The following is a 56285-nucleotide window of genomic DNA, read 5'->3' as shown; positions in this document are numbered from 1 at the left end:
AACGAACTGCCCGGCTATTTCTCCAACAACCGGACGATCTACAACGAGCCCCTCGGCAGCCTGTTCATCAACTACCGGCCTAGCGGCAACGTGGTCTATCGCGCGTCGATCTATCAGAGCTATACCCGGCCGGCTTTCGTGCAGCTGGGCGGCGGATCGCAGATCAACACGTCGGACGGCGTGACGACCATCACGCGCGGCAACCCGAACCTGAGCCCGATCAAGTCCACCAACGTGGACCTCGCGGCGGAGTGGACGACGGAGCGGGGCGGCTACGTGTCGTTGTCCGGGTACTACAAGAAGCTTCGCGACTACATCTACGACAGCGGCGGCGGCCAGGCCAATCCGAACACCACGGGCGAAGGAACGATCCTGACCAAGACGCCGACCAACGGCGGGGACGGCAAGGTCTACGGCCTCGAGGCGACCTGGCGGCAGAAGTTCCAGGACCTGCCGGCACCTTTCGACGGCCTGGGCTTCAGCGTCAACGCGACGCGGCAGAACTCGAAGGTCGACCTCGGCCGCGAGGGCTTCGGCAACGAGCGCCTGCAGGCGGCGCCGCAGCGCATGGCGAACGCGGAGCTGTTCTACGAGAAGAACGGGTTCTCGCTCAACCTGAGTTACCACTACACCGGTTCCTACCTCTCCACGTACGACTTCCTCAACCAGAACGATCCATGGGACGACCTGTGGATCCGGCCGATCCGCCGTGTGGACCTGCACGCGGGTTACCAATTCACCAACGGTTTCCAGGTCGACCTGCAGGTCAGCAACCTGACGAAGCAGTACTCGTACTGGTCGCACATCGGCAAGAACAGCCTGGTCAATTCCGACATCGTCGATGCCGGCATGACCACGCTGGTCACCGTGAAGTACGCGTTCTGATGCGAGCGGCAGCGTCCGAAGGCACGGCGGCCCGCGAAGGGCTGCCGCCCCGCGCGATCGGCCTGTGGGGTGGGCTGTCGGCCAACGTGCTGAACATGATCGGCATCGGTCCGTTCGTCACCATCCCGCTGGCGCTCTCCGCGCTGGCGGGGCCGGGCGTGCTGCTCGGCTGGATCGCCGGCGCGCTGCTGTGCCTTTGCGACGGGCTGGTCTGGGCGGAGCTCGGCTCCACCATCCCGGAATCCGGGGGGCCGTACCACTACCTGCGCGAGGCGTACGGGAGGGAGGGCGCCGGGCGGCTGTTCGGCTTCCTCTACCTGTGGCAGACGCTGCTCACGGCCCCGCTGTCGATCGCATCGGCGGCCGTGGGCTTCGCGCAGTACGCGGGATTCCTCATGCCTTCCCTCGGTGACGCGGGAAGGGTGCTGATGGCCGCGGGCCTCTGCCTGTTCAACACGGCCGTGCTCTATCGCCGCATCGGTCACATCCAGAAGCTGTCCATGCTGGTGAGCGCGGTGGTCGTCGCCGCCTGCGCGTGGATCGTCGTCACCGGCATCGCCCATTTCGACATGACGGTCGCGCGACGCTTTCTCGATGCGCGGCCCGACGCGGGGCAGGGCTTCTGGCTGGGTCTGGGCGCGGTCGCGCTGATCGCCGTCTACGACTACGGCGGTTACAACAACGTCTGCATGCTCGGCGGCGAAGTCCGCGAGCCGAGACGGACGATCCCCCGGGCGGTGCTGCTGTCGATTCCGCTCGTGGCGTTGCTCTACCTCGGACTCAACCTGAGCATCCTCGGCGTGTTGCCGTGGGAGCAGGCGGCGGGTTCGAAGGCCGTCGTCGCGGACTTCATGCAGGCGATCCACGGCCGGTCCGGCGGCATGCTGGCCGTCGCGCTCATCCTTCTCGCGAGCTGGGGTTCGGCGCTGGTGGTGCTGCTGGGCTACTCGCGCGTGCCGTTCGCCGCGGCGCGGGATGGCCAGTTCTTCCGGGTGTTCGGGCGGTTGCATCCGCGCGGCGGCTTCCCGACCGTATCGCTCGTGTTCGTCGGCATCACCTCGGCGCTCGCCTGTTTTCTCTCGCTGGAGCGGCTCATCGCGACGCTGATGGTCGTGCAGATCCTGTTCCAGTACATCGCCCAGTGTTTCGCGGTGGTCGCGCTGCGGCGTCGCCGCACCGCGCCGGAAGCCTTTCGCATGCCGCTGTACCCCTTGCCGATCGTGGTCAGCGTCGTCGGCTGGCTGTACCTGGTGGCGACGGCGGGATGGCCCTCGTTCGTCGTCGCGCTGCTCGCCGTGGTCGTCGGTAGCCTCATCTTCCTCGTCCAGTCACGGAGGACCCGCACGTGGCCATTTCAGTCGACATGAAGCCCTGGGACGTCGCCGTCGTCGGGGAGATCTACGCGGACCACGTGTTCAGCGGTTTCCCCTCGTGGCCAAAGCCCGGCGAGGAGGCCTTCGCGGAACGCTACGTGCGCGAACTGGGCGGCGGCAGCGTGAACACGGCCTGCGGCCTGTCGCGTCTCGGTCGACGGGTGCGCCTCGTCGGCCTGATCGGCGACGCCGATTTCGACTGGTTCGAGGGACGTCTCGGCGAGTACGGCGTGCGCATGGGCGGCATCCGGCTCGGGGCCGACGGAACGGGCACGACGTTCAGCGTCTCGATGCCCGACGACCGCTCCTTCTTCACCTATCACGGCGCGAACCGCGGCCTCGCCGAGCTGCTGGAAGTCCCCGCGGTGATCGCCGACCTCTGTGCCGCGCGTCACGTGCACTTCGCGATGCCGCTCGCGCGCGAGCTCGCGACCGCCATCCTGCCGCAGCTGCGCCATGCGGGCTGCACGACGTCGATCGACGTCGGTTTCAGCCCGGCATGGCTGCGCGACAGCGCCAACCATGCCACGTGCCGCGAGGTCGACTTCTTCCTGCCCAACGCGACGGAAGCCGCGCTCGTCGCCGGCGGCGCGGGCGTGGACGCCTATGCCGCCTGGGCCCAGGCCGTGGACCTTCCCCGCGCGGTGCTCAAGCTCGGCGCGGACGGCGCGTGGTGGACCGATGGCAGCATGTCGCAATCCGTGCGCGCGCCGCGTGTCGACGCGGTCGACACCACGGGTGCCGGCGACGCGTTCAACGCGGGTCTCATCGACGCCTGGCTCGACGGCGAATCCCCCGGCCGCTGCGTGCAGCAGGCCTGCGTCTGCGGCGCGCTGTGCACCACCGCGGCCGGTGCGCTGCAGGCTCTACCCCATCCCCCGCAATTGAGGACACTTCGTGACCGTACGTACGGATCGTAAGATCGCATTGGTAGGAGGCGGCGGCGTGCGCTCGCCGCTGGTGGTGTTCGGCGTCAACGACGCCGCGGAAGCGCTCGGCGCATCCGAGATGGTGCTTTACGACCCCGACCCGGCGCGCCTGGCGATCATGGTGGATCTCGGCCGCGCCATCGTGTCGCGTTTCGGCGGCGGCCTACGCCTGCGTGGCGCCGCATCCCTCGAAGACTGCATCGAGGGCGCCGACTTCGTGCTCAACAGCATCCGCATCGGGGGCATCGCTGGGCGCGCCGCCGACGAACGCACGGCGATCGAACACGGTTACCCGGGGCAAGAAACCACCGGCCCGGCGGGTGTCGCCATGGCGCTGCGCACGGTGCCCGTCGCCATCGAGCAGGCGCGGCTCGTCGAGCGTCTCAGCCCGGAGGCCTGGCTCGTCAACTTCACCAACCCCGCGGGCCTGGTCACCCAGGCGGTGTCGGACCACAGCAAGGCGCGGATCGCCGGCATCTGCGACACGCCGACCGAGCTCTTCCACAACATCGCGCGCGCGCTCGGCGAGCCGGCGCACGAGGTGGAGTGCGACTACGTCGGCCTGAACCACCTGGGGTGGGTGCGCGGCGTGCGCGTGCGCGGCGAAGACGTGTTCGACCGTCTGCTCGCCAGCGAGGAACGGCTGCGCCAGCTCTACCTCGCTCCCTTGTTCGACGTGGACATGATCCGCACGCTCCGGCTCATTCCCACCGAGTATCTGTTCTTCTATTACGAGCGCCGCCGCGCGCTGTTCAACCAGCGCAAGCAGGGTGGCAGCCGTGGCGCGGAGATCCAGCGCCTCAACGACGAGCTGCTCGCCACGTTGCGGTCGCGACTCGACGCCGGTGACGGCGACAGCGCCGTGGACGCGTACGCGGCATACCTCAACCAGCGCTCGGGGTCGTACATGAAGCTGGAGGCGGAGGGGGGATCGGCGTTCGACCAGGGTGTGAGCCTGCAGGGCGACCCGTTTCGCGTGGCGACCGGCTATCACCGCATCGCGATCGACGTGATGAGCGCGCTGACCGGTGCGAAGCCCGCACGCATCGTGGTCAACACCCGCAACGGCGGGGCGTTGCCGGATCTGCCGGACGACGACATCGTGGAGATCGCGTCGGACGTATCGCGCGATGCGATCGTGCCGCGCCCGATCGCGCCGCTGCCGGATGCGGTGAGCGGGCTCGTGCGTTCCGTGAAGGCGTATGAGCGCGCGGCTATCGCCTCGGTGCTCGATGGCGACCGGCTCGGTGCCCGCAAGGCGATGCTGATCCATCCGGCCATCGGGCAGTGGACCCCGACCGGCGACCTGCTCGACGCGATGCTGGGTCATGTGAACGAGGACGGCGAGTGCCTGTGCTCGGGGCCGGTGGCGTAACCCCCGGCGAAAAGGAAGCCGGGCGGCGAGGCCGCCCGGCTCCTCTTTTACTTCTTGATGAACGCGAGCAGGTCCTTGTTGAGCTCGTCCGCGTGCGTGGTCAGCATGCCGTGCGGGTAGCCGTCGTACAGCTTCAGCGTGCCGTTCTTCAGCAGCTTCACCGACTTCTCGGCGGCGTCCTTGTACGGGACGATCTGGTCGTCGGTGCCGTGCATGACGAGGGTCGGCACGGTGATCGCCTTGAGGTCCTCGGTGAAATCGGTTTCCGAGAACGCCTTGATGCAGTCGTAGTGGGCCTTGGCGCCACCGATCATGCCCTGGCGCCACCAGTTGTCCACGGTGCCTTCGATCGTCTTCACACCGGCGCGGTTGAAGTTGTAGAAGGGGATCGGCACTTCGCGGTAGAACTGCGCGCGGTTCTCGGCGAGCTGCTTGCGCAGGCCGTCGAACACCGAGATGTCGAGGCCTTCCGGATTCGCCGGGGTCTTGACCATGATCGGCGGCACGGCGCTGACCAGCACGGCCTTGGCTACGCGACCCTTGCCATGACGGGCGACATAACGCGCCACTTCGCCACCGCCGGTCGAATGGCCGATATGCACCGCGTCCTTCAGGCCGAGGTGCGTGACCAGCTCGTCCACGTCGGACGCGTAGGTGTCCATCTCGTTACCGGTGGCCGTCTGCGTCGAACGGCCGTGGCCGCGACGGTCGTGGGCGATGACGCGGAAACCCTGCGACAGGAAGAACAGCATCTGCGCATCCCAGTCGTCCGCGCTGAGCGGCCAGCCGTGATGGAAGACGATGGGCTGACCGGTGCCCCAGTCCTTGTAGTACATCTGCGTCCCGTCTTTGAGCGTAAGCATCGAGCTTTCCTTCTTTTTCGAGGAGGTGGAGGAAGGTGCCGCTTCGGCCGGGGTGGCGGCCGCCATGGCGCCGGCGCCTACGAGAGTGGCGGTGGCGACGGCGCCCGCGCTCACGACGAAGTTGCGGCGCCCGGCATCGGGGGCGGTGTTATGGGAATCGGTCACGGGTATCTCCTTGGGTGGCCCGCGCCCTTTTTACGTAATGCACACGCGGCCGGATAGGACGGTCGTGCCGCGTTTTGATCGACACGATGGTTCCGGGTCGCGGCGCCGGTCGAGGGGGCCTCAATGCAGGCGCCGGGATGCTTCGTCGACCGTGACGTTCGTCTCGGGCACGGCCTGCAGGCGTTCGCGGGGGATGGGATCGCCGCTCAGGTCGGAGAGGCCGTAGGTGCCGTCCTCGATCTTCTCGAGCGCGCGGTCCACGGCGGCGAGCCGGGCCTCGTCATGCGCGAGCAAGGCCTCGTCGTTCTCCTGTTGGGCGAAGCGTTCGCCATCGTCCCCGGCGTCCTGCGGCTCGCCACCGGCGGCCGACTGCAGCAGCTGCTCGTCGGCACCCGCCGCGTCGCCGGACGCGATCAGCTGTCGGCGAAGCGCGAGGAGACGCTGCTTCTGGCCATGGATGAAGGCATCGTCGAGATGATTGGCGGGCATGCGGCGTCTCCGGTAAGCGCGTGGGAAGGCCGCTGGTGTACCAGAGGCGGCGTGAAGGGGCTTGTCGATTCGTCCTCCGGGCAAGGCACCAGGGTCGCTCCCTCCGGTTAGGATGGGCTCCCGACATGGGAGTGAGGGGAGTGCGTATGACCATCCGAATCGTGATCGTGGCGGCGCTCGCCGTGCTCGCGGCCGCCTCCGCGCAGGCGGCCGCGCCGCCGGAGGAGCAAGCCGTGCTCGCACCGGTCCATGCGATGTTCGCGGGTATGGCGAAGTACGACCAGGCGGCCATGCTGGCGACCGTGCAGCCCGAAGGCAGCGTGGCGCTGCTGCGGGACGGCGTTGTGAAGCGCATGACCCTGGGCGAGTTCGTCAGCCACGTGAAGCCGGGCAAGGGGCGCATCGAGGAACGCATCCACGATCCGCTGGTGCGCGTCGATGGCGACCTGGCCATGGTCTGGGCGCCGTACGAGTTCCTTGTCGACGGCAAGGTGCACCACTGCGGCTCGGACCTGATCCACCTCGTGCGCACGAACGGCAGGTGGCTGATCGCGGGCGTGGCCGACAACAGCCGGACGGATTGCGCGGCGAAATAGCGATTCGCTCGCCTCCATCCGCGGGGTGGCGCCATTCAAGAGACCGCGACGGCCGCCGATAACCCGTGCACGGAAATCGCAAGGAGATCGCATGATAGGGAACATATCGACGGGCATGCTCGCGCGGCCGATCGCGCAGACGATGGAACGCGGCTCCGTGAGCCCTGTGGCGATGCCATCGGTCGCCGCACCGCCCTCCGTGGTAGTGACCCTGAGCGGGGCGGGCGCGCCCCCCGTGTCGCCGGTCTACGCCAGGCCGGCGATGCCGGTATGGCAGACGTCGTCCGACGACGCCGTCACGCTACGCATGGCGCGTCAGTACGACGCGAGCACGGACGGAGCGCGGTTCGCGGGACTCGGCGCCGCGCTGGTCGGGCAGTTCGCCGCCGAGGGCGTGGACTTCGCCCAGGCCGTGTCGACTCGCGGCGCGCAGGGCAGCGACGGAACCGCGTTCAGCCTCTCCGTGACGACCGCGAGCGGCAAAACGGTGACCTTCGCGCTTACCGGGAGCGACGGTGAACTTCAGGTACGGGCTCGCGGAAGCGCGACGCTCGACGACGCGGAACGCGCGGCGGTGGCGAAGCTCGCCGATGGCTTCCAGGCCGCGATCGACGGTCTGGCCGGCTCCCCGCCGAAGCTCGATCTCGCGGCGCTCGCCGCGTTCGACAAACATGCGTTCGCCTCGGTGGACGTCACGGCCAGCGTGGTGTCGGCCAACCGTGCGCCGATGACACTCGCGTTCCACGCCGATACCGGCGGACGAACCCTGAAGCTCACCTCGGCCGAGGGCGTCGTCGATATCGGGGTCGACGCGTCGTCGGGGGCCATCCTCGGCACGGCGTCGCAGCGAGATCGCGCGATGGCCAATGTCCTGGGCGAGGTCGACAAGGCGACGGCGCGGGGGCACGGCGATCGGTTCCTCGCGGCGATGTTCAAGGACGCCTTCCGTCAGCTGCACGCCGCCGACGACGTCCCATCCGGCACGACGCGACCGATGGCCGCCTCGCTCTCGAAGGCGGAGCACGCGATGCTGAGCGGCCTGGCGGACTACCATGCCAGCATCGTCCAGACCGCCGTGGCGTCGAACCCTTACCGGGCGGACGAGAAAGACGCCTTTTCGTACGACACCTCGCAAGCCACTCGCATCGGCGAGGGCGGCATGCGCAACCGCGAACTGTCGCAGCGCCGCGACACGCATCTGCTCGCCAGTTTCCATTCGCCGCTGACGGTGGGTGGCACGCTGTCCCTGACCGACGATCCGCTGTCGCAGAACTATCTCTACACCCAGATCGACGACCGGGCCAGCAGCCTCGCGGAAATCGGCTATCGCGACGGCAAACTCGTCAAGGCGTCGCTCACGCTGAGCGCCAGTCAGTCGACCCACCAGATGAAGTACGTTTTCGGCAGGCTTGTCGACGAGACCACGACCCCCGCGTCGCGCACGAGCACGCAGGACTTTCTCGAACTGCTCGCCGACGCGGACGAGCTGTCGCCGTCGACGACGCGCCGTCGCGAGGCGGAGCGCGAGCGGGTCTACGCGTCGGTCAACCAGCGGATCCGCCTGGAGTCGGACCCTTCCTCCGTCTGATCGACCTTGCCTTCGTGCGGGCGTGCCATTCACGTCGCTGGCGTTAACTTCCCGATGATGCCGAGCCTCCGGAGAAGCCAATGACGTCCAGAGTGCCCACGCCCGCAGGCGACGCCGCGTTCCGCCGCGACGTCGCGCACGCCTTGAGCACGCCGCTGGGTAGCCTGCTCCTGAAGATCGAGCTGGCCGACCACCACTTGCGCCTCGGCCGGATCGAGCCGGCGCGCAAGGAGGTTGCCGAGCTCCTGCGCGATGTCGAGGCCTTCGGGCGCGAGTTTCATGCGGCGTTCGCTGCGATCGCCGACGTGGCGGAGGGCGGCGAAGGGCAAGGGGATCCTCGACCTTGCCTCGACGCGGCGATGGACGATCTGGGCGACGAGGCGCCGCGCCTCGAATGGCAGGGTGAGTCGCACCGCGTGACACTCCCCACCGCCGCGCTGACGGCGTTGATGCGACGGCTCGTGTGGATCGCGATCGCGTCGGGAGCCACCGAATCCCGCGTGGTCGCCGAGCGCGAGGGCGACACCCTTCGTCTGACATTGCCTGGCGTGTTCGCCCGGTCCGGCACGGCGCCCCGTTCCGTGGACGGCTCCCTCCGACTGCATCTGGCCGTCGCGCGCGAACTCGCGGCCCGGTTCGGGGGCTGGCTGGACGAAGCCGGCGATGCGCCGCTCCGGCTCGTCCTGCCCCTCGCGCGCGCCACCGGCTAGTTCGCGCCGCTTCGATTCCGTTCGAGCCGCGCGAGCAGTAGCAGAAGCGTGCTCATGGACACCGGCTTGCCAAGATGCGCGTCGAAGCCGGCCTGCAGCGCCTGGCGCTCGTCCTGTGGACGGCCAAAGCCGGTCAGCGCCACGGCGGTCACGTCACGGGAGGCGGCGTCCGCGCGCACGGCGCGGATGAGGGCGAAACCGTCCATGTCGGGCATGCCGATGTCCGACAGCAGCGTGTCGTACTCGCCGGTCCTGAGCAGCTCGAGCGCTTCGGGCGCCGAGTGCACGGCGGCGACCGAGGCACCCTCCAGTTCCAGGAGCTCCGCGAACGGTTCCAGCAGTTCGTCGGAATCGTCGACCATCACGATCCGGCGGCCGACCAGGGCGCCTTCCGCGGCGGACGTGTCGCCGACCTCGCCGGTTGGCGCATCGGAGAGACGACGCGGGATCGTGACGACGAAGGTAGCGCCTTTCCCCGGCCCATCCGAGTGCGCGGTCACGAGGCCGCCATGTAGCTCGACCAGCTCCCGCACGAGCGCAAGGCCGATGCCGAGCCCGCCCGAGGTGCGATTGCGGCGATGGCCACCCTGTTCGAACATCTCGAAGGCACGCGCCGCCACCTCCGGCGTCATGCCGACACCGTCGTCCTCGACGCGCAGGATCGCCTCGTCGTCGTCCAGTTCGACGGTCACCTCGATATGGCCGTTGTCCTTGGAGAACTTGTAAGCGTTGCTGAGCAGGTTCCAGATCACCTGCTCGACGCGCACCGCATCGGCCATGATGACCAGGTCGTCCTTCGGCAGATTGAGCGTGAGCTGTATGCCGCGGCGCATGAGATCCCGTCCGAGGCCGTCGGCCACACGGAGAATGCAGTCGCTGACGTTGACCGGCGCGATGCTGAGCGCAAGCTTGCCCGTGTTGAGGCGCGAGAGGTCGAGCAGATCGTCGATGATCTGCGCCTGGCCCTCGACGGTATGCCGGATGGCGTCCGATGCCCGGCGGAGCAGGGGATCGTCCTTCGCCGCCGCGGCGCGCGCGATCAGCTCGGCGTTCATCACGATCAGGTTGAGAGGGTGCTTGAGTTCGTGCGACATCACGGCGAGGAATTCGTCCTTGAGCTCCACCGCGGTCTGTGCCTGCCGACGCGACGCCTTCTCCACCGACAGCATTTCCTCCCGCTCGCGTTCTCGCTCCTTCTCCAGCGTGACGTCGCGCGCGATCTTCGCATAGCCGTGGAATCCCCCCTGGTAGAGCGGCGTGGTGATGCCGCTGCAGAAGATGCGTTCGCCGTTGCTGCGCAGGTGCCAGCGATCGTCGGTGGCGCGGCCGGTGCGGCGTGCCTGTTGCAGTTCCGCTTCGAACACGCCGCTGGCGCGATCTTCCGGCGTGAAGATCAGGTCGCCGCGGCGGCCGATGACGTCGGCCGCGGAGTAGCCGAAGATGCGCGCGGCGCCGTTGCTCCAGGACGTGATGTTGCCATCGGGGTCCGTGGTGATGAAGGCGTAATCCAGGGCGCTGTCGGCGATAAGGCGCATCCGCTCGTCGCTGCTGCGCGCGGATTCCTCCGCGGCGCGGCGTCGCGTGATGTCGATGAAGGTCAGGACCGCGCCCTCGATGCGATCCTCGGCGGTGCGATAGGGCAGGATGCGCGCGATGTACCAGCGCTGGTCCCTGCCGCACACCTCGCGTTCGATCGTCCGGAGCGACTGGAACGCCTCCGCCGCGTCGTGGGCGAGCTCCGGATAATCGAGGCTGTGGTTCAGGTCGAGCAGCGAACGCCCGACGTCGGCGCTGATCAGCCGGAACACGTCGGCGGCGCGCGGCGTGAAGCGCTTGATGCACATGTCGCGATCGACGAACACGGTGGCGATGTCGGTCGAGGCGACGAGATTGTGGAGATCGTCGTTGACCTTGGCGGTTTCCTCGACCTTCAGCTTCAGCTCGTGGTTGACGGTGATGAGCTCCTCGTTGATCGACTGCAGCTCTTCCTTGCTCGTCTCCAGCTCTTCCGTCGCCGAGCGAAGCTCCTCGTTGATCGACTGCAGTTCCTCGTTCGACGCCTTGAGCTCCTCGCTTGAGCTTTCCGATTCCTCGATCGTGATCTGCAGTTGTTCCTTGGCACGCCCGAGCTCGTCTTCCAGCTGGAGCAGCATCGGCGTCTGCGCGCTCCCCTCCGCGTCGTTGTCGGCGCGCTCGCGCCCCGGACCCTCGTGGAACGTGACGATCTGGTAACCGGCCTCGGTCTCCTGGTCGCGGATGGGTCCGACCTCGATCGTGACCGTGACGGACGCGTCGCCAAGGGACAACGAGACACCCCTCGACCGGACCACGCGGTTCTCCTGCGTCGCCTGGAACAACGACGTACGCAGTTCCAGGCGCAGTTCGGGACGGATCAGCGAGGTGAGCTGGTACGACGGGGCACCTGCGATCATCCTCAGAAATCGGCTCGCTCCTTCGCTCATGTGCGCGATTTGTCCCTCGCGGTCGACGAGGATGCTGGGCGGCGCATGATCCTGGATGGCGCGGCGGTGGATGTCGGCCAGCGAATTCGCGCGGCGGTCCTGCGCCGTGGCGACCGCGACGGTGGTGCCGGCGACCGACTGCGCCGGCACCTCGCGCGTGGGTGCCTGCAGACGGAGGCCCGTTTGCACGGTGCTTGCCGCACGGTAGATCCGGTTCTTCTTGTCCACGGGGACGAAGTATTTCGAGGCCATGTCCGCGGACTCGGAACTGCCGAGGAACAGGTAGCCGCCGGGACGCAGCGCGAAATGGAACATCTCGAGCACGTGCGCCTGCACGTCGCGGTTGAGATAGATCAGCAGGTTGCGGCAGCAGATCAGGTCGAGCTTCGAGAAGGGAGGGTCCTGCAGCACGTTGTGCCGCGCGAAGAGCACCTTCTCGCGCAGATGCTTCGGCACGCGGTAGAAGTTGTCGTTGCGCGTCAGGAACTTCGATACCCGGCCCGGCGCGATGTCCGTGGCCACCGCCGCCGGATAGGCTCCCTGGCGCGCGTACGCGATGGCATCCTCGTCGATGTCGGTGGCGAACACCTGCACGAGCGTGCTCGGCGGTGCCGCTTCGGTAAGGAGCATCGCGATCGAATACGCTTCCTCGCCCGTGGCGCAGCCGGCGCTCCATGCGCGGATGCGATCGTCCTCGGCGAGCCCCTCGATGAGGTGCGGGAGGACCTCCCGTTCGAGCGCTTCGAATGCCTCCCTGTCGCGGAAGAAGTTCGTGACGCTGATGAGCATGTCCTTGAGCAGGGCCGGCCGTTCCGCCGGATGGTCATGCAGGAAATCGCGGTACGCCTCCAGCGTGTGCAGCCCGTTCACCTGCAGGCGGCGCTCGATGCGCCGCAGCACGGTCGCGCGCTTGTACGAGCGGAAGTCGTGGCCGGTCTTGGCCCGCAGGATCAGCATGATGTCGCGGAACGCGTCCTCGTCCACGACGAGTGTCGAGGGCGCGGCCGGCTCCCGGTCTTCCTGCTCCTCGTTCTTCACCGGCAGGGCGATGCGAGTCGTGTCCTTGCCCAGCCTGAGCACGCGGTCCGGCAGATCCCCCAGGGGAAGCACGAAATCGACCGCGCCCGTCGAAATGGCGGCGCGGGGCATCTGATCGTATTCGGCGTCATCGGGCGCCTGCACCAGGGTGACGCCACCTCGCTCGCGGATGCGTGCGATGCCGACCGATCCGTCCGCTCCCGTGCCGGTCAGCACGATGGCGATGGCCCGCTCGCGGTGCACCTCGGCGAGGGTCCGGAAGAAGTAGTCGATGGCGACGTGCTTGCCCTGTTCCTTCCTGAGGTCCACGAGGCGCAGGTAACCGTCGTTCATCGACAGCCCCTTGCGCGGCGAGATGATGTAGACCTCGTTCTTCCGCAGTGGCACGGGTTCGTTCACCTGCGTCACCCGCATGGCCGTCGCCCGCTGGAGGATCTGGTCGGCGATGCTGTCGTGCTTGGGCGAGAGGTGCATGACGATGACGAAAGCCAAGCCCGGATCGGAGGGCATCGATTCGAAGAACCGTGTCAGCGCGGCGAGTCCGCCGGCCGACGTGCCGATCCCGACCACCGGAAAATCGAGGTGGCTGACCCGGATGTTCGGATCGGCCTCGGGATCGATGGGCGGCACGGAGGAAGACATCGGGACAACCTTAGGCAGCGGAGCGTGGATTCTCGCTCATTGTGCCGCATGCAGGGGATCGTCCGGGGCGTCGGCACGATAGCGGGCCAGCTTGTTGTAGATGGTGCGTGTGCTGATGCCCAGCCGCGCGGCGGCCATCGCCCGGTCGCCGTCGGAGGCGATGAGCGCGTCGAGGATGGCTTCGCGTTCGATGTCGTCGAGCGTGCGCGGGTCACGCGTTTCCCGCGGCCTTTCCTGAGCCGGCCCGTCGAGGACGAGAGCCTCCCCTCCGCCAAGCCACGCGCGCTGCACGCGTTGGCGCAGCTCGCGTACGTTGCCGCGCCAGCGATCGCCGCGAACGGTGTCGAACGCACCCGGTGCGAAGCGTCGCGCCGTGCCGTACTCGCGGTTCAGGTCGTCGAGGATCGCTTGCGCGATGACCTCGATATCGTCGGGTCGCTCGCGAAGCGGCGGCATGCGTACCTCGTATCCGGCGACGCGGAAATAGAGGTCGGCGCGGAGTCGCCCTTCGTCGATCGCGCGACGTGGATCGACATTGGTGGCCGCGACGACGCGTGCGTCGACCCGCTTCGGCGACCGTGCGCCGAGCGCGAGCACCTCCCCGGATTCCAGGAATCGCAGCAGGGCCGCCTGCACCGTCGGGGGCGCCTCCGCGAGTTCGTCGAGGAAGAGCGTGCCGCCATCGGACTGGGCGACGAGCCCTTCCTCGTGCTCGACGGCGCCTGTGAAGCTGCCGCGCCGGTGACCGAAGAGCTGGCTGGCGAGCAGTTCCGCCGACAACGCCGCGCAGTTGACCGCGATGAAGCGGCCGCCCCGCGCACTCCGGTCGTGGATCAGGCGCGCCGCCAGCTCCTTGCCGGTCCCGCTCTCGCCGTGGATCAGCACGGGGAAGCGACTGGAAGCGACGGCTTCGAGTTCGTCGACGACCGCTCGCATCGCCGGCGACCGGCCAAGCAGGGAGCCCGGAGATGCCGGGGAAGGGAAGGTCCGGGCGAGGAGTTCGCGGAAAGCGGAAAAGCGAAAAGGCTTGGTCAACACGCCGAGCGTGCCCGGCACGCTGCGCCCTGCCCACGTCGCCAGGGACGCGTCCCCGCTCATGACGATCTTGCGCGTGCTCGCCAGCCGGGGCTCGGCAAGCAGTTCGAGCCCGCAGCCGTCGGGTAAGCCGATGTCAACGAGCGCGCAGTCGAAGCGCTGCCTCGACGCCATCCGCATCGCCTCGCCCAGCGTGGTGACGGGGTAGGGATCCAGGCCTATCTGACGAGCGAACTCACCCGTCGCCTCGGCGAAACGACGGTCGTCGTCCAGGATCAGTAGCGTGGCGGCGGACATGATCGGGACATGGGCACGTGCGTCGAAACAGAAGGAATATCCCGAACGTGGATCGATGGCCGTGAGCGGCATGTGAACGCGCCATCACCGGCGGCCGCGGTCGCTGTTCAGCAACGTCCCGTCGTGTTCACGCGAGCGGTTCCGCGGTTTGCGTGTCGCCTTCCCATGATCCTCCGCATCTTCTTCCGGAGTACGACATGGGCCGATCGACGGCGGATGCCGGGAGCGGCCGGTCGCGGCGACCCCTTCGCTGGCTGGGCGGCGGTGTCATCACGGGCGCCGCGGATGACGATCCCTCGGCGATCGGCACCTACGCGAGCACGGGTGCGAAGTACGGGCTTGGCGCGCTCTGGATCGCGCCCGTTCTCCTGCCGATGATGTACGTGGTGATGTATGTGTCGGCGAAGCTCGGGCGCGTCTACGGGAAAGGCCTGTTCGCCGCGATGCTCGACCGTTTCCCGAGTCGCGTCGTGTACCCGATGGCGGCGCTCGCGTTCATCGGCAACGTCATCGAGGCCGCGGCGAACCTTGGCGGCGTCGGCGCGGCCCTCAACCTGCTCCTGCCGTTGCCCGTCTGGGCGTGGGTCGCCGTGGTGGCGGTCGTGGTGACGGGCCTGCAGGTGCTCGGCTCGTACGACCTGTTGCGACGCATCTTCCGCTGGCTGGCGCTCGCGCTGTTCGCGTACATCGCCGCTGCCGTCATGGCGAAACCCGACGCGATGGACGTGCTGCGCGGCACGCTGGCACGCGACGTGCGCTTCGACGCCGGATTCGTCGGCATGCTGGTCGCCTGCATCGGTACCTCGCTTTCCGCCTACGTCTACACGTGGCAATCGAATCAGGAAGTCGAGGAGCGCGTGGACGCGGGGGATCCGGATCCGTCCCGGCATCCGGGCGCCTCGGACGCCGGCATGCGGCTGATGCGCCGCGACGTCGTCGCCGGCGTCGCGTTCTCCAACATCGTGCTGTACTTCATCATCATGTCCACGGGCGCGACGCTGTACGCGAACGGGCAGCACGACATCGAGAGCGCGGCGCAGGCCGCCAGCGCCCTCGAACCCGTCGCCGGAAGCGCGGCGCGCTGGTTGTTCGCGCTCGGCGTCGTCGGCGTCGGATTTCTCGCGATCCCGGTGATGACGACGGGGGCCGCGTACGATCTGGTGCAGGTCTTCCGGCGTCCGGGCAGCCTTCAAAGCGCGCCGCGCGAGGCTCCGCTCTTCTACGGGACGATCCTCGCCGTCACCGTCGTGGCGGTCGCGCTGAACCTGCTTGGCGTCAACCCCATGCGGGCGCTGGTCTGGTCCGGCGTCGTGCAGGGATTCTCGGTGCCGCCGCTGCTGTTGCTGATCATGGTCATGACGAGCGATCGCCGCATGATGGGCGACCGTGCCAACGGCATGCTCACACGCGTCCTCGGCTGGAGCACCGTCGCCATCACCGGCGCCACGACCGTCGCACTCGTCGTCCTCTGGGCGACGGGCCGGACATGACACCCCGAAGGAGATCATCATGAGTCGAACCGTACCCGTTTCCATGCGGGCCGCCGTCCTCGCCGGTCCTGCCGACGTGCGCATCGAGGAAGTCGTCCTGCCACGGCCCGGTCCTTCGCAGGTAAGGGTAAGGCTCCAGGGGAGCGGCCTGTGCGCGTCGAACATTCCCGCCTACGAGGGGCGGGAATGGTTCACGTATCCCATGCCGCCGGGCGACCTCGGGCACGAAGGATGGGGCGTGGTCGACGCGGTGGGCGAGGACGTGACGCAGATCGAACCGGGCCAACGCGTGGCGATGCTGTCCTTTCGTGCCTACGCGGAATACGACGTCGCGGACGCCACGCACGTGGTGCCGCTCCCGGCCGCGCTCGACGACACCCCGTTCCCGGGCGAGGCACTGGGCTGCGTCATGAACATCTTCCGTCGCGCCGGTGTCGAGGCGGGACACACCGTCGCCATCGTCGGCGTCGGATTCCTCGGTGCGGCGCTCGTCCAGCTCTGCGCGAAGGCGGGTGCCCGCGTCATAGCGGTCGCACGGTCGGAAGCGGCGCTCGACCTGGCCCGACGCTGCGGCGCGGCCCATGCGCTGCCGATGCACGATCACGCGACGTTGCTCGAGCAGGTCGGCGCCCTGACGCAGGGGCGCCAGTGCGAGCGGACGTTCGAATGCACGGGGAAGCCATGGCCGCTCGATCTGGCCGGGGAGTTCACCGGCGTGCGCGGGCGGCTCGTGATCGCCGGCTACCATCAGGACGGCCTGCGCCAGGTCAACGTGCAGCTGTGGAACTGGCGTGGCATCGACGTCGTCAACGCGCATGAGCGTGACCCCGCGGTGGCCGCCGAGGGCATACGCGACGCGGTGGACGCCGTGCTCGACGGGCGCCTCGACCTGTCGTTGCTCGTGTCCCATCGCTACCCGCTCGAACGAACGGGCGAAGCGCTGGAAGCGGTGCGCACGCGCCCCGGGGGTTTCACCAAGGCCGTCCTGCTGATGGAGGATCCGTCATGACGCGGAAACTGCGGCTCGGGTTCGCGGGGGTCGGCTGGATCGGACGCCACCGGATGGCGGCGCTGATCGATTCGGGAATGGTGGAGGCCCGCGGGATCGTCGATCCAGACGACATGTGCGTGGAGGAAGCGAGAAAGCTCGCGCCGGATGCGCTCGTCTGCGCGACCTTCGAGGAACTGCTCGTGCTCGATCTGGATGGCGTCGTCATCGCGACACCGAGCGCGGGCCACGCGCTGCAGTCGCTCGACGCGCTCGAGCGCGGTCTTCCCGTGTTCTGCCAGAAGCCGCTGGGCCGCGACGGCGACGAGGTGGCGGCGGTGGTCGCCGCCGCGCGTGCCGCGGACCGTCTCCTTGGCGTGGACCTCAGTTATCGCCACCTCGCAGGCATCGACGACGTACGCGCGATGCTGACGCTCGGGGAGCTGGGGCGTGTCTACGCGGTGGAGGCGGTGTTCCATAACGCGTACGGCCCGGGCAAGCCGTGGTTTTACGATCGCACCCTGTCAGGGGGCGGGTGCGTGGTCGACCTCGGCATCCACCTCGTCGATCTGGCGCTATGGCTGCTCGGTCACCCTTCCGTCCTTGGCGTGGACAGCCGATGCTTCGTGAAAGGGCGACCTCTGAAAAGCGTACCCGACGCGGTGGAAGACTTCGCCAGCGCCCGGATCGACCTGGAAGGCGGGACCGTGCTCGACGTGACCTGTTCCTGGAACCTTCCGATCGGCGCCGACGCCGACATCGGCCTGCGCATCTTCGGCACGAACGGAGGGATCGGCCTGCGCAACGTGGAGGGTTCGTTCTACGACTTCATGCTGGAGCGCTACGACGGTCGCCAGCGTACGACCCTCGCGTCGCCGCCGGACGCATGGGGTGGCAGGGCCGCGCTTGCCTGGGCGGAGGCGCTGCAGGTGTCGCCGCGCTACGACGTCGAGGCCGACCGGCTGGTCGACCTCGCCCGGGTGCTCGACCGCTTCTACGCCTGACTCATCGCGCGCGCGTCGGCCGCCGCCGTGGAGCGGCGCGCGCGCCGGCGTGTGGGAGCGATGCCGGCGCGGAACGCCTCGATCGTGAGCGCCAGGCCTTCCTCCGCCGAGACGCGCGGCGACCAGCCCAGCATCGCCTGCGCACGTGCGATGTCCGGCCGGCGTCGCTGCGGATCGTTTTCGGGAAGGTCGTGGAAGGTGAGCGTCGACGTGCTGCCGGTCAGCCGGATGATCAGTTCGGCGATCTCCGTGACGGTGCGCTCCACCGGGTTGCCCAGGTTCATCGGGCCGCAGTGATCGCAGTCCATGTAGCGGACGATGCCCTCGACGAGGTCGGACACGTACTGCAGGCTACGCGTCTGCGACCCGGTGCCGAACACCGTCAGCGGTTTGCCCGCGAGCGCCTGGCAGATGAAGTTGGTGACGATGCGGCCGTCGTCGGCATCCATGCGCGGGCCATAGGTGTTGAAGATGCGGATGATGCGCACGGGCAGCCCGTGGTGGCGGTGGAAGGCCATCGTCGCGGCCTCGGCATAACGCTTGCCTTCGTCGTACATGCTGCGCGGCCCGTTCGGGTTCACGTTGCCCCAGTCGTCTTCCTGCTGCGGATGGTGCAGCGGATCGCCGTAGACCTCGCTCGTGCTCGCGAGGAGGAACTTCGCGCCGTGCGTCTGGGCCATCCTGAGCAGGTGGTGCGTGCCGAAGCTGTTCGCTTCGAGGGTCTCGATCGGCCAGCGCTGGTATTTCGGTGGCGAGGCAGGACTCGCCAGGTGCATCACCCAGTCGGCGCGGTCGTCGAGGGAGAACGGTTTCGCGATGTCCTGCTCGACGAGACGGAAGCGTGGGTGCCGGTCCAGATGGGCGACGTTGGCTCGGCGGCCGGTGATAAGGTCATCGATGCCGGTGACGCGGTGGCCGTCGGCGATGAAGCGGTCGACGAGGTGGCTGCCGACGAAGCCGGCGGCGCCGGCGACGACGATGTGCAGGGGCGAATGAGCCGCCGACACGGCTCCCTCGGAGGTGGGTGCCTTAGCCATGATGAGTCCTCGACTGGTGGGGAACGATGTCAGCATGGAAGGCGATCGATGCGGGAGGAGTGAAAAACACGGGCCTGCACGAACACGATGCTGAGCGCACGGTGCCATTAAGCAATGTCGTCGACGCGCTCGCGACGGTTCACTCCTTCTGCTCCGGGACACGGTGATGCTCGGTACTCGGACCACGGAGACCGCGCATGGGCAAACGCATCCTCATCACCGGCGGCGCCGGTTTCATCGGGTCATGGCTCGCCGATCTGCTGCTCGATGACGGCCATCATGTGCGCGTGCTCGATCTCCTCGCGCCACAGGTCCACGGTGGCGAAGGCACGCGACCGGCGTACCTCGCGCAAGACGTCGAACTGATCGTGGGCGACGTTCGCGACCCGGACGTCGTGCGACGTGCACTGGACGGGGTCGACGGCGTCTATCACCTCGCCGCGTCGGTAGGTGTCGGCCAGAGCATGTACGAGATCGCCGGTTACACCTCCATCAACAACCTCGGCACCGCCGTTCTGCTGGAGGCGCTCGCCGAACGCCCCGTCGAGCGGCTCGTCGTCGCATCGAGCATGAGCATCTACGGCGAGGGCATGTACGAGGACACCCAGGGCCGCCGCTTCCCCGGGTATCGGCGCAGTCGCGCGGCGCTGCAACGGGGCGAGTGGGAACTGCGCGGCCGCGACGGGAGTCCGTGGTCGCCCGTGCCGACCGACGAATCGAAACAACCCGATCTTTCGTCGGTCTACGCGCTGTCCAAGTTCGACCAGGAACGTCTGTGCCTCATGGTCGGCGAGGCCTACGGGATTCCGACGACGGCGCTGCGATTCTTCAATGTCTACGGCCCTCGGCAGGCGCTGTCCAACCCCTACACCGGCGTGCTCGCGATCTTCGCGGCGCGGCTCCTCAACGGCAATGCGCCGAGCATCTTCGAAGACGGCCGGCAACGGCGCGACTTCGTCAACGTGCGCGACGTCTCCCGAGCCTGCCGACTCGCCTACGACAGCGTGTCGGCGGCCGGCGAGGTGATCAACGTCGGCAGCGGCAACGCGTACACGATCCTGGAAATCGCGCGACGCCTCGCGGATGCGGTGGGACGGCCCGTGGAACCCGAGGTCACGGGCCGGTATCGCGTGGGCGACATTCGCCACTGCGTCGCCGACATCGCGTTCGCGGAGCGCGCGATCGGCTATCGCCCCGCGATCGGGATCGACGAAGGTCTCGCGGAGCTGGTCGAATGGCTGGCGACCGCCAGCGCCGTCGACCGCGTGGTGGAGGCGAGTGCCGAGCTCCATCGCCGGGGACTGACGCTGTGACCGCGCGTATCGCCGCCGCCTCCCCGGATGTCGGCGTGCTGGAGTGGTTCCCGATGGGCGACCGGGACCTCGCTCGGGAAACGGTGGACGCGTTGTGCGCGCTCGGCGTGCGCCATCTTCGGTTCGGCGTCTCCTGGGCCGATTTCCTGCGCGACGGCGGACCCGAGTGGTACGACTGGCTGTTCCCCACGCTGTCGCCGCACTTCGATCTCCTGCCGTGCTTCCTCTACACGCCGCCCTCGCTCGGCGAGTCGCCGGCGACCGCGTCGCCACCACGCCGGCTCAAGGACTACGCGGATTTCCTCGACGTGTGCATCACCCGCTACGGCGAGCACTTCGATCATGTCGAGCTGTGGAACGAGGCCAACAACGCGATCGAGTGGGATTACGGTCGCGATCCCGGCTGGACGAAGTTTTGCGAGATGGTCGGTAATGCCGCGTCCTGGGCACGCCAGCGCGGAAAGAAGACCGTGCTTGGGGGCATGTCGCCGATCGATCCGAACTGGCTCGAGGCCATGTTCGAGAACGGGCTGATGCCGTACATCGACGTGGTCGGGGTGCACGGATTCTCGGGTAGCTACGACCGACCCGGCGAATCCTGGGAGCGCCGTATCCGCGAGGTGACGGAGGTGCTCGAGGCGCACGGGCACCCCGGCCGTGTGTGGCTCACGGAAACCGGCTATTCGACCTGGCGGCACGACGAATTCGAGCAGGTGAGGGTGGTCGCCGAGGCCGAGCAGCTCCCGATCGACCGGATCTATCTGCTGTCGCTGCGGGACCTGGCGTCGTCCCGCGCATCGCAGGCGGGTTTCCACAACGACGAGCGCGATTATCACTTCGGCATCCAGCGCGAGCACGGCGAGCCGAAACTGCTCTATCGGCTATGGGCCGCGCGGGGGCTGCGCGGCGTGCGCGACGCGGCGACCTGGCCCACGCGGCTGCGGCGCGATGGGCCCGTCTCGGCGATCACCGGCGGGGCGGGTTTCATCGGCTGCAACATCGCCGCGCGTCTCGCCTCGGACGGAGGACGGGTCCGCGTGGTGGACAGTCTCGCCCGGCCGGGCGCGGAGGAAAACCTCGCCTGGCTGCGCGAACGCCACGGCGACCTCATCGAGTTCGTTCCCTGCGATACGCGCGACCGGCACCGGCTCGCCGAGGCGCTGGACGGCGTCGAACGGATCTTCCACCTCGCCGGACAGGTGGCCGTCACGTCGAGCCTGGACGATCCCGTGATGGATTTCGAGGTGAACCTTGGCGGCGCGATCAACGTCCTGGAGGCCGCGCGCGGGCAGTCGCGGGTGCCGCCCGTGATCTTCGCCTCGACGAACAAGGTCTACGGCGGGCTGGAGGACATCGACCTCGCCGTGGTCGATCGGCGGTACCAGCCGGTGGACGGCGACTGGCTCGCCCACGGCGTGGGTGAGAGCCGACGGCTCGACTTCCATAGTCCGTATGGCTGTTCGAAGGGCGGTGCCGACCAGTACATCGTCGATTACGCCCGTTGCATGGGCGTGCCGTCGGTGGTCTTCCGCATGAGCTGCATTTACGGCCCGCGCCAGTTCGGCACGGAGGACCAGGGCTGGGTCGCGCATTTCCTCATCCGGGCGTTACGCGGCGAACCGATCACGCTCTATGGCGACGGCATGCAGGTGCGCGACATCCTCTACGTGGACGATGCCGTCGAAGCGTACGTGCTCGCCGCGCGGCACATCGATGCGCTGTCGGGGCAGGCGTTCAACCTGGGCGGCGGCCCGGCGAACACCATCAGCCTCCTCCAGCTCCTCGACTGGATCGAGCAGCTCACGGGGCGCAAGCCCGCGATCCGCTGGTCCGGGTGGCGGCCGGGCGATCAGCGCTACTACGTCTCGGATACCCGGCGGTACCAGCAGGCCACGGGGTGGCGCGCCGAGGTCGGGGCGCGCGAGGGCGTCGGGATGCTGCACGCCTGGCTGCGCCGCCACCGCGGTACCGACGCGCCGCTGCAACGCATGGAGGTCGCACGGTCATGTCTGTCCGCCGCGTCATGATGAGCGCCGACGCGGTGGGCGGCGTCTGGACCTTCGCGCTGCAGCTGGCCGAGGGCCTGCGGCGCCACGGCATCGAGGTGCTGATCGCCGTGCTCGGCCCGCGCCCCGACGGTGGGCGTCTGCGTGCGGCGGGACGCATACCGGGGCTGATGCTCGCGCACGGCGATTTTCCGCTCGAATGGATGGGCGAGGCGAACGATGCGAACCAGGATGCGGCGGGGCGTTGGCTGCTGGGCCTTGCGCGCGAGTTCGGGCCCGACATCGTGCACCTGAACCACTTCTGCCACGGCCACCTCCCGTGGCCGGCACCCTGCGTCGTCGTCGCGCACTCGTGCGTGGCGACGTGGTACGAGCACGTCCGCGGCACGGCGCCGGGGCCCGAATGGGATGGCTATCGCCGGCGAGTCGCACGCGGCCTCGCGGGCGCCGCGCTGGTGACGGCGCCGACGCGCAGCATGCTCGACGACCTGCGACGGCTGTACGGCCACGTCGGGCGCGTGGCGGTGGTGCACAACGGGCGCGACCCCGAGACCTTCCGCGGCACGCGAAAACAACCCTACGTCCTCTGCGCCGCGCGCGCGTGGGACGAGGCCAAGAACGTGGCGGCGCTCGACGCCGCGGCGCCGGCATCGCGCTGGCCGATCCGCGTCGCGGGCGACGTGCGTCATCCGGAGGGCGGCAGCGCCCGGTTCGACCACGTGCAGCTGCTTGGCGCGCTGGGAGAGGGCAGCATGGCGAATCAGTTCGCGCACGCCGCGATCTACGTGCTTCCCGCGCGCTACGAGCCGTTCGGCCTGTCGGTGCTCGAGGCGGCGTTCGCGGGCTGCGCACTCGTGCTCGGCGACATCCCGTCGCTGCGCGAGCTCTGGGAAGACACCGCCTGTTACGTGCCCAGCGACGATCCGGCCGCGATCGCGCGCACGCTGAACGCGCTGGTCGACGACCGCCCGAAGCTGCACGCGCACGGCATGCGGGCCCGCCGCCATGCACGGCGGTACACGGCCGAACGCATGGTCGCGCGCTGGCGCGATACCTACCGCGACATGGCGAGGGAAGGGGGACGACCGTGCGTGTCGTGATGTTCTATCACTCGCTGGTCTCGGACTGGAACCACGGCAACGCGCACTTCCTCCGCGGCGTGGCCAGTGAACTGCTCGCGCGCGGCGTCGAGGTCGCGGTGTACGAACCGCACGACGCCTGGAGCGTGTCGTCGCTGCTGGCGGAGCAGGGGAGCGGGCCGGTCGACGCGTTCCATCGGGCCTACCCGTCGCTGCGCAGCGAACGCTACGATCCCGCCACGCTCGACCTCGACGCCGCGCTCGACGGCGCGGATCTGGTGCTCGTGCACGAGTGGAACAGCCACTCGCTGGTGGCGCGGATCGGCCTGCACCGTCGCGATCACGACTACCGCCTGCTGTTCCACGACACGCATCATCGCGCGGTCAGCGATGAAGACGCGATGGCGGCGTACGACCTTCGGTACTACGACGGCGTGCTCGCGTTCGGCGACGTGATCCGCCACATGTACGAGGCGCGCGGGTGGGCGGCGCAGGCATGGACCTGGCACGAAGCCGCGGACACGCGCGTCTTCCATCCGATCGACGGTATCGAACGCGCGCACGACCTCGTCTGGATAGGCAACTGGGGCGACGACGAACGCACCGCCGAGCTCCACGAGTTCCTCGTCGACCCGGCCCGCGACCTGGCGCTCGAAGGCACGGTGCACGGCGTCCGCTACCCCGCCGACGCGCTGGCGGCTCTCGGCGAAACCGGGCTGCGCTTCGCGGGCTGGCTGCCCAACTTCGCGGTGCCGCGCGTCTTCGCCGCGCACCGCTTCACGGTGCATGTGCCGCGTGGCCCTTATGTCCGTTCGTTGCCGGGGATTCCGACGATCCGGCCCTTCGAAGCCCTGGCGTGCGGTATCCCCCTGATCAGTGCGCCATGGGACGACGTCGAAGGCCTGTTCCGGCCGGGCATCGATTTCCTCGTTGCCGCCAACGGCGCCGGGATGCGACGCCACATGCGGGACCTTCTTCACGATCCGGGCATGGCGGCGGAGCTTGCAGTCCGAGGCCGCGAGCGCCTGTTGTCCCGGCACACGTGTTCCCACCGCGTCGACGAACTGCTGCGCATCCATGCGTCGCTCGCCCCCGCCGCTCCCAGGAGTATCCACGCATGAAATTCGCGTTCTTCGGTTCGAGCCTCGTGTCCGCCTACTGGAACGGCGCGGCCACGTATTACCGGGGTCTGATCCGCAACCTGCATCTCCTCGGCCACGAGATCACGTTCTACGAGCCCGACGCGTACGGCCGACAGGAACACCGTGACATGGACGATCCCGAGTGGGCGCGCGTCGTGGTCTATCCGCCGACGACCGACGTGGCGCACGCCATGCTCGATGACGCCGCCACCGCCGACGTGATCGTCAAGACGAGCGGTGTCGGCGTGCTCGACCGCACGCTGGAAGAGGGTGTCCTGACGCTGCGGCGTCCCGGGCGAACGGTGGTGTTCTGGGACGTGGACGCTCCCGCGACGCTCGATGCGGTCGAGAGCGATCCGCGTCACCCGTTTCGTCGTCTCGTCGGGCGTTTCGACCTCATCTGCACGTACGGCGGCGGTCAGCCGGTGGTCGACGCCTATACGGCGCTCGGCGCGCGGCATTGCGAACCGGTATACAACGCGCTGGATCCGCAGACGCATCACCCGGTGCCGCACCGGGTCGATTACGCCGCCGATCTCGGCTTCCTCGGCAACCGTCTGCCGGATCGCGAGTCGCGCGTCGAACGCTTCTTCCTCGCGGCCGCCGAGGCTCGTCCGGCGCTGCGTTTCATCCTTGGCGGCAGCGGCTGGGAGGATCGGCGGCTGCCGTCGAACGTCGATTTCATCGGCCACGTGTACACCCGCGACCACAACGCCTTCAACGTATCGCCGCGCGCGGTGCTCAACATCAGCCGCGATTCGATGGCCCGCTACGGGTTCTCCCCGGCGACGCGGGTGTTCGAGGCGGCGGGCGCCGGCGCGTGCCTGATCACCGACGCCTGGGAGGGCATCGAGACGTTCCTCGAGCCCGGTAGCGAGGTGCTGGTCGCGCGAGGCGGCGACGAGGTCGCCGAACACCTCGACGCGCTGACGCCGGAGCGCGCGTGGCGCATCGGCGAAGCGGCGCGGCGTCGCGTGCTGGCCGAACACACTTACGCGCATCGCGCCCGTCAGCTCGAGGCACTGTTGCAGGGCCGGGACTTCACGCGCCGGGCCGTGGCGTGAGCGCGGCGGGCATGGACATCGTCTTCCTCGGGCTGTCGATCACATCCTCGTGGGGCAACGGTCACGCGACGACCTATCGCGGACTGCTGCGCGAACTCGCCCGGGACGGCCATCGGGTGACCTTCCTGGAGCGCGACGTGCCCTGGTACGCCATGCACCGGGATCTCCCCGAGCCTCCCTACGGAAGCACCCACCTGTACGCGTCGCTCGACGACCTGCGGGTGCGCTTCGCCGGTCTCGTGGCACGCGCGGACGCGGTCATCGTCGGTTCCTACGTGCCCGACGGTCAGCAGGTGGGCGACTGGGTGCTGCAGACGGCGACCGGGGTCACCGCGTTCTACGACATCGACACCCCCGTGACGCTGGCGAAGCTGGAGCAGGGCGATCACGCCTACCTCGCGCCACGCCAGATTCCGGGCTACCACGCCTATCTTTCGTTCACCGGTGGCGCGACGCTCGACCGGCTGCGGACCTATTACGGCGCCCGTTACGCCTACGCGTTCCATTGCGCGTTCGATCCCGAGGCCTATTTTCCGGAGCCCGCGCCATGCCGCTGGGACCTCGGCTACCTCGGCACGTACAGCGACGACCGCCAGCCGCGCGTGGACTCGCTGCTGATCGGGCCGGCGCGCGCATGGGCGGAAGGCCGGTTCACCGTGGCGGGACCCATGTACCCGGCGTCGATCGCCTGGCCGGGCAACGTGGAGCGCGCTGAACACGTGCCACCCGCGGAGCACCGGGCCTTCTACAACGCGCAGCGCTTCACGCTCAACGTGACGCGCGACGACATGATCCAGGCGGGATGGTCGCCGAGCGTGCGTCTGTTCGAAGCCGCGGCGTGCGGCACGCCTATCGTTTCCGACCGATGGCCCGGCATCGACGAACTGTTCGTTCCCGGTGCGGAGATCCTGCTCGTCGACGACACGGACGCCGTGCTCGACATCCTGCGGCACATGAGCGACGCCGAACGCCGCGCGGTAGGCGAGGGCGCTCGCGAGCGCGTGCTCGCGTCGCATACCGCCGCCCACCGCGCGAAGGTGCTCCCCGAGATGCTGGCGGAGGCCGGCGAAGGGATCGCGTATCGGTCGCGCGTGGCGGAAGCGTCGCTGTGAGCACGTCGCGCACGTTGCAGTCCCATCCACCGTCCGCGGACGAACGCGACCGGGACATCCATGCGCTCGGTCCGTGGTTCCACAATCTCCACCTGCCGGACGGACGCCAGACGGCGCCGGACCATCCGCTCGGCGATTACCCGTCGTACAAGTGGCAGGCGTTGTCGGCACGCCTGCCGGAGAACCTCGCGGGACGCACTGTCCTGGACGTCGGTTGCAACGCCGGTTTCTTCGCCATCGAACTGGCGCGGCGCGGTGCCCGCGTCACGGCGATCGACCACGATCCCCATTACCTCCGTCAGGCGACGTGGGCGGCGCGTCAGTTCGGGCTGAGCGACCGGCTCCGGGTGCGGGAGGGCGACGTCTACGGTCTCGCCGGGGACGGCGAGCGATACGACATCGTTCTGTTCCTGGGCGTGCTGTACCACCTCCGCTACCCCTTGCTCGGTCTCGACCTCGCCGCGTCGCGATGCGCTGGCACGCTCTGCGTGCAGAGCCTGGCGACCGGAAGCGCCGCGCCCGGCGACATCGACACGTCCGATCCGGGTTACCTCGGGCGCGACCGCCTGCGCGAAGACGCGTGGCCGAAGCTGGCCTTCATCGAGGGCGAGCTGGCCGGGGATCCGACCAACTGGTGGGTGCCGAATCCACAGGGCCTGCGCGCGATGCTGCGCTCGACCGGTTTCAGGGTGTCCGCGATGGCGGGCGACATCCATATCTGCGACCGCACACACGAAGCCGACAGTGCACAGCGCCGTCTGGATGGCGTGCTCGACCGCCTTCGCTCCACCACGACAACATCCCGGGAGAACGACCATGTCCGATAACGGTTACCGCTGTGGGCATGCCTCGTGCGCATGCACGGTGGCGCAAGACGGCAGCAACTACTGCAGCGACCACTGCGAGGCCGCCGCCGAATCCGGCGATACCGGGCGCTGCAACTGTGGCCACGAAGCGTGCGAGCATCGTCAGGAACGGGCCGACGCGTCGAGCGATCCGGGTTACGCGGGCCCGACCTGACCGGCGGGCGGGAGCGGTTCTCGCCGCTCCCGCCGTACCTTCGGGCCTTGCGGCAGGTTATCGCGACGCCTCTTGCTGCAACGTGCCGAGGTCCGCGCCCGTCACCGGATCGCGCGACGGATCCGACGCGCCGCGCAGGGCGAACGCCTCGACCGCGGCCTGCTCGTCCGCGGACAGACCGACGTCCGCGTGGCCGTCGCCGCCGTCCACCGGGATGTTCTCCTCGCTGGGCACGAGGACCTCGGTGAAACCCTTGCCCTCGCGCCACGGTCCCGTGCGATCGCCCTCGCCGCGCGAGGTGTCCACGTAGAGGTCGGTGAAGCGCGGATCGCCCGGCAGCTTGCCCGGCGGGAAGCTCTTGTCCATCGAGTACAGCGCCTTCTCGAACGACTTCTGGTGGGCGACCTCGCGGGTCATGAGGAACGTCAGCGCATCGCGGACACCGGGGTCCTCGGTGACGTTGATCAGCCGTTCGTACACGATCTTCGCGCGGGCCTCGGCGGCGATGTTGGAGCGCAGGTCGGCCGTCGGCTCGCCGATGGTGTCGACGTAGCCGGCATGCCAGGGCACGCCGGCCGAGTTGATCAGCGCGGGACCGCCACCGTAGAGCACCTGGGTCACGTGGCTGTCGTTGCCCGCGCCCTGGAGCGCCCGGTACATCTCGGCCTGCTGGTCGATCGTCTCCGCGAGGCGGCCCTTGGCGCCGCGGTTGAGCATGGCGATGATCGAGCCGATGACTTCCAGATGGCTGAGCTCCTCGGTGGCGATGTCGAGCAGCATGTCCTTGCGGCCCGGATCCTCCTCGGCGAGCGCCTGCGTGAAGTAACGCATCGCGGCGGCGAGTTCCCCCTGCGGACCACCGAACTGCTCGAGCATGAGGTTGGCGAGACCCGGATTGGATTCGCCCACGCGCACGGTGTACTGGAGTCGCTTGTTGTGGTTGAACATGCTTGCATCGCTCCTGGCTGGCGGAGTGGCCATCTTTCGATGCCGCAGGTCGAAGCGTCGGGCAGCCACGGTGAGGGCGAAAACACGCTGGTGAACAGGAAAGCCATTTCGTCGCCACCTCGTCACGCGGCGACGCTGCGCCGTGCACGCGCGCGCCATCACGATCAGGTCTTCCACCACGACCAGAGAGCATCCACCCATGGCAGAACTCCGCGAGAACCTCCTCGACTGGCTTCGCGACGCGCACGCGATGGAGCAGCAGGCCGAGCAGATGCTCAGGGCGCAAGCCGCGCGCATCGAGCATTACCCGATCGTGAAGAAGCGCATCGAGGAGCACCTGCAGGAAACACTGGGTCAGCAGGAACTGCTCAAGGGGTGCATCGAGCGCCTCGGTGGTTCGACCTCGGCGATGAAGGACATGATGGGCAAGATGATGGCCTTCGGTCAGGCCGCCGGCGGCATGGCCAACTCGGACGAGATCGTCAAGGGCGCGATCTCCAGTTACGTCTTCGAGAATCTCGAGATCGCGACGTACACGGCGTTGATCGCCGCCGCGAAGACCGTGGGCGACGCCGAGACGCAACGTGTCTGCGAGCAGATCCTGCCCCAGGAGCAGGCGATGGCCGCGTGGGTGCTGGAACACCTGCCTCAGCTCACCGAGGAGTTCCTCGTTCGCGACGCGACGCCCAATGTCGAGGCCAAACGCTGACGAGGCATGGGGGCCGGCGCCGGAGCGCCGGCTCCTCACTCAGTCGACCAGCGAATGGGCTCCCGTCGCGAGCGCTTCGTCGACCGCCAGGAGCAACTCCCCGCGAGTGAAAGGCTTCAGGATGCGGATGGCGTCCGAAGGTGCGCCCGTCATGTCCGCCTGCGCATCCGAGATCATCAGGACGGTGGGCAGGGAGCCGAGCAGATCGCGGCAATCGGAAAGATAGGACCCGACGAAATCGTCGGCGTGCGCGGGGACGCATGCAAGCAGCAGCTGCGGGCAGCGCCCCTCGCTCAGGCTGGCGGCGCCGATGTGCGTGGCGGCGGCCACGACGTCGAAGCCGATCTCGATCAGCGTTTCCAGCAGGACATCCGCGAGATCCGTCCGTGGTTCGATGATCACGGCCAGGGGCCGGACCCACGGAAAAGCGAGGCCTGAAGAAGGCCCCTGGTCTGACTCGTTCAATTCGAGCTCCTGGCGGAAGTGGAGGCCGGGCGTCGTGCCGGCGCCGATCGGGCGGAACGCAGGATGCCCGGGCGCATCGCTAGGCCGCGCCAAGAGATGCCTCTCACACCGTCAACATGCTGAATGCGTCGTTCAGCCCGAAGGCGGCGACTCCTTGTCTCCGCGGACGCGCTCCGGCGAAGACACATCCTCGTACATCTTCTCGTTCATCCGCGCCTGCATGTGTTCGGACATGAACCGGCGGGAGAAGACCATGGCCTTGTTGACCGCGCCGGGCACGACGACGCGCTCGCCGCTCATCACGGCGTCATACCCGGCGCTGGCGACGTCCTCAGGGTCCATCAGGTTGCCCTTCTGGAAGGCGAAGCTGCATTCGATGTCGCCCTTGGGGAAGAAGTCGGTGTCGGTCGGGCCGGGGCACAGTGCCGTGACGGTGACGCCGCTGCCTTCGAGTTCGGTCGCGATCGCTTCGCTCCACGAGAGCACGAACGCCTTGCTCGCGTGATAGACGGACATTGTCGGGCCCGGCTCGAACCCGGCGATCGACGCCGTATTCAGGATGCGACCGTGGCCGCGCCGCAGCATCGCTGGCAACAGCAGCGACGTCAGCCGCAGCACGGCTTCCACGTTCAGCCGCACGATCGACAGATGCGTCGCGATCGGCACCTCGGCATAGGCTCCCTTGAAACCGTGGCCCGCGTTGTTGACGAGGATGTCCACGTCCCAGGCCGCGTCCCCCAACGCGGATTCCAGCGCCGTGAAACTGTCCCGGTGCTCCAGGTCGACCGCGATGCGCAACGTACGTACGCCATGTCGTCGTTCGATGTCCGCGGCCACCTTGTCGAGTTCGGCGCCGTCGGGTGCCACCAGGCACACGGGGTGACCGTGCGACGCGAACCGGTGCGCAAGGTGGAGTCCGATGCCGCTGCTGGCGCCGGTGACGAGGACGCGTTCGGCCGTATTCGCTGTCATGGCGGCTCCTTGTTGGAATTCCCGTGAGACGGTGCGCGCGATGCTCTCAATCCCTCGTACGGCCGCCATGAAGAGGAGATATACCTCTGTGAACGACGTCGGTTCGGTGTTGTGCAGTACGTGGCATCGTTCTTATGCACGCCAGCAACACGGTGAGGCCGAGGATGGGTGCCTCCTCTGACGCGGAGACGACCATGCTCGCGATGACCTACCGGCGGCCCTACAGGGCCAGCGCACGACAGGTACCCGACCCGGTGATCGAACACCCGTTCGATGCCATCGTGCGCGTGCTGCGAAGCTGCATCTGCGGCTCCGATCTCCACCTCTACCACGGTCTGGTGCCGGACACCCGCGTGGGATCCATCTTCGGGCACGAGTTCGTGGGGGAGGTCGTGGAGACCGGTACCGGCGTGCAGAACCTCAAGGTGGGCGACCGGGTGCTCGTTCCCTTCAACATCTTCTGCGGCACCTGCTACTTCTGCCAGCGCGAGCTGTACAGCAATTGCCATAACGTGAACCCGTCCGCCACCGCGGTCGGCGGCATCTACGGCTACTCGCACACCACGGGCGGGTATGCCGGCGGGCAGGCGCAGTACGTCCGCGTGCCCTTCGCCGACATCGGGCCGACGCGCATTCCCGACGACATGCACATCGAAGATGCCGTGCTCCTCACCGACGTCGTGCCCACGGGGTACCAGGCCGCCGAGATGGGCGGCATCAAGGAGAACGACACCGTGGTGATCTTCGGCGCCGGGCCGATCGGCATCATCGCCGCGCGCAGCGCCTGGCTGATGGGTGCCGGGCGCGTGATCGTCGTGGACCACGTCGACTACCGGCTCGACTTCGTCCGGCGCTACGCCCACTGCGAGATCGTCGATTTTCGCGAAGTGGGCGACATGGCCATCCACATCAAGAAGATGACGGACGGACTGGGTGCCGACGTCTGCATCGACGCCGTGGGCTGCGAGGCGACGGGTAGCGTCGTGCAGCACCTGACCGGCGTCACCCTGAAGCTGCAGGCCGGCGCGGCGACCGTGCTGCACTGGGCCATCAATTCGGTGCGCAAGGGTGGCAACGTGTCGATCGTCGGCGTCTACGGCCCAACCTTCAACGCGGTGCCGATCGGCAACGCCCTGAACAAGGGGCTGACCCTGCGCATGAACCAGGCATGCGTGAAGCGGCACCTGCCTCGTCTGATCGAGCACGTCCAGGCGGGGCGACTCACGCCCCGCGACATCATCACCCACCGGGTTCCGCTGGAGGAGGTGGGCGACGCGTACGAGATGTTTTCCGGCAAACGCGACGGATGCATCAAGACCGTTCTCATTCCCCCCGGCGTGGCCTGAGGAGCGCAGCGCATGAACACACCCCGCAACGACATCCCCGGATGGGGCGCCGACCTCGATCCCGCGAATCGTCCCGCCGTTCCGAAGGAACGCCGTCCCCCGCGCCTCGAGGGGGTGCACTGGGACGATCCGCCCATGCAGCAGTCGAAGGTGGAGGTGCTTCGCTCGACGGAGCACTTCCGCATGCCGCCCGTGTTCGGGACCACGCTGCCGCCACGCGGCGTCAGCGGCTGGATCCGCCGCCGTGCGTTCCGCCATAGCGAGAACGATCTGCGCCACTGGCTGATGCTCCTCTTCGCCGATCGCGTCGACGTCGTCGAGGGTGTCGTCTCCGACGGTCGCCGCGATCCGAAGGTACGCTCCGCCGTCACCATCGTCGGCGCGACGCTCATCGCCGCCTGGCTTCTGCGCCGGTAAAGATTGCAGTGACGCATGAAAAAGCTGCAGCGGGCCGCGCATGGCCGGGCGTATGCGCGGCCCCGTAGCGGGATTCTTCCGCTGGCATGGTGCTTGTATGGCTTCCGCCTATGGAAATGAATCAGCAGACACCGATCATGCTTTACCTCCCCTTGGCCCAGCGGCAAAGCGCCTTTCCCTGGGAGGTATTCCACGACACGCACCGGATGGGAACCTTCGCGACGCAGGACGAATGTTTCAGGCACGCGCTGCGCCTCGCCGAAAGCCTGGGGCGGCGTAGCGGTCGGCCGGTACGGCTGAAGATCGAAGACGAGCAGGGTGGATGGGAATCGGTCGAGGCATTTCGACCAACGGTACCTTCCCGATCTTCAGCGATGTGACGTTTCTTCACATCGCCACGCGAAACACGCCACGCGGCGCGACCTACGATGACGGCTCCCGACCAACACGGAGCCGTGCATGGCCATCAAGACGATCGAAGACCTCTTCATTCACGAACTGTCGGATATCTACAGCGCGGAGAAGCAGCTGACCAAGGCGCTTCCCCGCCTGGCGCGCGCCGCCGAGGCCCCCGAACTCAAGCAAGCCTTCGAGACGCACCTGGAGGAAACCCAGGGGCAGGTCGAGCGCATCGACCAGATCGTCGACGCGCTGGGCATCCGGCTCAAGCGCGTCAAATGCGCCGCGATGGAAGGCCTGGTGGAGGAAAGCAAGGAAGTGATCGACGGCATCGAAGCAGGTCCGCTTCGCGACGCCGCGCTCATTGGTGGCGCCCAGAAAGTCGAACACTACGAGATCGCGTCGTACGGCACGATTTCCGCCATCGCCAAACAGCTCGGCTACAAGGACGCGATCCCATTGCTGCAGGCGACGCTCAAGGAAGAAAAGGCGACCGACGAGAAGCTCACGCTCCTGGCGGAGCAGGCGGGCAACCAGCGTGCCGCGGAGCAGTCGGCTGCCTGAGGGGCTCGTGCCGGCGGCGGTGTGCCGCCGTCCGGCATTCTTCCGGAGGAGGAGACGATGGGACGCATTGCCGAAAAGGTATATACCGACCCGCGTGACGTGGCGCGCCTCGAACGTTTCGTCGAAGAACTCGCGATCAACGCCCGAGTACGGGTGCACACCACGAGTGGCGTCGTCGAAGGCGTCGTCATGGTGACGCCGACGGTCCAGGTATTTCGCGACGCGGCCGACAACGAAGGCATCAACGGCACGGTGAAGCTGGAGGACGCGCGGCAGCCCGGCTGGAGCGGTCTCGTCTGGCTTGGCGACATCGAGCGGGTGGAGCACCTGGATTCGGTGACGATAGGCGCCACGAGGGCGTGACCTCCCGTGGCCGGGCCTGTGACGCGCCGGTCACGGCGGCGGCGGCAGGCTGTACGGGAGGTGACCCCCATGATCCTGACGATGATGTTCCTGCTCGGTAGCAGTGCAGGCGTTCCGCAGAACCACGAGCCGCCCGCCACGGTGCAGGACGGTACGCGCCAGTCCGTCAACGGCGGCAAGCCGCAGACGGTGAAGGAGGATGCGCGCTCCCGCGCGAAGGATCGCCGGGAGCACTGGAATGACGGCATGAATACGAAGCGCGCGCCGGATCCTCGCGAGCGCGACGAGTACGGTACGCCCAAGGTGACGCCGCCCAAGGGGCAGGGGACGGACAACGCGGGCGGACTGCCCCCCGCGGCGGATCCGGCGAAGTCCCGGAAGTAACGCGCGGCGAAGCTTTCCGCCGGCTTACGCCTGTCATGTAATTCTTGGACGTTCATGCGCACGCACCGCGCGTCGGCGTGGCGGCGGGGAGGCCGGACCGACGCGGTCCGGCCTGGGTCGCGCGGAGCGCTTCAGGTCCCGTGGTCGACCGACACGTAGGCGTCGTATTCCGCCTGGTTGATCTTGCCGTCGTGGTCGAGGTCCGCGTCGTCCCAATGGCTCTTCAGTCCCGCCAGACGCGGGTATTTCTTTTCAAGCGCCGGCGTGATGGCATCCCGGTCCAGCATCTTGGGATCGGCCTTGTCCTTCTTCAGCGTCGCGAATGCCGGGTAATGCGCGTCCCCGTCGGCCATGACGACCTGGGTGAAGAACGCGGAGCCGGCGACGGCGATGGCCAGCAGCATGAACCGGTGTGACTTGGGCAGCATGGTGGTACTCCTTTTCGACGAGGAAAGCCGGCGCTGCCGGCGGGTTGGGCGCAAGCGCCTGACGCATCATGTGGCGCGCCACGGCCGGAATCTTGTTGAAACGAGGTGTGAAAACGACCCTTGCCCCGACCGCCGGCGTCGCGCCATCCTGTCGGAGCGGCCCGGTCCGCTCCAACAATGGGGGTGATGGATGTTCATGGAGATCGGTCAGGCGACGCTGGTCATCGTCGCCGCGTTGCTGCCGGTGGTGAATCCGCCGGGTTCGGCGCTCATGTCGCTGGGCGTCGTTCCCCATGCCGACGCCGCGGAGCGCGAGCGGCTCGCACGCAATGTCGCGCTGAACAGCCTGCTCCTGCTCCTCGGGTCCCTGCTGCTCGGCGCATACGTCCTGTCGTTCTTCGGCATCTCGATTCCCGTGTTGCGCGTGGCGGGCGGCATCGTCATCACCGCGGCGGGCTGGCGCATGCTCAACGGCCAGGACGACGACGATGACGAAACCGAGGTGCACCACCATCGCGGCGACCCATCGTTCTATCCGCTGACGCTGCCCCTCACGGTCGGACCGGGGTCGATCTCGGTGGCGATCGCGATCGGCACCGGGTCACCTCGCCAGGGCGCCGGATGGATCCACGTGGTCGCCGCCGCGATCGCGCTCGCGGCGCTCACCGTCAGCATCTACCTGTGCATGCGCTACGCCGACCGGCTCAGCCAGAAACTCGGCGCCCAGCGCACCCAGGTGGTGCTTCAGCTGCTGGCCTTCGTGATCTTCTGCATCGGCATCCAGCTGTTCTGGGCCGGCCTGTCCGAATTGATCGGCCTCCACGCGGCGACGACGACGTGACGCAGGGGCTCAGAGGCGCGTGAAGACGCGGGAATGTCCGCTCACCCACAAGGCGATGTCCTGCAACAGGTGCTGCGACGGGAACACGCGTCCATAGCAGACCAGGCCGATGGCGAGCGTGCCGCCGAGGAGCGTGAGCCGCCAGGCGCTCGCGCGATCGCGCGCCGGAACCGCATGGCTCATCCCCGCGATGAACCAGGCCGCGACGACGACGCTCAGCGCCCCACCTAGCCATACCTCGGAAGGGCTGTGCACCTTGAGCGCGAGGCGCGACGCGCCGACCGCCACACCGAGCGACGCGCCGGCGGCGATCGCCCCGACGCGCGCCGCCAGCGGCATGCCCCGGGTGACGATCGCCGCGAAGGCGGTCCAGACCAGGATCGCCAGCGCCGTGTGTCCGCTGAACCCCGTGTAGTCGATGCCGGGTGGCGCGACGTGCCACGCCATGAAGAGCAGCTTGGAAAGCGACACGCAGCCGCCGCAGGCGACGGCGGCCGCGACCCACCGCCAGCCGTCCCGGCGCCAGGGGGCCGCCGCCAGCTGGCACGCGGCCATCCATGCGATCACGGGCAGCAGCAAGGCGCTGTCGCCGAAGGCGGTGATGGCGTGCCAGACGCTCATGCCGTGTCACCACCGGGATATCGTGCGGATGTCGTCATGCCCATCGTTTATCATCTGTCGATTACCGAGTATCGCAGCAGCCATGTTCGAACGGATACTGATCGTCTGCATCGGCAACATCTGCCGTAGCCCCGCCGCCGAGTACCTCCTGCGTCATCGCCTCGGCGACGGCCGTCGCGCGACGGTGTCCAGCGCCGGCCTCGGCGCCATGACGGGCCATCCGATGGATCCGACGGCGCTCGACCTCCTTCGCGGGGAGGGAATCGATGGCGCGCCCCACCGTGCCCGTCAGGTCGACGTTGCCATGCTTCGCCAGTCCGACCTCATCCTGGCGATGGAGAAGGCGCATGTCGCGACGATCCAGCGCATGGCGCCCGAGGTCAGCGGCAAGGTCTTCCTGCTCGACCGCTGGAACGAAGGGCGCGACATTCCCGATCCGTACCGCCAGCAGCGTCCCGCCTTCGAGCACGTGCACGGGCTGATCGAACGCGGCGTGGAGAGCTGGCTCCGTTATCTGTAGGAGCGCACCTGGGCGCGACAGAGCTTGCCGCGAGCTTGCATCGCGCCCAGGTGCGCTCCTACCAAGCGTCATTCCGCGATCTTGCCAAGGTTCTTGTCGAAGAGATTGGTGTCCAGGTCGTTGGTGAGCGTGTAAAGGGTGTAGCGCTTGTTGAGGCGCGCGCCACCGTCGCGGATCAGGGGCTGCCAGAGGAGGGTCGCGCGGCTGCGCGAAGAGTGGGGAAGCAGGAGGTCGAACGGGACCGATACGTAGATGCCCTTGTCGAAGCTGCCTTCGCCGTAGCCACGGCTGCCCGATTTGTTCGTGATCGTCGCATACGCGCCCATGCGCGTGCCGTTGGAGAACTGGCGGGACACGTCGATGGTCGTGCCCCAGTCGCCCGCCAGATACCGGCCGACGCTGACCGCGAGCGTGACGTGCTGGAAGCCGGTGTCGAGGTAGCCGGTGGCCTGGCCCGTGATCGTGTGGTACCTGCGCAGCGCGAAATCCTGCCGGAAGCCGCGCTGCTTCACCCAGTTGAGGTCCGCGCCGATCGCCCACCGCTCGCCGAAGGGACGGTAAAGCACTTCGCCGCCCGCGCCGGCGTACATGCTCTCGAGCATGCCCGCATACGCCAGGCCGTAGAGATCGCTGCCCAGTTTGCGCGTGCCCGTGAGCTGGAAGTTCGGCAGCGTGACGTCGGAGCTGGTCAGGTACTGGCGAAGGTTGGTGCGGACCCGCGGCAGTGCGCTCGGCGCGTCGTAGCGGAACTTGTCGTAGTTGTTGGCCAGGTTCACGGCCAGCACGCCATCGAGCCACAGGTTGCGACTGAAGTTGAACGTTCCCGACGCCGCGGCGTAGACCTGGTAGAGCACGAACGCGTCGGGACCGCCGACGTTCTGCTGGTAACCCAGCGCCACGCCGCCGTTGAACCGCTTCAGGGGGGACAAGTAGAGCGTCTCCTCCTCGCGCGGCGTGATCGGGTTCTGCTCGACGCTGCGCCGGAAGTCCTGGAGGTCGAGGCGATGATCGAGCAGCTCGATGAAGCGCGGGCGGTGCACGCTGGTTTCCAGGGTGGCCAGGCCATCGCGCTCGCTCGACACGGTGAGCCAGCCGATGCTGTCGTCCACGCGGTTGTCGACGATACGCGTCGCGCGGCCCACGCCCTCGGCCGAATAGAAGAAGCGCCGCTGCTCGCCGTGGATGACGAGTTCCTGCCCGCGGCGGCCGATACGGCTCACGTCGATGCCGGCGTTGCTGCTCAGCGCGCGTGCCATCTCGCCCCAATCGACGTCCTTCGGCGCGCGCCTCGCAGGCTCCGCCGCACCTATCTGTGCGGCATCCACGGGCGTCGAGGTGAACGCCACGGCCTCCGGCTTCGGGTCGTAGACCTTCGGCGGGTCGACGTGTCGGGCCAGGTTCGAATGGAGGTTGATGGCAGCGGTGGCGATTTCGCCACGTTCGTAGCCGAGCGTGAGATCGACGTTGCGGTTGATCCGGAACACCGCGCCGAGATTCACGGGCCAGCGCTGTGGCTGGTTGTTGTTCTGCGGCTGGTGCCGGTAGTCGTTGCCGTCGAGTTCGGCCTTCAGGCGCAGCCACTCCCACGGCGAACGGTATTCGATGCCGCCGAAGAAGCCGGGGCGACCGCGGAGGAATTTGTTCGTGCTGAACTTGCCGGTGCCGGTCCCGCCGCTCGGGCGAACGTCGAAGCGGTCGTCGAGGTAGCCGAGCGGATTGCGGATGTCGCCGCGCGCGCCGATGTAGCCCCAGGCGAGGCCGAGGCTGAAATCGAACGGGCCGGCGCGCTTGCTCGCCACCACGTATTCGCTCGAGAACAGGCCGGTACCGCCCACGTCGCGCGCGCCCACGGCGACGGCGGGGATCCATCGCGACTCCTGCCAGAGCCGCACCTTGGCGTCGATCGACTTGTCCTTGTACGTCTGGCTGCCGCTGAGTGAGCGCGGACCGTAGAGCCGGTTGCTCACGTTGGTGTAGCGGAACGAGCCCTCCAGCCACGGGAGCGGCTGCATCGACACGTTGTAGTTCGTGTAAGGCGTCGTGCGACTGAGCACGAAGCTGAACTCGCCTTCTTGCGCCATGCGCGCGGTGGGGGTCTGCAACAGGCCCACGCCGCCGAAGTCGCTCTGCGTGTACGCGTCCTGCGCCCCGACCGCGGCGGCACCGCCTGCCCACAGCACGAGCCCGGCGCGACAGCAGCCGCGCCACCCGCCACGCGGGCGCCATCGCGGGAAACGCCTCAACGCCATCCGTCACCGTCCAGCAGCTGCGTGGCGATGAAATCGGCGACGTCGCGGTTGAAATCGTCCTCCGCCGCGCCGGCGATCTTGCGATGGTCGAACGGCACGTAGATCCACGCTCCCGGCGCGAGCGGGCGGGGATCGTCGCGGTTCCACAGCGCGACCTCCTGTTCGAACACGGCACCGTCGGGCTGGATCACGTAGATCGCATCGCGATCGGCTGCCCTCGATACGGGACAATCGGCAAGGTATCGTCGCGCGTCGCGCATCGGTACATGCGGGACACGGCACGCCTTCGCCACCGCGCCCACGATCCGTACGTCGCCGGGACGGGGAGGGAAGACCAGCGTATCGCCCGCGTGCACGGGCCGGTCGTCCGCCGGCGAGACGGCGAGGCGCGCCGGGTCGAGCACGCTGCCGGCGCGGCGGTCCGTCACCGGCAGTGCCGAGAGCCAGGACTGGAACGCGGCGCTGCGCAGCGCGAGTTCGTCGTCACCTTCCGCCATGGCCTTGCGGTGGATCGCCCCGAGTTCGAAGAGCACGCCGGCCTTCAGGCGCACCTGGTCCGTATGCAACGCCGGTTGCAGCCACGCCGCGCCCAGCGTGTAGGCGTCGGGCGAGACGCCCGACGCGTCGGTGACGTCGGAGAGCCGCGCGGTAGCGGGGTATGCTGCGGTGCCTGGGTGCGACACGGCACCGCGCGTCGAGACGTCGATCGTCTGCGCGGACAGTGCCGGTACCATCGCGAACATCGCGAGCACGAGGAACCCGGCGATCCTCATGGCGTCGCGACCCGATAGGGGCGCAGCTGCGTCAGCTCCAGCGGAAGGCCGGGCGCAACGTACTGCCGGCTTTTCCAGATGAAGCCATCCGCGGGATCGATCCAGTAGCGGTTGTGCAGCGTCGTCCCCGCGTCGGTCACGGTCAGGGTCTCGTCCACACGGCGCAGCGCGTGCACCGTTCCCAGGATCTCGACCTGCTCGATCCCGCGCGGCTCGAGGTGGGAGTGCGCGACGAGGCCGTAGCGGTAGCCGGGCGTCCAGTCGAGGCGTCGCTGCGCGTCGCGCGGGCCCGCGAGCTTCTGCAGGCCCGCGTGGAAGGGATCGTCGCCGATGAACGTGGAGCTTTCCAGGTCTTGCGACAGGCCAACCGTCTTCACCACGAGGCCGTCGCGCGTGAACACGATGTCCTTGCCCGAGCCATACCAGCCGAGGCGGCCACCGTCCGTGCTGGCGAGGATAAGCACCGCTCCGCCGTCGGGGCCGTCGACCTGCATCTGGTAGTACGGTGTCGAGGCGACGGACGCGGCGGTGGGGTGCACGGATTCACCATGCACGGCCAGCCGCACGGCCTCGAGGCTGCCGCGCGGCACCGAGGAACAGCCCGCGAGTGCGAGCGTGGCAAGCACCAGAGCTCCGGACCAGCGCGCCTGCGCCGTGAGCGTCATCGACACCCGCCGCTCAGCGCTGCAACGAGCGGCCGCGCCCGATGCCGTAGTACGCGATGCCGGCTTCTTCGACGACGGCGGGGTCGTACAGGTTTCGCCCATCGAAGATCGCCGGCGTGGCGAGCGTCGTGGCGATACGCGCGAAGTCGGGGCTGCGGAAGGCCTTCCATTCGGTCACGAGCACCAGGACGTCGGCGCCCTGCAGCGCCTCGTACGCGCCGTCGCAGAGCACGAGGTCGTGGCGCTCGCCGTAGATGCGCGTCGCTTCCGCGCGCGCCTCCGGATCGAAAGCACGCACCTTCGCACCCGCCTGCCAGAGCGCTTCCATCAGTCGCCGGCTAGGCGCCTCGCGCATGTCGTCGGTGTTCGGCTTGAAAGCGAGGCCCCACAGCGCGATCGTCTTGCCGGCGATGTCGCCGCCGAAGTGTCGCAACACCTGCTCGAAGAGCCGCGTCTTCTGGTCGCCGTTGACCGCTTCGACCGAGCCGAGCAGGCGCGCGTGATAGCCGCTGCCGCGCGCGATGCGCTCGAGGGCCTGCACGTCCTTGGGGAAGCACGAACCGCCGTAGCCGGCACCGGGGTAGATGAAGTGGTAACCGATGCGCGGATCCGAGCCGATGCCCTGCCGCACGAGCTCCACGTCGGCGCCCACGCGCTCGGCGATGTTCGCGATCTCGTTCATGAAGCTGATCTTCGTCGCGAGCATCGCGTTCGCCGCGTACTTGGTGAGCTCCGCCGAACGTTCGTCCATCACGACCATGCGATCGTGGTTGCGGTTGAAGGGGGCGTAGAGCTTGCGCAGGATCGCCACCGCACGCTCGCTGGACGCACCGACCACGACGCGGTCGGGACGCAGGCAGTCCTCGACGGCGTCGCCTTCCTTCAGGAATTCCGGATTCGACACCACGTCGAATTCCACGTCCGCGCCGCGCCCGCGGAGCACGCCGCCGATCGTCTCGCGGACACGGTCGGCCGTGCCGACGGGTACCGTCGACTTGTTCACCACCACCGCGTAACGGTCGAGGTGTTCGCCGATGGTGCGCGCCACGCTCAGCACGTACTTCATGTCGGCGCTGCCGTCCTCGTCCGGCGGCGTTCCCACCGCGATGAAGATGACGTCGCCATGCGCGATGGCCGGTGCCGGATCGGTGGTGAAGTCGAGCCGTCCCGACGCGTGGTTGCGCTTGACGATGGGCTCGAGGCCCGGCTCGTAGATGGGGATCACCCCCTTGCGCAGGCCGTCCACCTTGGCCTGGTCCACGTCCACGCATACGACGTGGTTGCCCATTTCCGCGAGGCAGGCGCCCGTGACCAATCCCACGTAGCCGGTGCCGAAGATAGTGACCTTCATCTGTGTCGCCTGTCGATTTGGAAGAACGGAAGAGGAGCGCGCGCTTACAGCTGGCGATCGCGGTCCAGGTTGTACTGTGCGTTCGCGGCGTTGCTGATCAGCCCGGACAAGGGCAGCAACTGGCTGATGAAGCGGTTCCAGCGCGTGATGCCCGCGGGCCCGACGAAGACGACGTCGCCGGGCTTCACGGCGAACTGCGCCGCCACGGCGAACGCGGACGGCGACGTGTTGTCCAGCTGGTAGATCGTGGCCGGCGCCTTCTCCATGTCCTCCACGCCGCGGATCACATAGACCGACTTGCCGCTGGCGCTGGTCTGATTGAGACCGCCGGCGCGGCCGAGCGCCTGGGTCAGGCTGAGGTCGCTGGTCTTGAACGCGATCGCCTGGGGACGCAACACCTCGCCGATCACGTACGCCTCGTGGCGATCGTTGTACGGCAGGTAGATGCTGTCGCCGCCCTTGAGATAGATGTCCTGCGTGCCCTGCGGCGAATGCGAGAGGGCGTCGAGATCGAGGTGGTATTCGTGGTTGTCGCGGCGCAGCGTCACATCGGACAGATCGGCGAGCTGCGCGTTGATACCGGCCGTGCCGACCGCCTGCGCGAGCGTCAGCGGCGTCACGGTGATGTCCTGCGGATCGGTCTTCACGAAGGCGCCGCCGAGCGTCACCTTCTGGCTCGCGAAGTTGACCACGCTGATGTCGACCTGCGGTTTCTCGATGTACTTCGTGAGCCGGTCGGTAATGGCCACGCGCAGTTCCTCCACGCTGAGCCCCGCTGCATGGAGCAGGCCGACGTAGGGATAGAAAAGCGTGCCGTCGGGACGCACGAGGCGCCCGTTGGCCGCCGTCTGCTGCTGCGAACCCGCCGGCGAGGTGAGTTCCGGATGCTCCCAGACGGTGATGTAGAGCGAATCGCCGGGACCGATGCGGTATTCATCGGGCCGGTACGACGTGAGCACGGGGTCGACAGTGGGCGTCGACGCGGTGGCACGATCCATCGCGATCAGCTTCGGGGTGATCGGAACGAGCTGGTAGCGGCTTCCGGTGGCGCTCTCCCTGTCGTTCAGCTCGGCGCGTTTCATGTGCTGGCCGGGTGCGAGGATGCATGCTTGCAACAAAAGACAGCACCCGGCCAGACCGAGGGTCGGCAGGAACTTCATCGTGTACGGGATCCTTCAGTCGAGGCGCCGTGTGGCTCGGGGGCCAGCGACGTACTTAAACCGATCGTGCATTAATGGCTTGGGAACATGCGTGGACATCTAGACGTCCAGACGCCGATATACGATGTCTTCAGTGGGTTCCGCCCGTCCCGCCGGTGCCGCCGGTTCCGCCCGTGCCTCCCGTGCCCCCGGTACCGCCGGTGCCGTCGTTACCGGTGCCATTGGTGTCGTTGGCCGTGGCGCCGGCCGCCGCCGCGACGGCCGCCGTGCCAGGTGCGACGCGGGCCGGCGTGAGCGCGCCCTGCGCGGCCTGACGGGCCTGCCGCGGCGTCGCGACGCGCGGAGCGTTCGTGTTTTCGGGGTTTTCCGATGCGGCGGCGTTCTGTCCCGCGGCACGTTGTGACTGGGCGATCGCGGGAACGGCGACGGCAAGAATGGCGCATGCGATGAGTAGACGTCTCACGGGCGTGTTCTCCTGTGGAGTGGGGCGAAGCGCGATGACGGTGCGCGAAGGTGAATGCGTCGCGACGTGCGTGTCGCATGGGACATTCACCGTCATACATAGCGCGACGGTCAAGGCAAACAGCTGAACGTGAGAACCAGAAGACTCTTTTTGTGACACGACTCGCAAAAAGCCGGAGCGTGGATTGCCCCGTTTTTCCCCGCGATGCAGCATGGATCGTCGCTGTGGAATCTTGCGATCGTAAAAGCCTGTGTCCGTCGCTCTCGCGGACGCGGTCGGAAGCGTGTTGGACCGAAGTACGTCCGATGGATGGGACGGAAACGGCTCCACAGGGGGCACGTACCTAGGCCTGCCGGTTTCGCCGGCACATCTCGCTCACGCGGAAGGTACCTGTCATGCAGTTGTCCAGATTCAATGCTTTATTGGACCTCGAGCTCCGTGCCAGCGATCCGCTGGGGATGATCGCGGCCGCTTATCTCGCCTATCTGATCCGCTTCGACACGCTGCGGATGAGCAGCCTTTACGCGGTGGCGCTCGTGATCCTGGTGCTGGCGTCGCTCACGGCATCCGTCGCCTTCCGCGCCTACGAAAAACCGTTAGGCGAGCATTCATTTAGCCAGTATTTGCGCATCGCAGCATCGTGGTCGGTCGGTTTCGCGACACTGATCGCACTGGGTTATCTGCTCAAGGTCAGCGACCTCTTCTCGCGTGGATGGGTATCGCTCACGTTCTTCCTTGGCCTCGCCTTCATGGCGGTGGTGCGCCAGGCGGCCGTGCTTACGCTGTGGTATCTGCGCCGTCGCGGCATCGGCATGCATCGCTGCCTGCTGATCGGTGCGACCGACTCGGGCATCCATCTCGCTCGCCAGGCCGCGGCCAATCCCGGGCATGGCATGTGCATCACCGCATACGTCCGCACGGCGTGCGACACCGGTGTACCCCATGGCGTCCCGCTTGCCGGCTCGCTGCAGAACCTCGACGAGATCCTCGACCGCGGGGAATGGGACCAGGTGCTGGTCGCCTTGCCCGTCAGCGCGCATCGTGCGATCAGCTACGTACTCGACCGCATGGACGAGCGCGTGACGGCGGTGAAGTTCGTGCCCGACATGCTGGGTCGCCAGCTCATCAACCATCGCATGGAAGATTGCGGCGGCGTCCCCGTCGTGACGCTGCGCGAGAGTCCTCTCCATGGGCATGCCTGGATACTCAAGGCCATCGAGGACCGCGTGATCGCCGGCATCATCCTCCTGATGATCAGCCCGGTCATGGTCGCGCTCGCCATTGGCGTGAAGCTGTCCAGCCCGGGGCCGATCCTCTACCGTCAGCGGCGCGTCGGCCTCGACGGCAAAGAATTCGAGATGCTGAAATTCCGTTCGATGCCCGTGGATGTGGAGAAGGGCGGCGCGGTGCAGTGGGGCAACGCCACGAACAAGACCAACACGCGCTTCGGCAAGTTCATCCGCGGCACGAGCCTCGATGAGCTTCCGCAATTCCTGAACGTCCTGCGCGGCGACATGTCGATCGTCGGCCCGCGTCCGGAGCGTCCGATGTTCGTCGAGAAGTTCAAGGGCGAGATCGCCGGTTACATGCACAAGCACCTGGTCAAGGCGGGCATCACCGGGTGGGCGCAGATCAACGGCTGGCGTGGCGACACCGATCTGGTCAAGCGCATCGAGTACGACCTGTACTACATCAACAACTGGTCGCTCGCGTTCGACCTGCGGATCATCTTCCTGACCATCTTCAAGGGTTTCGTGCATACCGAGGCGCCCGCTGCCGCACCGCTCAAGCCGGTGGCGCAGGCGGCCTCGGGTGCGGCCAGCGCGAGCGAGGAGTCCGCCTGACAGACGAAAAAAAGGACCGCCTGGCAGGGCGGCGATCCCACTTTCCCGTGTTACGAGGTATCGATTGAAGTTTCTCATCTGTGGCGGTGCGGGCTATGTGGGTTCGCACATGGTGCGATACCTGATTCAGGCTGGACACGAGGTCGTCGTCTTCGACGATCTGTCGACGGGGCACCGCGAAGCGGTGCCCGACGACGTGCCGTTCGTCCACGGCGACATCGGCGACGCGGTCACGCTCTGGCGCCTCTTCGCGACGCATCGCTTCGACGCCGTGATGCACTTCTGCGCCCGATCGCTGGTCGGCGAGTCGGTGGTGGACCCCTACCAGTACTACCGGAACAACGTCGGCAACACGCTCGTTCTGCTCGCCGCGATGCGCGAGGTGAAGATCGACAAGCTGGTGTTCTCGTCCACGGCGGCGGTTTTCGGCCACCCGAGGTCCGACGCGATCGACGAGACGCATCCGACCGATCCGATCAATCCCTACGGCCAGAGCAAGCTCATGATCGAGCGCGTGCTCGCGGATGCGTACAAGGCTTATGGGCTCAGCTCGGTGGCGCTGCGCTACTTCAACGCCGCCGGCGCGGACCCGTCGGCGACGATCGGCGAGGCGCACAACCCCGAGACTCACCTGATTCCGAACCTGCTCAAGGCGGTTCTCGGACACGGACCGGGGCTGAAGGTCTTCGGCGACGATTACGACACGCGCGACGGCACCTGCGTCCGCGACTACGTGCACGTGAACGACCTCGCCTCGGCGCATCTGCTGGCCGTGGAGTACCTCGACGAGAATCCCGGCGCGTACACCTTCAACCTGGGCAACGGCGAAGGCTTCAGCGTTCGCGAGGTGATCGCCGCCGCCGCGCGCGTCACGTCGCGGCCGGTGCCGCACGAGTTCGCCGAGCGGCGGCCGGGCGACCCGGCCACGCTCGTCGCCTCCAGCGCCCGGGCTCGCGAGACGCTCGGCTGGAAACCGCACGTCGCGTTGCTCGACGACATCCTCGCCAGTGCCTGGCACTGGCACCTGCAGCCGCGTTATTGACCGTGCAGGCCGCGCCGAAGGTCCAGCTCGATTACATCGACGCCCTGCGCGGCGTCGCGATCATCGGCGTGCTGGTGAGCCACGCGCAGCGCAACGTCGAGATCTACCAGGCGATGGGGCGTGACGCGGCGCTGTCGCCGTGGCTCAGCCGTTACGCGGAGCAGGGCGCGCGGGGTGTCCAGCTGTTCTTCGTGATCAGCGCGTTGACGCTGTTCCTATCCGCGCGCAAGCGTTCGGGCGAGTCCGAGCCCTGGGTCAATTTCTACATCCGGCGTGTGTTCCGCATCGCGCCCATGTTCTACCTCGCGTTCGCCGCGTATTGCCTGGCGCCGGTGATCCTCAAGGGGCACGCGCTCCCCGGGATCGGTACCGTGCTGGGGACGCTGACGTTCACCAACGGGTGGAACCCCGCCTGGCTCCTGGGCGCCAACGATGTCGTCCCGGGAGGCTGGTCGATCGGCGTGGAGATGTCGTTCTACATCGTCTTCCCGCTCGTGTTCCTCGCCCTGCGTTCGTTCCGGGCGGCGTGGATGGCGTTGCTGATCGTTCTCGCGATCGACCTCGTGGCGTGGGAGCCCTTGCTCGCGCATCCGCCCATCGACGACGCGGACCTGTGGGCCCGCTATGCGTTCGTATGGTTGCCGAACCAGCTGCCGATCTTCCTGTTCGGCATCTGCGCGTATTTCGTGCTCTTCGACCGGGCGGGGGGGTTGACCGCGTTCTTCCACGGCGGAAGCCGCGCGGCCAACGCGGCGTGGTTCGCGGTCGCCGCGGCGGTGCTGCTCGTCGTCCCGCAGTGGACGGACGATCCGCGCGCGGTGTTCGCCTATGGAGCGGCCTTCGCGTTGACCACGCTCTGCCTGCACCGTTCGCCGTACCGCTGGCTGGTGAATGCCCCGCTGCGCCACATCGGCAAGATCAGCTTCAGCGGGTACCTCGTCCACTTCTTCATGCTGCAGGTGGCGCGCAAGCTGCTGGCGGCGGTCCATGCCGGCGACAGGCTGTCGCCGGATGCCTACTTTCTCGCGACGGTCGTCATCGCGCTGGCGGGGACGGTGGTTCTCGCGACGCTGACCTACCGATTCGTCGAGGTGCCGGGGCAGGCGATGGGCAAGCGAATCATCCAGTCGCTGAAGGCACGGACGGTCGCTGCGACGACGTGAGTCGGAGGCGGGGGCCCGTCGTCCCGGCGCACGCCGGGACCCACGTCCCCGGTCCGCGAGGGTGCCTCGCACCACACGAGTATCGGTCAGCCGCTACGCGGCTCGTGTACCGGCGGCTTCGCCGCGACCGCCGGCGAAAACCGATCGCCTCGCCGTGGACCCCGGCGTACGCCGGGGTGACGGTGTGCGCTCATGCGTCCGGACGTGCGTCGTGGTGTCGATGTGCCCTCACGTCGTCCCGGCGCACGCCGGGACCCACGTCCCCGGTTCGCGAGGGCGCCTCGTACCACACGAGTATCGGTCAGCCGCTACGCGGCTCGTGTACCGGCGGCTTCGCCGCGACCGCCGGCGAAAACCGATCGCCTCGCCGTGGACCCCGGCGTACACCGGGGTGACGGTGTGCGCTCATGTCGTCCGGACGTGCGTCGTGGTGTCGATGTGCCCTCACGTCGTCCCGGCGCACGCCGGGACCCACGTCCCCGGTCCCCGAGGTGCCTCACGTTCAGACGAGTTTCGCGATCACGTCCGCGGCGTTCGCGACGGGCTTGCCGTCGGCGAAGCAGGCTTTCACCAGCGCGTTGACCTGCGCGAGCGTGGGGCGTTTGGAGCCGACGCGTCCCAGCATCGCGCGGGCCTGCGGATGCGTTCCTTCGGCGACGATCTGGTTGCCGGCCATCGACGTGCGTGTGGCCAACCGCATGTCCATGGCGGGATCGCGGAAGGCCATCACGATGTTGTCGTGGATCGCGGTGTCGTCCGGCACGCCCTTCCAGCTCGTCGCGCGGAACGCCGTCACTTCGACGCCCGCCTTCTTCTCGGGAATGATGATGATGTTGTTGTAGATGCGGGCACCGGTCACGGGACCGGAGATCCGCAGCGCCGCGCTGCCGCTGCTGCGAAGCCCGTCGTTGATGCTGACGTTGAAGCGCACGATCGTCCCCACGTTGCCGATGCCGCCGGCGTCCCGGCCGTCGTTGCACACGAGCGCCATGCCGCCGGCGTTGTCGTGGCTGTAGTTGTACTGGATGATCGTGTTCCGGCAGTGGAAGTCGGCGTCGAAGCCCTGACCGTCCGCATAGGCGCGGTGATCGCTGACCTCGTTGTACTGGATCAGCGTGTCGTCGCAGTCGAACGGCCATATGCCCGCCGCGGCTTCGCCACGGGGCAGCGGACCGCACCGGCCGACCGTGTTGCGTTCGACGAGCGCTCCCCGGCAGCCCTTGACGAGGATGCAGTCGCCGGGCACCTCGCTGATCCGGTTGCCGCGCACCACGACGCCCATCGCCAGTCCCGCCGCGCGACTGCCCGCGCCGAGGAACAGGATGCCGTCGCGCTGGCTGCGTTCGATGACGTTGTCGGCGATGGTCAGGCCTTCGTGATGCGTGGGCCGCTGCTTGCCGCCGGCTTCCACGAGGATCGCGCTCCCGCCGCCGTCTTTCTTGATCGGCGAGCCGTTGACGTCGTGCACGTGCAAGCCTTCGAGGACGATGCCGTGCACCGTGCCGAAGTCGTGGTGCAGCAGGTGCACCCCCGTGCGTCGGGGCCCGGCCTGCGGGCCTTTGTTGGACACCGCCAGATGACGGAGGGTCCAGTACTCGACGTTCTCGAGCCGCACCGTGGCCGGCGAGACCCCGTCCGCGTGCAGGTGGGGCGCCTCGCCATCCCCGTAGGCATCGACGACGATGGGCGCGCCGGCGCGTCCCGACCCCGTCGGGTGGAACACGCCCGGGTAATCGCCGCCGCGGCGGAACAACAGCGTATCGCCGGGCGCGAAACGCTGCCGGTTCACGCGCTCCAGTGTGCGCCACGCCGTGCCGGGTCCCCGGCCATCGTGGGCGTCGTCGCCGGAGCTGGCGTCGACGTAGTAGCGTGAGCCGTCCGGTGCCGCGAGTGCAGACGTCGGCAGCACGGCGAGCGCGCCGGTGCCGAGGAGGGCGTGACCGAGAAACGCGCGTCGCCGCATGGGACTACCGCCGCTCGCTCAGCGAGTAACGGTACACGCCGCCATGCTTGCGCAGCATGTACGCGAACCCGGCCAGGTGCTTGATCGTGAGCTTCGAGAACTTGCGCGTCCGCCGCTTGTAGTCGTGCACGATCGAGATGCGGCGGCTGTAGAAATTGCGCAGGCCGAGCTTATGGGTGCGGACGCAGAACTCGGCGTCCTCCGGCCCGAAGAAGATCCGGTCGTCGTAGCCCATCAGCAGGGCGCCCACGGCCTTGGTGAACGTCTGGTTCGCACCCAGCACGTAGTCGACCTCGAGCGGATCGCTACCGTCGTCGAAGCGCGTGTCGAGCATCAGGTGGCGCTCCAGTTCGCGACGGACGAATCCGAGCTTGCGAGTGAAGGGGATGCGCGCGGCGATGGGCTGGTAGAACCGCGGGAATCGGCGGGTGGAGTCCTGCCGCGTGCGGTCGACGTTGAGCAGCTGGAAGCCGACGACCCCGGCGTCCGGGTGCTCGCGGAAGAACTGCTCCACGATGGTGCCGGGGTCCGGCGTCAGGAAGATGGTGTCGTTGTCGAGCGTCATGCAGTACTTGCCGCGCGCGAGGAAGAGGCCGCGGTTGCGCGCCGGGCCGACGCCGAAGTTCCGTTCGAGGGGGAAGTAGCGCACCTGCGGCAGCGTCGCGACGAACTCGGCGCTGCCGTCCGTCGATCCGTTGTCGACGACGATCACCTCGTCGCGATCGAAATCCACCTTGTCCATCAACGAGTTCAGGCAACGCTGGAGATTGCCCAGTTCGTTCCAGGTGATGATGATGATGGACAGTCGAACGGCTGCCTCGCTCATGACGCTGCTCCAGTGGAAGGCTCGGTGTGGGGTGGACGATCGGTGGGACGGGCGAACGACGAGGGCGTGATCACCGCGTTGGCCTTCACCACGTAATGGTCGGGGATGACGACGGGGCCGAAGATGCAGGCCCCGGTGCCGATGGTGACGTTGTCCCCGATCACGGGCGTGCCGTCGCCGGGCCAGCGGTTACCGATGCAGACGCGCGCGTAGAGCGTGCAGTTCGCGCCGATGCGCGTCTTCCCGTTCACGATGATGCCGAAGGCATGCCAGATCACCAGGCCCGGTCCGATGGTCGCGGTGGTCGGCAGGTAGCACTTGAAGACGAATTCCGCGATCTTCTCGAGCACGCGGACGGGTGCGTGCAGCGGCGTGCCGCGCGCGGTCGACAGCAGACGGTAGGTCAGGATCACCCAGAACGACTGATCGAGCATCCACCATGCGATGCCCCGGTAGCCGGGCTGTGCCTTGAGCCGGCGGACGTCGGCGCGGAAGTCGTCAAGCATGGGAGGGTTCCGGAAGGGTGGTCGGCGCGGCGTCCCGGGCGGCCCTGGCCTCGGCGCGCTTCTCGGCGCGGCGCCGCTCGCCGCGCGCGTAGAACATGCCGACGAAGAACCACAGGTAGGCTTCGTAACCGCTGAACTCTATGAACGCGAGGATGAGGTAACAGAGCAGGAAGGCCTTGATGTTGCTCTGCTGGCCCTCGGTTCGCGTCAGCAGGATCTGCCCCACCATGACGAGGAACAGCAGCAGCGACTGGACACCGCCTTCGAGCAGGAACTGCAGGTAGATGTTGTGGACGTTGTTCTCGACGAAGGTGAGCCCCGAGAGCTCTTCCATCATTGGCACGCCGTTGCCGACGCCATAGCCGAGCAGGTTGTGGTCGAGCGCGAGGCCGGCGGTGTTCCACAGCGCGAGGCGACCGACGTTCTTGTGCGCGAGCTGGGTCTCGGCCTGCAGGTTGAAGCGATCGAGGATGGGCACGTCGATCACCGAGGAGACCACGAGGCCGACGAGCAGGACGCCCACGGCGACGCCGAGGAACGTGTAGAAATAATAGTCGCGCGTCTTGCGCGCGCGGTACGCGGCGATGCCGATGGAGATCGCGGTGCCGATCAGGCCCGCGCGCGAGAGCATCATGCCGCTGGTGAGGAGGGCGATGCCCGCCGCGATCGGATAGGCGCGGGTGCCGAGCATCAGGATCGAAAGCAGGGCGAGCAGGCTGGCCTCGATGTTGCGGCCACCCGTCGACATGTAGAGGATGCTCGACGCCCCCTCGCTGCGGGCGTAGACGGCCCCGAGCTGACCCGCGTACACGGCGTCGCGGACGAGCAGGAAGGTGATGCAGCAGCCGAGCACCCAGATGAAGATCCGGCGCAGGTCCATCTCCGGGAGCTTGCGTCCGAAGACGACGCCCAGGAAGTACGAGGACGCGACGAACACCAGCAGCGTGGAACGGAGGCCACCGCCGTACGTGGCGCCCGCCGCGGCCGAGGTGGCGATCATGGTGCCGATGAACGCGGTGGCCGGATTCACCTTCAGATATCGCGCGGCAGGCAGATAAAGCAGCGGAAACAGAAGCAGCAGCAGGTGGTAGACGTTCACGTGCGACTTGCTCGACGTGCTGTGCGACAGGGGCACCTGCACGAAGATCATGGCCATCAGCGATACCGCCGCGGCACGTGTCCGGTTGATCACCATGGTCAGCCGATCGCCACGCCGAAGAACTTGTGCACCAGCACTTTCACGGTCGACTTGTAACCGCCGAGGCTCACGTTGCGCACGATGTCCAGGAGGGGCGGCCGCTCCTTGTTCATCACGTACTGGATGTTGCGGTGGTTGCGACGCTGGTCCGCGTTCATCAGGTTGCCGTGCTTGGCGAGGAAGCGCGCGCTGCCCTCGGCGCGGCGGGACGAATTGCGGATGCGGGCGCGCGAGCGGTCGTCGTCGACGAACGAGAGCACGTGGCGCGAGCGCACCGCCGTACCGAAGCGGTCCGCGAGCCGGATCCACATGTCGTAGTCCTGCCAGGACGGCATGGATTCGTCGAAGCCGCCGAGCTCGAGCATCCGCGACAGCTCGGTGAGCACCTGGTTGCCGGCGAGGTTCGAGTAAAGCAGCGCGGGGAGGGTGAGGTCATCCGCCGCGGCCCGCTCGGCCCCGTCATAACGTCGTGCGAGCAAGGGTGCGATGCGCGCCTCGTCCTCGAAGTAACGGAAGCGCGTGCAGGCGAACGACGGCTTGTGCCGTTCGTAGAGCTCGACCAGGCACTGGATGCGCTGCGGATGGAACAGGTCGTCGTCGTCCAGGCCGGTCACGTAGTGCCCGCGGGCGTGCTCGATGCAGCGGTTGCGCGCCCGGCAGGCGCCTTGCGGCGTGTCGTTCCGCAGGTAGGTGAAGCGGCCCGGGAACATGCGGTCGTAGTCGGCCATCACCTCGGGCGTATCGTCGGTGGAGGCTTCGTCGCAGACCAGGATCTCGACGGCCGGCCAGGTCTGCGCCAGCACCGAGTCGATCGCCCGGCGCAGCAGGGCGGACCGGTTCCGGGTCGGGATGTAGACGCTGACCAGCGGTGTCGTCGTGGAGTTCATGCCTGCGGACTCGGTCGGATGCATGTCAGGCGCCCACGGCTTGCACGGGGCGGTGGAGAAAGGTGTCGCGGCTGCGCCAGACCACCCACAGCAGCGGCGGCGTGACGATCACGAGGCGTACCACGCTGGCCTTCCAGCTCTCGCCGGGGTAGAGCGCCACGGCGAGCATGAGGAAGGCGTAAGGGACGAAGGTCTCGACGACCCACGACCGGAAGAACTCGCCGGCGCTGATCCGGATGATCTTCGACGAGAAGAAATAGTAGGAGAGCACCGTCGACACCAGCTGGCTGGCGGCCAGCGCCACCGCCATGATCTCCAGCGACCGGGAGAGCGCGCCCGCGATGCTCAGCGCGAGGGTGATGCCGCAGATCTTGAGGTTCCAGACGAACTCGACGTCCGATCGGCCGAGGCTCTGGCTGAGGGCGCCGATCAGCGAGCCGAGCGGCCGCAGCATGCCGAACAGGAGCATCAGCGGGATCAGCGCCGAGACACCCGCGTAGCGCTCGCCATAGAGGATGGTCACGGCGAAGGGGGCGAACACGGCCAGCATGATGAAGACGCAGGCACTGAACACGGCCACGCCGCGCAGACCGGTGAGGTACATCTGCCGGAGGCCTTCCGGATCCTTTTGCCGCGTGGCGAGCCGCGGCAGCGCGAGTCGCTGGACCACCGGCATGATCAGCTTGGTCGGCTGCAGCACCAGTTCCTTCGCCAGCGAGTAGACGCCGAGCGACGCGAGCCCGAGGAACTTGCCCAGGATGATCTGGTCCGCCTGGCTGCGAAGCTGGTTGATGACCTGCGAGCCGAGCTGGAAGGCGCCGTAGCGAAGGGCCTGCCGCACGATGCCGCGATCGAACGCCGCGCCCGGGTGCCAGTCGCGCTCGGCGACGGCAAGGAAGCAGAGCAGCCGCACGAGGCTGTTCACGATCATCGCGTAGACGGCCGCCTCGATCGAGGCGCCGTAGCCCAGCACGAGGACGAGCAGCGTGGCCAGGCCCGAGAGCCTTCCGATCACCTCGATGCGGGCTAGCTTCGGCAGGCGGAACGACTTGATCAGGCTCGCCTGGTACTGCGCGGCGACGCCGAGCAGCACGAAGTTGACGGTGGACAGCCGCAGCAGTCCGCCGAGCTCGTCGGACCCGTAGAACGCGGCGACCGGCCAGGACAGGCCGAGCAGCACGGCGGCCGAGACGAGTCCGAGGCCCACGCTGATGTAGAACAGCGACGTGCGTTCGGGACGCGTGATGTCCTGCCGATGGATGAGGTAGCTGCTCAGGCCCATGTCCTGCAGCAGCGTCGCCACCGCGTTGACGACGTTCACGATCGCCAGCGCGCCGAGCAGGTGCGCATCCACGTGATGCGCGAGCACGGCGATCTGCAGCAGCTGGCTCGCGGCGCTAACCACGGTGGAGCCCGCGGTCCACATCGCGTCGCGGCGTGCCGACGTCGTCATGCGTGCGCCTCCATGCCCAGCCGGATGGCGAGCTGGTCGTGCAGCCGCTGCTGGTCGAAGTTCGCCTCCACCGTGAGGCGCGCGCGGTGGGCGATGGAGGCGACGTCGAAGTCGCCTCGCTGGATGGCTTCGAGCGTATCGGCGAGCGCCACAGCGTCGCGTTCGGGCACAAGCCAGCCCGAACGCCCGTGTTCGATCAGTTCGGGGATGCCGCTATGGAGGGTGGAGAGGCAGGGCACCCCGCTGGCCATCGCTTCCATCAGCGACACGGGAATACCTTCCTGATCGCCATCCGCCGCGGTGACGCTCGGCAACGCGAACACGTCGGCGCTGGCGAGCGCGGCCTGCACGTACGCCTTGTCACGACGCCCGCGGAGGAAGACGCGACCGCCGAGCGCGCGCTCGGCGACGAAGCGTTCGAGGGACGGCTGCAGCGGACCATCGCCGACGACCTCGAGTTCGGCAGGCACGCCGCGAGCCGCGAGCAGGGCCATGGCCTCGCAGAGATAGGTGACTCCCTTCTTCTCGACCAGCCGAGCGACGCTGACCACGCGCAGCGGTCGTGCTGCCGGCTCCGCCTGCGCGGCGGGCGCGCGGAACGGGAAGCTGTCGAGGTCGACGCCCATGCGGTGGACGTGGATCTTCGCGGTGTCGCATCCCAGCGTCGCGAGCTTGCGGGCCCAGCGTTCGCTGATCGGAAGCATGCGTTCGCCGCTGGCGAACAGGCGCCGATAATCCTCCGCATGGCGGGCGAGCACGCCGTGCTGGGACAGGTCGTAGCCGTGGAACACCGTGAAAAGGGGCCCTTCGATCAGACCCAGCGCACGCAGGTTGGCGGCCACCACGCCCGTGGGACCGAAGTGCGCGACGATTGCGTCGGCGCGGATCGGTGTCGACAGCCGTCGCGCGGCACCCGCCAGGACGAGCGTCTTCGCGGCGTGGCCATAGCGGCGGATCGACAGCGCGCGGCGCACGCGTGCGCGGCCGAGGCCCGGCACCACCTGGCGTAGTCGCTGCAACAGGATCTGCCAGCCGCGGGAGCTGCTGGCCGCGCGCGGGAAGATGAAGGTCGCGCGTTCCATCAGGCCGCGCGTGGAGACGATGTCGCCCGGCGTGGGCGTCTGTCCCCGGCTCACCGCGAGGATGCGCACGTCGAAGCCGCGATCCAGCAGGCCGACGATCTGGTCGATGACGAAGGTCTCCGAATAGCGCGGGAACTCCGGCAGCACGAACAGGACGCGCATGCTCACGCTCCTATGGCCAGGGTGGCCAGCACGGCTTCGCGTGCGAAGGCCTTCTCGCGGACCACCGCCGCGGCGACGCGCGGCCGCAAGGCGTCGTCGTCCAGCAGCGCGAGCACCTTGCTGCGCAGCGAGCCATCGAGCAGGGCGGGCACCGGCATGGCGAGTTCGTCGACGCCCAGGCGCTTCATCACGCCTTCCGACTTGTGTTCGTAGTTCAGAGCCACGGCGGGCGTGCCGAAGTTCATCGAGATGATCGCGCTGTGCAGGCGCGTGGCGATCGTCAGCACGCAGGCACCGAGACGCCGACCGAGTTCGACGTCGTTGAGCTCGTCCATTTCCACGTGGAACGATTCCGGGCGGCGCAGGCGCGCACGCACCTTCAGCGCGATCATGCGGTCGTCCTTCGGATAGCCGTCGATCGCCGTGCACGTCGAGTAGGCGGCCACGCGGTAGCCCGCGTCGATGACATCGTCGAGCAGGCGGGCGAACGCCTCCTCGTACTGCGTCTGCGTCACACCGAGGCGCTTGTCGAACGGGGCGAGCTCGCGGAAGGTCACCGCCACGGTGGGCCGGGCGTCGTCGACCGGCACGGGATCCCCCGGGTTCACCAGCCACGCGGTGTCCGAGGCCCAGCGGATCCTGTCCTCGGGAATCCCGGCCTTGCGCATGTGATTGACGCTGACCTCCTCGCGCAGGGCGAGGGCGTTCACGCGCCCGAGGATGTCCTGCGACATCCGCCGGAAGAACGCGTGGTCGAACGGGCCGACGCTGTGGCCGATCATATAGACCGGTCGGCCCGCGAGCATCGCGCAGATGGAC

The 56285-nt window shown here is 67.9% G+C and carries 53 protein-coding genes and 1 pseudogene (2 of these 54 only partly in view); 30 read left to right on the top strand and 24 right to left on the bottom strand.

The features are described from left to right. The 4 genes and pseudogenes from BMW54_RS05515 to BMW54_RS05500 all read left to right on the top strand — a co-directional run. Window positions 1-885, top strand: a pseudogene (locus BMW54_RS05515) (TonB-dependent receptor); it begins 1919 nt to the left of the window's first position. Then, entirely contained in the window at window positions 885-2252 is a 1368-nt protein-coding gene (locus BMW54_RS05510) for an APC family permease (RefSeq protein ID WP_090053614.1), read from the top strand. Before BMW54_RS05515 ends, BMW54_RS05510 begins: the two are co-directional and overlap by 1 nt. Next, window positions 2231-3178, top strand: a complete 948-nt coding sequence (locus BMW54_RS05505) for a carbohydrate kinase family protein (protein ID WP_254779089.1) — start codon at window positions 2231-2233, stop codon at window positions 3176-3178. Before BMW54_RS05510 ends, BMW54_RS05505 begins: the two co-directional genes overlap by 22 nt. Then, window positions 3156-4562: a family 4 glycosyl hydrolase gene (locus tag BMW54_RS05500; protein WP_090053611.1), complete on the top strand. Its 1407-nt coding sequence runs from the start codon at window positions 3156-3158 to the stop codon at window positions 4560-4562. Before BMW54_RS05505 ends, BMW54_RS05500 begins: the two co-directional genes overlap by 23 nt. A gap of 47 nt (window positions 4563-4609) precedes the next feature. Here BMW54_RS05500 and BMW54_RS05495 read toward each other — a convergent pair whose 3' ends face one another. Further along, the gene (locus BMW54_RS05495; protein ID WP_254779244.1) at window positions 4610-5425 is read right to left on the bottom strand and encodes an alpha/beta fold hydrolase; all 816 of its coding nucleotides are present in this window, start codon (window positions 5423-5425) and stop codon (window positions 4610-4612) included. A 285-nt stretch (window positions 5426-5710) separates the two neighbouring features. Then, a complete protein-coding gene (locus BMW54_RS05490) occupies window positions 5711-6079 on the bottom strand; it encodes a TraR/DksA family transcriptional regulator (protein WP_090053609.1) in 369 nt (122 codons plus the stop codon). A gap of 146 nt (window positions 6080-6225) precedes the next feature. Between BMW54_RS05490 and BMW54_RS05485 the strand changes: the two genes are divergently transcribed. The 3 genes from BMW54_RS05485 (at window position 6226) to BMW54_RS05475 (ending at window position 8973) form a co-directional block, all read left to right on the top strand. Beyond that, the gene (locus tag BMW54_RS05485) at window positions 6226-6675 is read left to right on the top strand and encodes a nuclear transport factor 2 family protein (RefSeq protein WP_090053608.1); all 450 of its coding nucleotides are present in this window, start codon (window positions 6226-6228) and stop codon (window positions 6673-6675) included. A 91-nt stretch (window positions 6676-6766) separates the two neighbouring features. Next, window positions 6767-8263, top strand: a complete 1497-nt coding sequence (locus BMW54_RS05480; RefSeq protein ID WP_139206044.1) for a hypothetical protein — start codon at window positions 6767-6769, stop codon at window positions 8261-8263. An 80-nt stretch (window positions 8264-8343) separates the two neighbouring features. Then, entirely contained in the window at window positions 8344-8973 is a 630-nt protein-coding gene (locus BMW54_RS05475; protein ID WP_090053604.1) for a hypothetical protein, read from the top strand. On the opposite strand, the gene BMW54_RS05470 is transcribed toward BMW54_RS05475, so the two are convergent. Both BMW54_RS05470 and BMW54_RS05465 read right to left on the bottom strand, forming a co-directional pair. Next, a complete protein-coding gene (locus BMW54_RS05470; RefSeq protein WP_090053603.1) occupies window positions 8970-13115 on the bottom strand; it encodes a CheR family methyltransferase in 4146 nt (1381 codons plus the stop codon). The two genes, BMW54_RS05475 and BMW54_RS05470, sit on opposite strands and share 4 nt — an antisense overlap. A gap of 36 nt (window positions 13116-13151) precedes the next feature. After that, on the bottom strand, window positions 13152-14447 hold the full coding sequence (locus tag BMW54_RS05465; RefSeq protein WP_175472775.1) for a sigma-54-dependent transcriptional regulator: 1296 nt from the start codon (window positions 14445-14447) through the stop codon (window positions 13152-13154). A 197-nt stretch (window positions 14448-14644) separates the two neighbouring features. Between BMW54_RS05465 and BMW54_RS05460 the strand changes: the two genes are divergently transcribed. The 3 genes from BMW54_RS05460 to BMW54_RS05450 are packed head-to-tail and all read left to right on the top strand — an operon-like array spanning window position 14645 to window position 17929. Further along, window positions 14645-15937, top strand: coding sequence for an NRAMP family divalent metal transporter (locus BMW54_RS05460; protein ID WP_090053600.1), 1293 nt, complete (start codon window positions 14645-14647; stop codon window positions 15935-15937). Window positions 15938-15956: 19 nt separating this feature from the next. Continuing rightward, the gene (locus BMW54_RS05455) at window positions 15957-16946 is read left to right on the top strand and encodes an MDR/zinc-dependent alcohol dehydrogenase-like family protein (protein WP_217642615.1); all 990 of its coding nucleotides are present in this window, start codon (window positions 15957-15959) and stop codon (window positions 16944-16946) included. Then, window positions 16943-17929, top strand: a complete 987-nt coding sequence (locus BMW54_RS05450; RefSeq protein ID WP_090053597.1) for a Gfo/Idh/MocA family protein — start codon at window positions 16943-16945, stop codon at window positions 17927-17929. Before BMW54_RS05455 ends, BMW54_RS05450 begins: the two co-directional genes overlap by 4 nt. On the opposite strand, the gene BMW54_RS05445 is transcribed toward BMW54_RS05450, so the two are convergent. Beyond that, window positions 17920-18966, bottom strand: a complete 1047-nt coding sequence (locus tag BMW54_RS05445) for a UDP-glucuronic acid decarboxylase family protein (RefSeq protein WP_217642614.1) — start codon at window positions 18964-18966, stop codon at window positions 17920-17922. The two genes, BMW54_RS05450 and BMW54_RS05445, sit on opposite strands and share 10 nt — an antisense overlap. Before the next feature lie 197 nt (window positions 18967-19163). Here BMW54_RS05445 and BMW54_RS05440 point away from each other — a divergent pair, with 197 nt between their 5' ends. From BMW54_RS05440 to BMW54_RS18465, 8 genes are read left to right on the top strand one after another with little or no spacing between them, the layout of a single operon-like run. Next, window positions 19164-20279 carry an NAD-dependent epimerase/dehydratase family protein gene (locus BMW54_RS05440; protein ID WP_090053595.1) on the top strand — a complete coding sequence of 372 codons (1116 nt, stop codon included), beginning with the start codon at window positions 19164-19166 and terminating at the stop codon, window positions 20277-20279. Next, window positions 20276-22306, top strand: a complete 2031-nt coding sequence (locus BMW54_RS05435) for an NAD-dependent epimerase/dehydratase family protein (RefSeq protein ID WP_217642613.1) — start codon at window positions 20276-20278, stop codon at window positions 22304-22306. Before BMW54_RS05440 ends, BMW54_RS05435 begins: the two co-directional genes overlap by 4 nt. Next, the gene (locus BMW54_RS05430) at window positions 22285-23385 is read left to right on the top strand and encodes a glycosyltransferase family 4 protein (RefSeq protein WP_090053593.1); all 1101 of its coding nucleotides are present in this window, start codon (window positions 22285-22287) and stop codon (window positions 23383-23385) included. The genes BMW54_RS05435 and BMW54_RS05430 overlap by 22 nt, the downstream gene beginning before the upstream one ends. Continuing rightward, on the top strand, window positions 23373-24485 hold the full coding sequence (locus tag BMW54_RS05425) for a CgeB family protein (RefSeq protein WP_090053591.1): 1113 nt from the start codon (window positions 23373-23375) through the stop codon (window positions 24483-24485). The genes BMW54_RS05430 and BMW54_RS05425 overlap by 13 nt, the downstream gene beginning before the upstream one ends. After that, window positions 24482-25570, top strand: a complete 1089-nt coding sequence (locus BMW54_RS05420; protein ID WP_090053590.1) for a CgeB family protein — start codon at window positions 24482-24484, stop codon at window positions 25568-25570. Before BMW54_RS05425 ends, BMW54_RS05420 begins: the two co-directional genes overlap by 4 nt. Before the next feature lie 11 nt (window positions 25571-25581). Further along, on the top strand, window positions 25582-26682 hold the full coding sequence (locus BMW54_RS05415) for a CgeB family protein (RefSeq protein ID WP_090053588.1): 1101 nt from the start codon (window positions 25582-25584) through the stop codon (window positions 26680-26682). Beyond that, window positions 26679-27509 (top strand): methyltransferase domain-containing protein, encoded by an 831-nt coding sequence (locus BMW54_RS05410; protein ID WP_090053587.1) that lies wholly within the window; start codon window positions 26679-26681, stop codon window positions 27507-27509. The genes BMW54_RS05415 and BMW54_RS05410 overlap by 4 nt, the downstream gene beginning before the upstream one ends. Further along, entirely contained in the window at window positions 27499-27702 is a 204-nt protein-coding gene (locus BMW54_RS18465) for a hypothetical protein (protein WP_139206042.1), read from the top strand. Before BMW54_RS05410 ends, BMW54_RS18465 begins: the two co-directional genes overlap by 11 nt. A gap of 57 nt (window positions 27703-27759) precedes the next feature. Here BMW54_RS18465 and BMW54_RS05405 read toward each other — a convergent pair whose 3' ends face one another. Then, on the bottom strand, window positions 27760-28650 hold the full coding sequence (locus BMW54_RS05405) for a manganese catalase family protein (protein ID WP_090053585.1): 891 nt from the start codon (window positions 28648-28650) through the stop codon (window positions 27760-27762). A gap of 199 nt (window positions 28651-28849) precedes the next feature. Here BMW54_RS05405 and BMW54_RS05400 point away from each other — a divergent pair, with 199 nt between their 5' ends. Continuing rightward, entirely contained in the window at window positions 28850-29359 is a 510-nt protein-coding gene (locus tag BMW54_RS05400; RefSeq protein WP_090053584.1) for a ferritin-like domain-containing protein, read from the top strand. Between the two features lie 39 nt (window positions 29360-29398). Here the strand turns inward: BMW54_RS05400 and BMW54_RS05395 are convergent, their stop codons facing one another. Both BMW54_RS05395 and BMW54_RS05390 read right to left on the bottom strand, forming a co-directional pair. Continuing rightward, window positions 29399-29824: a hypothetical protein gene (locus BMW54_RS05395; protein ID WP_139206041.1), complete on the bottom strand. Its 426-nt coding sequence runs from the start codon at window positions 29822-29824 to the stop codon at window positions 29399-29401. Between the two features lie 132 nt (window positions 29825-29956). Continuing rightward, window positions 29957-30796, bottom strand: coding sequence for an SDR family NAD(P)-dependent oxidoreductase (locus BMW54_RS05390; RefSeq protein ID WP_175472774.1), 840 nt, complete (start codon window positions 30794-30796; stop codon window positions 29957-29959). Between the two features lie 164 nt (window positions 30797-30960). On the opposite strand from BMW54_RS05390, the gene BMW54_RS05385 reads away from it, so the two are divergent. From BMW54_RS05385 to BMW54_RS05365, 6 genes are all read left to right on the top strand, one after another. Continuing rightward, window positions 30961-32142 (top strand): zinc-dependent alcohol dehydrogenase, encoded by a 1182-nt coding sequence (locus BMW54_RS05385; protein ID WP_254779086.1) that lies wholly within the window; start codon window positions 30961-30963, stop codon window positions 32140-32142. 12 nt (window positions 32143-32154) lie between these two features. Then, entirely contained in the window at window positions 32155-32559 is a 405-nt protein-coding gene (locus BMW54_RS05380) for a hypothetical protein (protein WP_090053578.1), read from the top strand. Window positions 32560-32675: 116 nt separating this feature from the next. Continuing rightward, window positions 32676-32939, top strand: a complete 264-nt coding sequence (locus BMW54_RS18460; RefSeq protein ID WP_139206040.1) for a hypothetical protein — start codon at window positions 32676-32678, stop codon at window positions 32937-32939. Between the two features lie 79 nt (window positions 32940-33018). Then, window positions 33019-33522 carry a YciE/YciF ferroxidase family protein gene (locus tag BMW54_RS05375; RefSeq protein ID WP_090053576.1) on the top strand — a complete coding sequence of 168 codons (504 nt, stop codon included), beginning with the start codon at window positions 33019-33021 and terminating at the stop codon, window positions 33520-33522. Window positions 33523-33579: 57 nt separating this feature from the next. Further along, the gene (locus tag BMW54_RS05370) at window positions 33580-33885 is read left to right on the top strand and encodes a DUF3247 family protein (RefSeq protein WP_090053575.1); all 306 of its coding nucleotides are present in this window, start codon (window positions 33580-33582) and stop codon (window positions 33883-33885) included. 69 nt (window positions 33886-33954) lie between these two features. Beyond that, entirely contained in the window at window positions 33955-34269 is a 315-nt protein-coding gene (locus tag BMW54_RS05365; protein WP_090053573.1) for a hypothetical protein, read from the top strand. A 131-nt stretch (window positions 34270-34400) separates the two neighbouring features. Here the strand turns inward: BMW54_RS05365 and BMW54_RS05360 are convergent, their stop codons facing one another. After that, the gene (locus BMW54_RS05360; protein WP_090053572.1) at window positions 34401-34697 is read right to left on the bottom strand and encodes a hypothetical protein; all 297 of its coding nucleotides are present in this window, start codon (window positions 34695-34697) and stop codon (window positions 34401-34403) included. A gap of 196 nt (window positions 34698-34893) precedes the next feature. On the opposite strand from BMW54_RS05360, the gene BMW54_RS05355 reads away from it, so the two are divergent. Then, entirely contained in the window at window positions 34894-35538 is a 645-nt protein-coding gene (locus tag BMW54_RS05355) for a MarC family protein (RefSeq protein ID WP_254779084.1), read from the top strand. Between the two features lie 9 nt (window positions 35539-35547). On the opposite strand, the gene BMW54_RS05350 is transcribed toward BMW54_RS05355, so the two are convergent. Further along, window positions 35548-36159, bottom strand: coding sequence for a phosphatase PAP2 family protein (locus BMW54_RS05350; RefSeq protein WP_090053569.1), 612 nt, complete (start codon window positions 36157-36159; stop codon window positions 35548-35550). 82 nt (window positions 36160-36241) lie between these two features. On the opposite strand from BMW54_RS05350, the gene BMW54_RS05345 reads away from it, so the two are divergent. Beyond that, on the top strand, window positions 36242-36679 hold the full coding sequence (locus BMW54_RS05345) for a low molecular weight protein-tyrosine-phosphatase (protein WP_090053567.1): 438 nt from the start codon (window positions 36242-36244) through the stop codon (window positions 36677-36679). 68 nt (window positions 36680-36747) lie between these two features. Here BMW54_RS05345 and BMW54_RS05340 read toward each other — a convergent pair whose 3' ends face one another. From BMW54_RS05340 to BMW54_RS18455, 6 genes are all read right to left on the bottom strand, one after another. Further along, window positions 36748-38928, bottom strand: coding sequence for a YjbH domain-containing protein (locus BMW54_RS05340; protein ID WP_090053566.1), 2181 nt, complete (start codon window positions 38926-38928; stop codon window positions 36748-36750). Then, window positions 38919-39701 (bottom strand): capsule biosynthesis GfcC family protein, encoded by a 783-nt coding sequence (locus BMW54_RS05335; RefSeq protein ID WP_090053564.1) that lies wholly within the window; start codon window positions 39699-39701, stop codon window positions 38919-38921. The genes BMW54_RS05340 and BMW54_RS05335 overlap by 10 nt, the downstream gene beginning before the upstream one ends. Next, window positions 39698-40327 carry a YjbF family lipoprotein gene (locus tag BMW54_RS05330; protein ID WP_254779081.1) on the bottom strand — a complete coding sequence of 210 codons (630 nt, stop codon included), beginning with the start codon at window positions 40325-40327 and terminating at the stop codon, window positions 39698-39700. The genes BMW54_RS05335 and BMW54_RS05330 overlap by 4 nt, the downstream gene beginning before the upstream one ends. 52 nt (window positions 40328-40379) lie before the next feature. Continuing rightward, complete coding sequence (locus BMW54_RS05325) at window positions 40380-41717, bottom strand: UDP-glucose dehydrogenase family protein (protein ID WP_090053560.1); 1338 nt, start codon at window positions 41715-41717, stop codon at window positions 40380-40382. A gap of 44 nt (window positions 41718-41761) precedes the next feature. Then, window positions 41762-42877 (bottom strand): polysaccharide biosynthesis/export family protein, encoded by a 1116-nt coding sequence (locus BMW54_RS05320; RefSeq protein WP_254779078.1) that lies wholly within the window; start codon window positions 42875-42877, stop codon window positions 41762-41764. Window positions 42878-43007: 130 nt separating this feature from the next. After that, window positions 43008-43340 (bottom strand): hypothetical protein, encoded by a 333-nt coding sequence (locus BMW54_RS18455; RefSeq protein WP_139206039.1) that lies wholly within the window; start codon window positions 43338-43340, stop codon window positions 43008-43010. Window positions 43341-43735: 395 nt separating this feature from the next. On the opposite strand from BMW54_RS18455, the gene BMW54_RS05310 reads away from it, so the two are divergent. The 3 genes from BMW54_RS05310 to BMW54_RS05300 all read left to right on the top strand — a co-directional run bounded on the left by BMW54_RS05310 (window position 43736) and on the right by BMW54_RS05300 (window position 47389). Beyond that, the gene (locus BMW54_RS05310) at window positions 43736-45184 is read left to right on the top strand and encodes an undecaprenyl-phosphate glucose phosphotransferase (protein ID WP_090053558.1); all 1449 of its coding nucleotides are present in this window, start codon (window positions 43736-43738) and stop codon (window positions 45182-45184) included. 64 nt (window positions 45185-45248) lie between these two features. Further along, window positions 45249-46226, top strand: a complete 978-nt coding sequence (gene galE / locus BMW54_RS05305) for a UDP-glucose 4-epimerase GalE (RefSeq protein ID WP_090053556.1) — start codon at window positions 45249-45251, stop codon at window positions 46224-46226. A 2-nt stretch (window positions 46227-46228) separates the two neighbouring features. Next, window positions 46229-47389 carry an acyltransferase family protein gene (locus BMW54_RS05300; protein WP_254779242.1) on the top strand — a complete coding sequence of 387 codons (1161 nt, stop codon included), beginning with the start codon at window positions 46229-46231 and terminating at the stop codon, window positions 47387-47389. 502 nt (window positions 47390-47891) lie between these two features. Here the strand turns inward: BMW54_RS05300 and BMW54_RS05295 are convergent. The 8 genes in view from BMW54_RS05295 to wcaK are tightly spaced (at most 41 nt apart) and all read right to left on the bottom strand, a layout consistent with a single transcriptional unit that may run on beyond the window. After that, a complete protein-coding gene (locus tag BMW54_RS05295) occupies window positions 47892-49352 on the bottom strand; it encodes a right-handed parallel beta-helix repeat-containing protein (RefSeq protein ID WP_090053553.1) in 1461 nt (486 codons plus the stop codon). Between the two features lie 4 nt (window positions 49353-49356). Beyond that, window positions 49357-50178 (bottom strand): glycosyltransferase family 2 protein, encoded by an 822-nt coding sequence (locus BMW54_RS05290; RefSeq protein ID WP_090053552.1) that lies wholly within the window; start codon window positions 50176-50178, stop codon window positions 49357-49359. Next, window positions 50175-50684, bottom strand: coding sequence for a serine O-acetyltransferase (locus tag BMW54_RS05285; protein WP_090053550.1), 510 nt, complete (start codon window positions 50682-50684; stop codon window positions 50175-50177). The genes BMW54_RS05290 and BMW54_RS05285 overlap by 4 nt, the downstream gene beginning before the upstream one ends. Beyond that, complete coding sequence (locus BMW54_RS05280; protein WP_175472771.1) at window positions 50677-51840, bottom strand: O-antigen ligase family protein; 1164 nt, start codon at window positions 51838-51840, stop codon at window positions 50677-50679. Before BMW54_RS05280 ends, BMW54_RS05285 begins: the two co-directional genes overlap by 8 nt. A 41-nt stretch (window positions 51841-51881) precedes the next feature. Further along, the gene (locus BMW54_RS05275) at window positions 51882-52769 is read right to left on the bottom strand and encodes a glycosyltransferase family 2 protein (protein WP_175472770.1); all 888 of its coding nucleotides are present in this window, start codon (window positions 52767-52769) and stop codon (window positions 51882-51884) included. 25 nt (window positions 52770-52794) lie between these two features. Beyond that, entirely contained in the window at window positions 52795-54222 is a 1428-nt protein-coding gene (locus BMW54_RS05270) for an MOP flippase family protein (protein WP_090053547.1), read from the bottom strand. Further along, window positions 54219-55466, bottom strand: a complete 1248-nt coding sequence (locus BMW54_RS05265; RefSeq protein ID WP_090053545.1) for a glycosyltransferase — start codon at window positions 55464-55466, stop codon at window positions 54219-54221. The genes BMW54_RS05270 and BMW54_RS05265 overlap by 4 nt, the downstream gene beginning before the upstream one ends. Before the next feature lie 2 nt (window positions 55467-55468). Beyond that, window positions 55469-56285: the 3' portion of a colanic acid biosynthesis pyruvyl transferase WcaK gene (wcaK, locus tag BMW54_RS05260; protein ID WP_090053544.1), read on the bottom strand. The gene runs 416 nt beyond the window's last position; 817 of the gene's 1233 nt are visible here — the last part of the coding sequence; its start codon lies beyond the right edge, outside the window; the stop codon is at window positions 55469-55471.

It is taken from the genome of Luteibacter sp. 329MFSha (assembly GCF_900111665.1).
GTDB lineage: Bacteria > Pseudomonadota > Gammaproteobacteria > Xanthomonadales > Rhodanobacteraceae > Luteibacter.
The sequence above is the reverse complement of the archived record's forward strand: the minus strand, read 5'-3'. Positions and strand labels throughout refer to the sequence as shown.

What these genes read in the sequence shown, in the direction of transcription:
- BMW54_RS05365 (WP_090053573.1), top strand. Translation starts at nt 33,955, where the DNA reads ATGATCCTGACGATGATGTTCCTGCTCGGTAGCAGTGCAGGCGTTCCG.
- BMW54_RS05270 (WP_090053547.1), bottom strand. Translation starts at nt 54,222, where the DNA reads ATGACGACGTCGGCACGCCGCGACGCGATGTGGACCGCGGGCTCCACC.
- BMW54_RS05495 (WP_254779244.1), bottom strand. Translation starts at nt 5,425, where the DNA reads ATGCTTACGCTCAAAGACGGGACGCAGATGTACTACAAGGACTGGGGC.
- BMW54_RS05480 (WP_139206044.1), top strand. Translation starts at nt 6,767, where the DNA reads ATGATAGGGAACATATCGACGGGCATGCTCGCGCGGCCGATCGCGCAG.
- BMW54_RS05405 (WP_090053585.1), bottom strand. Translation starts at nt 28,650, where the DNA reads ATGTTCAACCACAACAAGCGACTCCAGTACACCGTGCGCGTGGGCGAA.
- BMW54_RS05440 (WP_090053595.1), top strand. Translation starts at nt 19,164, where the DNA reads ATGGGCAAACGCATCCTCATCACCGGCGGCGCCGGTTTCATCGGGTCA.
- BMW54_RS05295 (WP_090053553.1), bottom strand. Translation starts at nt 49,352, where the DNA reads ATGCGGCGACGCGCGTTTCTCGGTCACGCCCTCCTCGGCACCGGCGCG.
- BMW54_RS05390 (WP_175472774.1), bottom strand. Translation starts at nt 30,796, where the DNA reads ATGACAGCGAATACGGCCGAACGCGTCCTCGTCACCGGCGCCAGCAGC.
- BMW54_RS05320 (WP_254779078.1), bottom strand. Translation starts at nt 42,877, where the DNA reads ATGAAGTTCCTGCCGACCCTCGGTCTGGCCGGGTGCTGTCTTTTGTTG.
- BMW54_RS05355 (WP_254779084.1), top strand. Translation starts at nt 34,894, where the DNA reads ATGGAGATCGGTCAGGCGACGCTGGTCATCGTCGCCGCGTTGCTGCCG.
- BMW54_RS05285 (WP_090053550.1), bottom strand. Translation starts at nt 50,684, where the DNA reads ATGCTTGACGACTTCCGCGCCGACGTCCGCCGGCTCAAGGCACAGCCC.
- BMW54_RS05335 (WP_090053564.1), bottom strand. Translation starts at nt 39,701, where the DNA reads ATGAGGATCGCCGGGTTCCTCGTGCTCGCGATGTTCGCGATGGTACCG.
- BMW54_RS05450 (WP_090053597.1), top strand. Translation starts at nt 16,943, where the DNA reads ATGACGCGGAAACTGCGGCTCGGGTTCGCGGGGGTCGGCTGGATCGGA.
- BMW54_RS05475 (WP_090053604.1), top strand. Translation starts at nt 8,344, where the DNA reads ATGACGTCCAGAGTGCCCACGCCCGCAGGCGACGCCGCGTTCCGCCGC.
- BMW54_RS18460 (WP_139206040.1), top strand. Translation starts at nt 32,676, where the DNA reads ATGAATCAGCAGACACCGATCATGCTTTACCTCCCCTTGGCCCAGCGG.
- BMW54_RS05420 (WP_090053590.1), top strand. Translation starts at nt 24,482, where the DNA reads ATGAAATTCGCGTTCTTCGGTTCGAGCCTCGTGTCCGCCTACTGGAAC.
- BMW54_RS05345 (WP_090053567.1), top strand. Translation starts at nt 36,242, where the DNA reads ATGTTCGAACGGATACTGATCGTCTGCATCGGCAACATCTGCCGTAGC.
- BMW54_RS05400 (WP_090053584.1), top strand. Translation starts at nt 28,850, where the DNA reads ATGGCAGAACTCCGCGAGAACCTCCTCGACTGGCTTCGCGACGCGCAC.
- BMW54_RS05465 (WP_175472775.1), bottom strand. Translation starts at nt 14,447, where the DNA reads ATGTCCGCCGCCACGCTACTGATCCTGGACGACGACCGTCGTTTCGCC.
- BMW54_RS05510 (WP_090053614.1), top strand. Translation starts at nt 885, where the DNA reads ATGCGAGCGGCAGCGTCCGAAGGCACGGCGGCCCGCGAAGGGCTGCCG.
- BMW54_RS05265 (WP_090053545.1), bottom strand. Translation starts at nt 55,466, where the DNA reads ATGCGCGTCCTGTTCGTGCTGCCGGAGTTCCCGCGCTATTCGGAGACC.
- BMW54_RS05290 (WP_090053552.1), bottom strand. Translation starts at nt 50,178, where the DNA reads ATGAGCGAGGCAGCCGTTCGACTGTCCATCATCATCATCACCTGGAAC.
- BMW54_RS05380 (WP_090053578.1), top strand. Translation starts at nt 32,155, where the DNA reads ATGAACACACCCCGCAACGACATCCCCGGATGGGGCGCCGACCTCGAT.
- BMW54_RS05340 (WP_090053566.1), bottom strand. Translation starts at nt 38,928, where the DNA reads ATGGCGTTGAGGCGTTTCCCGCGATGGCGCCCGCGTGGCGGGTGGCGC.
- BMW54_RS05370 (WP_090053575.1), top strand. Translation starts at nt 33,580, where the DNA reads ATGGGACGCATTGCCGAAAAGGTATATACCGACCCGCGTGACGTGGCG.
- BMW54_RS05280 (WP_175472771.1), bottom strand. Translation starts at nt 51,840, where the DNA reads ATGGCCATGATCTTCGTGCAGGTGCCCCTGTCGCACAGCACGTCGAGC.
- BMW54_RS05325 (WP_090053560.1), bottom strand. Translation starts at nt 41,717, where the DNA reads ATGAAGGTCACTATCTTCGGCACCGGCTACGTGGGATTGGTCACGGGC.
- BMW54_RS05310 (WP_090053558.1), top strand. Translation starts at nt 43,736, where the DNA reads ATGCAGTTGTCCAGATTCAATGCTTTATTGGACCTCGAGCTCCGTGCC.
- BMW54_RS05455 (WP_217642615.1), top strand. Translation starts at nt 15,957, where the DNA reads ATGAGTCGAACCGTACCCGTTTCCATGCGGGCCGCCGTCCTCGCCGGT.
- BMW54_RS05385 (WP_254779086.1), top strand. Translation starts at nt 30,961, where the DNA reads ATGGGTGCCTCCTCTGACGCGGAGACGACCATGCTCGCGATGACCTAC.
- BMW54_RS05470 (WP_090053603.1), bottom strand. Translation starts at nt 13,115, where the DNA reads ATGTCTTCCTCCGTGCCGCCCATCGATCCCGAGGCCGATCCGAACATC.
- BMW54_RS05485 (WP_090053608.1), top strand. Translation starts at nt 6,226, where the DNA reads ATGACCATCCGAATCGTGATCGTGGCGGCGCTCGCCGTGCTCGCGGCC.
- BMW54_RS05375 (WP_090053576.1), top strand. Translation starts at nt 33,019, where the DNA reads ATGGCCATCAAGACGATCGAAGACCTCTTCATTCACGAACTGTCGGAT.
- BMW54_RS05460 (WP_090053600.1), top strand. Translation starts at nt 14,645, where the DNA reads ATGGGCCGATCGACGGCGGATGCCGGGAGCGGCCGGTCGCGGCGACCC.
- BMW54_RS05490 (WP_090053609.1), bottom strand. Translation starts at nt 6,079, where the DNA reads ATGCCCGCCAATCATCTCGACGATGCCTTCATCCATGGCCAGAAGCAG.
- BMW54_RS05350 (WP_090053569.1), bottom strand. Translation starts at nt 36,159, where the DNA reads ATGAGCGTCTGGCACGCCATCACCGCCTTCGGCGACAGCGCCTTGCTG.
- BMW54_RS05415 (WP_090053588.1), top strand. Translation starts at nt 25,582, where the DNA reads ATGGACATCGTCTTCCTCGGGCTGTCGATCACATCCTCGTGGGGCAAC.
- BMW54_RS18465 (WP_139206042.1), top strand. Translation starts at nt 27,499, where the DNA reads ATGTCCGATAACGGTTACCGCTGTGGGCATGCCTCGTGCGCATGCACG.
- BMW54_RS05430 (WP_090053593.1), top strand. Translation starts at nt 22,285, where the DNA reads ATGTCTGTCCGCCGCGTCATGATGAGCGCCGACGCGGTGGGCGGCGTC.
- BMW54_RS05275 (WP_175472770.1), bottom strand. Translation starts at nt 52,769, where the DNA reads ATGAACTCCACGACGACACCGCTGGTCAGCGTCTACATCCCGACCCGG.
- BMW54_RS05445 (WP_217642614.1), bottom strand. Translation starts at nt 18,966, where the DNA reads ATGGCTAAGGCACCCACCTCCGAGGGAGCCGTGTCGGCGGCTCATTCG.
- BMW54_RS05360 (WP_090053572.1), bottom strand. Translation starts at nt 34,697, where the DNA reads ATGCTGCCCAAGTCACACCGGTTCATGCTGCTGGCCATCGCCGTCGCC.